We start from the raw sequence: 55697 nt of genomic DNA on the forward strand, positions 1-55697 counted from the left end.
CAAACCCTCGCGCGCCAGATCCGGCAATTCGATGAAGCGGTCGATCTTGGTGGGCACGCGGATCAACGCGTCGAGCTGACGGCCATCATTCTTGCGCTCCAGCGCCAGCGCGATGGTGAAGCCCAGATTGGGAATGAAGGGGAAGGGATGCGCCGGGTCGATCGCCAGCGGCGTCAGCACCGGGAAGATGTAATTGAGGAAGTAGTCCTCCAGCCAGATTCGGTCCTGCGCGCCGATATCGCCGGGCTGGAGCAGGTGAATGCGGTTCTCGTGCAGCTCATGACGCAATTCGGCCCAGCGCGCCTGCTGGTCGGCGGTCAGTGCCGCGACGGCCTCGCCGATGGCGACGAGCTGGCCGGCCGGCGTCAGGCCGTCCTGGCTGCGCGTGGTCACGCCGGCCTTGAGCTGCTCGCGCAGGCCGGAGACGCGGACCATGAAGAATTCGTCGAGATTGTTCGCGGAGATCGAGAGGAAGCGCAGCTGCTCCAGCAGCGGGTGGCTGCGGTTCGAGGCTTCCTCCATGACGCGGCGGTTGAACTGGAGCCAGGAGAGCTCGCGGTTCATGAAACGCTCCGGCTGCTGGCGCAGGGGCGCCGCATCAGCCTCGCTGGAGAGCTTCTCCGACTCGTCGATCACCGTGTCGAGGGTCATGCGCTTCACTCGCGTCCTGGTCGTCTTGCCGCTCATGCCGCCGTTGAAGCCATTCTAGTGCGACGGTTCGATGACAAGCGACATGATTTGAAGCATGCGGCCTGCGCAGAGATAGCCGGATTCAACCCGGCTCCTCCGGGAACAGTTCCGCCAGCGCCTCCTGCACCAGCGGGCGCGTCACCCGGCGTCCGCGTTCCAGCGCGAGCCGGTCGAGCCGATCGACGACCTGCCGCGCGGCGGCGAAGGAACGTTCCATCCGCATGGCCAAGCTGTCGATCACGGCGATATCGACCACGAGCTGGCGGTCGATGAACAGCTTGACCAGCAGTGCCCGCAGCAGCCCGTCATCCGGCGGTTCGATCGTCGCGGCAGGCGCCAGCCGGAGTCGCGACAGCAGATCCGGCACACTAACGCCCCAGAGATCGGGCGCGCTTCGCGCCGTCAGCAGCAGCGAGCCGCCACGCGCCTTGATTGCGTTCATCAGGTGAAACAGGGCTCGCTCGTCGAGGTGGCCAGCATCGCAATCCTCGATCACCAGCGCCCCGCCGGACACGAGGTGGGGCACCTCCGCCTCGTTCAGCTCCGCTGCCGAAATCGTCCAGGCATGGGCGGCGCGGGCCCAGATCGCGGCAAGATGGGTCTTGCCGGCCCCTTCCGGTCCGGTCAGGCGCAGCCAGGCCTCCGGCCAGGCGGGCCAGCTCTCGATCAGGCTGTAAGCCGCCTCGTTGGAAGAGCCGACGAGAAAATCCTCGACGCCATGGCGGCTGTCGACCGGCAGGTCGAAGGCGAGCTGGCGCGGGCGTTGCGGAATGTCGGACATGGCGGCTCAGGCGTCGGCGTCGACGCGTGCCTTTGCCGCCGCAGCGCGGGTGGCATCGCCGCCGTGATAGAGATTGCTGGCGAGATATTGCCTCAGCGCAAAGCGGCAGAGCACGCCGATGACAGCCGCGAGCGGCACGGCAAGCAGCAAGCCCACGAAGCCGAACAGCGAGCCGAAGGCAAGCAGCGCGAACATCAGCCAGACCGGGTGCACGCCGATGGAATCGCCGACGAATTTCGGCTGGAAGATATTTCCCTCGAGGAATTGCCCGGCCAGGAAGACGCCGAGCGTCGCCAGCGGCCAGGTCCAGTCCGGCCAGAACTGCACCGTCGCGACGCCGACCGAGAGCACGAGTCCGGTCAGCGAGCCGACATAGGGGATGAAGGAGAGGAAGCCCGAAATGATGCCGATCAGCGCACCGAAATTCACGCCGATGACGCTGAGGCCGATCGCATAGAAGCCACCAAGCAGGACGCAGACCAGCGCCTGCCCGCGCAGGAAGCCGGCGATCGCCATGTCCATCTCGTGCAGCAGGCTGCGGATGGTGTCGCGATGGTCGAGCGGCAGCCAGCTATCGACGGTCGCGACCATGCGGTCCCAGTCGACCAGCAAGTAGAAGGCGATGACCGGCGTCAGCACCAGGAGCGAGAACACCCCGACGATGGCGGTGCCGCCGCTCCAGAGCGATTGCAGCAGGCCACCGACCCATTTCATGCCGTCGCCGACGAGGTTGCCGAGCGAATTCTGCGCTTCCTTGGTCAAGTCGGCGCCGCCGAAGCGCTCCAGCCAGGGCGCCCCCTTCTCCAGCACCAGCGCCTGCAGCTTGGCGGCGTCGCCCGGCAGGCGGGCAACGAGCCCGGCAAGCTGCTGGCCGAGCAGCGGCGCCAGCAGCACCAGCCCCAGCACGAAGATGAGCAGGAAGACGACGAGGATGACGATCGTCGCCGCCAGCCGGTTCATGCCCATGCGCTCCAGCCTGTCGGCGAGCGGGTCGAGCAGATAGGCCAGCGCCAGTGCCGCGATGAAGGGCAGCATCACGTCCCGCAGCATCACCAGAACCAGGATGAATACGAGAAGGGAGCCGACCCAGAAGCCGATCTGGCGTTGCAACGTCATCGATCAGCCTCTCTCGCGTCTCACGGCCGGCGGGACAAGACAAATGTGCATCGAGGCCCGGGGTTCCAAGCCGCAATGGCGGATAAAGCCCCGTCAACCTGCCATGTGGCGCAGCCAGAAGGCGAGATAGGCCGTCATCGAGGCGACCGTCAACAGAGCGACGAGGAGTTCACAGACCAGAGCGGCAGCGCCGAGCTCGATCCCAAAGGCGCGCGAACCGAGCGCCAGCGCGGCGAAGCCGATCTGCGCGGCGGTGTTGAGCTTGCTGACGACGATCGGCGCGATCGTCAGGGGCTTGTCGAGCAGCCAGGACAGGATCACCGCCGCCACGATCATCAGGTCGCGTGCGACGACGAGCACGACGAGCCAGACCGGAATCGCGCCGACGATGGCGAGCGTGATGTAGATCGAGACGATCAGGGCCTTATCGGCTACGGGATCGAGCCAGGCGCCCAGCTCGCTCGCCATGCCGCAGCGCTTGGCGAGGAAGCCGTCGACAGCATCCGAGACGCCGGCGACGACGAAGAGGATGAAGGCCGTCTCCCAGTTCGCGCCGACGATCATGACGATGACCAGCGGCACCAGGAACAGGCGACCGATGGTGATCAGGTTGGGGATCGTCATGGCGATAGTTTCGCGCGAACCGCGGAAAAGACCAATGCTCTCCGGACAGAGACCCTGCGTCCAGTCGGAATGACGTCGCCTCGCCTGTGAGAAATCGACAAAGCCGGCGCAGATGCCTTGCCAGCGCGGGCGCGCTTGCCTATCGCTCGCGCGAGCAGAAGGAAGGCGAAACGCAATGAGCAAGCCCGGCGCAAACGGACTGACCTATGCGCAGGCAGGCGTCGATATCGACGCCGGCAACGCCATGGTCGACGAGATCAAGCCTCTGGTGCGCGCGACGCGCCGGCCGGGCGCCGATGCGGAGATCGGCGGCTTCGGCGGATTGTTCGACCTCAAGGCCGCCGGCTTCAGCGATCCGATCCTGGTCGCGGCCAATGACGGCGTCGGCACCAAGGTCAAGATCGCCATCGAAAGCGGGCTGCACGCAACGATCGGCATCGACCTCGTCGCGATGTGCGTGAACGACCTGATCGTGCAGGGCGCCGAGCCCCTGCTCTTCCTCGACTATTACGCCACCGGCAAGCTCGACCCGAAGGTCGGCGTCGAGATCGTCCGCGGCATCGCCGATGGCTGCCGCCAGGCCGGCTGCGCATTGATCGGCGGCGAGACCGCCGAGATGCCCGGCATGTATGCCGAGAAGGATTACGACCTCGCGGGCTTCGCCGTCGGCGCCGCCGAACGCGGCACGCTTTTACCGCGCGAGGACCTGAAGCCCCGCGACGTGGTCTTCGGCCTGCCCTCCTCCGGCGTGCATTCCAACGGCTATTCGCTGGTTCGCCGCATCGTCGAGGTCAGCGGCCTCGGCTGGGAGGCGCCCGCCCCCTTCGCGCCCGGCAAGAGCCTGGCCGAAGCACTGCTGGAGCCGACCCGGATCTATGTGAAGCCGCTGCTGCAGGCGCTGAAGGCGACGGACGGCATCAAGGCGCTGGCGCATATCACCGGCGGCGGCTTCCCCGACAATATTCCGCGCGTCCTCCCGGAGGGGCTCGGCGTCGCGCTCGATCTCACCGCCATCCCGGTCCCGGCCGTGTTTGGCTGGCTTGCCCAGGTCGGCGGCGTCGCCGAGCGCGAGATGCTGCGCACCTTCAACTGCGGCATCGGCATGATCGTCGCGGCTGATGCCGGCAAGGCGGATGAGGTTCTCGCCGCGCTGAAGGCCGCAGGCGAAGCGCCGGTGAAGCTCGGCGAGATCGTGCCTGTCGCCAGCGGCGAGGAGCAGGTCAGCTATCGCGGCAAGCTCTCGCTGTGAGCGCCATCCCTCCCCGCAAGCGCGTCGGGGTGCTGATCTCCGGGCGCGGCTCGAACATGGTCTCGCTGGCGCAAGCGGCGCAGGCGCCGGGCTATCCGGCGGAAATCGCGCTGGTCATCTCGAACATTCCCGATGTCGCCGGGCTCGACCGGGCACGCGATTTCGGCATCGCCACGGCGACGGTCGATCATCGCCCCTTCGGCAAGGACCGCGAGGCCTTCGAGCGCGCGGTGGATGAAGCGCTGCGGGTGAACCAGATTGACCTGCTCGTGCTCGCCGGTTTCATGCGGATCCTGACGCCCTGGTTCGTGGCGCGCTGGGAAGGCCGGATGATCAACATCCACCCGTCGCTCCTGCCGCTGTTCAAGGGCACGCATACGCATCGCCAGGCGCTGGAAGCCGGCGTTGCCGAGCACGGCTGCTCGGTGCATTTCGTCGTGCCGGAACTCGATGCCGGGCCGGTGATCCTGCAGGCGAAGGTGCCGGTCCTGCCTGATGACGACGAGGAGACGCTGTCGCAGCGCGTCCTCGTCGAGGAGCACAAGCTCTATCCGGCGGCGCTGGCGGAGGTCGCGTCCGGCCGGGCCAAGCTTGAAGACGGCGTCGTGATCCGCGGCTGAGCCGCAGCATCGCCCTCGCGCTTGCAGCGCTCCCACTCCTCCTTCGCCCTCTCCTCCTCCTTCTGCCAGCGGCGGAAGAGATCGGCACGGCGCGCGGGATAGCGCTCCTCCAGCGCGGCGAGGCCGGTCATGCGGTCGGTGCGGAAATGGCGGAAGGCCTGCCGGAGCTCGCACCAGGCGATGACGACGCGCACGCGCTCGTAGAACGTCATGCCGATCGGCCAGATCATCCGCTGCGTCGCCTGGCCGCTCTCGTCGCTGTAGTGGATCGAGAGCTTGCGGCCGTTGCGGATGGCGGCACGCACGGCTGCGACATCGACCTGATCGGCCGGGACGTCGCCGGGATGGGAGGCCGCGAACAGCGCACCATCGAGCAGGATCGGCCGCAGATGCGGCGGCAGCACCGCCGCGACCTTGCTGACGACATCCTCGGCAGCCCGCGCGAGCACCGGGTCGGCCCGTTCGCTGAGCCAGCGCATGCCGACCAGCACGGCCTCGATCTCGTCGGGCGAGAGCATCAGAGGCGGCAGGTCGAAGCCTGCGTCGAGCACGTAGCCGATGCCGGCCTCGCCGCGCACGGGCACGCCCTGGCGCACCAAGGCGCCAATGTCGCGGTAGACCGTACGCACGGAGACGTCGAGCTCGGAAGCCAGCGTCTCGGCCGTCACCGGGCGCCTGCGGCGACGCAGGCTCTGGATCATGTCGAGCAATCGTTCAGCGCGCTGCACGGCGGCGTCTCCCCACTCGTCTCCCGATCCAGCACCCATGCCGTTCGACCGAGACGATCGAACGGGCAACGATGTGGACCTGCGGCAGAATGGCTCGACCGCGCTGACAGGTTCTGTCAGGAGCGTGTCAGCAGCAAGGCGGCCGTAGCGAGAAGGATGCCGCCGGCGAGCCGGCGCAGCCGTCAGTTCAGAACGGGCGCTTCAGCTTGCACTGGTCGATGAACTGCAGGCCCTTCTGGCGGGCCGTGTCGTTGAAATAGCCGGTGTCGCGGAAGGCCTGGATCTCGTCCTTGGTCATCGCGTTGACCGTGCCCTTGGCGTAGCAGCTGCAGGGGGTGTGGACGGCTTCGCGCGTGGTGCCCATCAATTGCGACTGCGTGATCAGGCAGGCGTCGAAGGCGCGCAGCTGGATCATGTAGGGGGTCAGGTTCTTCGCCGTCGGGTCGGGCGGCGGCAAGGTCGTCGAGCTGCTTGCGGCATAGGCCGAAACGCTCGCCAGAATCGACAGTCCACCGGCCAGAACGACCGCACCCATCCGCCGCATCTTCATGATTCCGCCTGCCCTTCGAGAACGGAGCCCATCGAAGACCACGATGCCGAGCCCCTGCCCCGGCATGGCCATAGTGCGAGCCCGAGGTCAAGAGGCGGATCATCGCCGGACTACCGATTCATGGGTGGCGCGCGCCAGAGCAGGCGTTCGCAGCACCGGCGGCACAATCCGCCCAGAGCCCGCAGGTTCCGGCCATTTGAGAGGACAGCCTGACCGATGCCGACACGGTCAATGCGGCCGTTTCCGGTCCTGCATCGCCTTTCCCGAGAACCGCATGCCCTTTTCGAGTCGAAGCTTCAGTCGGCCTCGGGCGCACTGTCCGCCAGCTCGAGGAACACGGCCGCACAGAGCAGCCAGAGGATCGCCAGTTCCATGATCGCCGCTGCTCCTGGAGCGCCTTTCGGCCGCCATTCCCGGCCTTGCGATCATTCTCCCCGTCATCGATTAACGGGCGGTATCCGGGCCTGCCCCGACCCGCACCGCGAGCCCTGCCCGTCGCCTCTAGGCGGCCACAGGCACCGCCAGTCCGAGCTCGACCAGAATGGAGCGCGGGCACAAGCAGCCGATCTGGCTGGGCGGCGGCCCCCAAGCGCCTTGCCACTCGAGGCCGCCCTGCTTCCACGCTTCGACGACCGCGCGCCACTGCCTCCGCTGTTCGGAGGATTTGCGCCGGCGGACCGAGCCGGAGTTCCTTTTTGCCATGTCAGCCTCACCGTCTAGCTGCGACGCAGCATAAATTGTGCATCGCAACAGAGATAAGAAGCCGTCGAGCGATGCGCCACCCTCGTTTCGGCAGGGCCAGTATGCACGCGGAGGCTTGGCAGCCGGAGGCGGAGTGCTGTTTGGCGCTTTCGAACGGCTCGACATGGCCTGTCGGCCAGCCGGCAGCTTGGTCCCGCCTCGCCGCCGGGACAGAGCGAAACCGTGCAGAAGCTGACGACGCGTGAAAGGACCCTAAGATCAACCACTTGAAAATGTTGAAGATAACGAAATGGGAACCTTAACCGTGCATTAAACCTCCTCCGCCAGATTGCGGGCATACCCTATCGGAGACGCCGTCGCGTCGGAGTTCTGGATCATGCGTTGCGTTGCGTATCTGGCAGGTCTTTCGACCTGCCTCGCCCTGTCGCTGCCTGGCTATGCCCAGGCCCAGTCGAGCGACTACTCGACCCTGACTTCCCCCCAGTCGGCGCAGAACTGGTACATCACGGTCGGCGCCGGCGTACGCTACCAGCCCGACTACACCGGCTCGGACGATTACGTTTTCCGGGCCCGCCCGATCATCTCGCTGGGCAAGGGCCTGAAGAGCACCTGGTGGAGCGCCGAGGACGACGCGATGCTCAGCATCGGTGTATTCTCCGGACAGGGCTGGCGCATCGGCTTCTCGGGCGACCTGCTCTGGAAGCGCTCGGCCAAGGTCAATCCGGCCCTCGTGGCAGTGCCTGCGACCAAGTTCGGCGCCGAGCTCGGCGGCTTCGCCGAGTTCTACCCGACCTCCTGGCTGCGCGGCCGTGTCGACCTGCGCCGCGGCGTCGTCGCGCATGACGGCGTCGTCGCCGATTTCAAGCTCGACGCCTTCTCGACCGTCGGACAATGGACGCTCGGCATCGGCCCGCGCATGCGGATCACCTCGGCCGACTACGTCCGGACCTATTTCGGCACTCGCGGCGCCCAGCCGGGCACGGGCGGCCTGCTGCAGCGCTACAACGCCGGCGTCCACACGGTCGGCGCCCTGGCGCAAGTGACCTATCACTGGTCCGACCAGCTCAAGACCACGGGCTATGTCGAATACAAGCGCCTTGTCGGCGACGCCACGCGCTCGCCGATCGTCAGGCCGTTCGGCTCACGCGATTCGCTCACCTTCGGCCTGTCGGCGAGCTATTCGTTCGACACGGGAACGAGCTACTCCTTCGGGCTCTGACGAGCCGCCGCGCCATGGCGGGGCTTCCCCTGCCATGGCGTCCCCAAACCGCAAAAGAAAAGGCGGGCCGGATACCGGCCCGCCTTTCTGCTTTTCAAGCTGCGGCTGGGATCAGCCGACGATCTCGTTGCCAGCGAAGAACTGGGCGATCTCGATCGCAGCCGTCTCCGGAGCGTCCGAGCCGTGCACGGTGTTCTCGCCGACCGAGAGGGCGAAGAGCTTGCGGACGGTGCCCTCGGCAGCGTTGGCCGGGTTGGTGGCGCCCATCACTTCGCGATACTTGGCGATACCGTCCTCGCCTTCCAGAACCTGCACGACCACCGGGCCGGAGGTCATGAACTCGACGAGCTCGCCGAAGAACGGACGGGCCGAGTGGACCGCATAGAAGGTCTCGGCCTGGGCCTTGGTCATCTGGATGCGCTTCTGCGCGACGATGCGCAGGCCGGCCTTCTCGATGACCGCGTTGACCGCGCCGGTGAGATTGCGCTTCGTCGCATCGGGCTTGAGAATGGAGAAGGTACGCTGGACAGCCATCGATCGATCCTTGGAAGGGGTACGGAGAAGGGAAATGTGGCGCGCTTATAGCGACCACCTTCGCACCCCACAAGGCTTGTGCGCCGGGCCGTCATGCCCGGAATCCATGAGCCGGCGGATCAATTCCATGTTAGGATCGGGCGTTGACGACAAGGAGCCGATCCATGGTGCTCATTGCTCTCGCCTTCGCCAGCTGCCTGGCAATGCTTTGTCAAATCCTGCTCGTGACACCGGACTCCATCACCCGCGACCGCAGGGGCAACCAGCCCCCGCCTTCCGGCGGCATCGCGGCGTTCTGAACGGCGCAGCAGGGCGGCATCCTCCGATACCGAACGTGGCCTCAGTGCCGCGTCAGGAAAGCGCGGGCTTCGCGCAGGGCCGAGGCGATCTCGTCGCGATTCATCTCGAGCGCCAGTTCCTGACGGTGCGCCGCTGCCCGGGCGCAGCCGCGGGCAAAGGCGACGTTGAACCACATCTGCGCCTTGACCAGGTCGACAGCTCCCGCCCGCCCCGAAGCGTGCATCAGTCCGAGTTCGTAATAGGCTTCCGCCGATACCTCCGCCGGGATCACCAGCGAAGCAGGAACAGCGCTCATCTCCATGCGTGCCATGACAAATCACCCTCTTGTCGTTGTGCCGGCCACCCGTCCAAAGGCCCCCGGCTGATGTCTGCGAGAGTGGGTCCGATCTTTAAAATGCCTCCTAAATTTCGCGATGAATCGAGTCTCAACGAGACGTAAGCGGGCGGTTAAATCAACGAAGGATTCACCCCGGAATCGCGAAATTCGCAATAATCTCAATACCCTGATCTTGCGTCACCCTGCGGCGCATTGAGAATGGATTCACCTTGCGCGGCGGAAGCGGCAGAAACCTCTTCCGCTGCGGCAGCTTGGAGACGGGCCCGATCCCGGATATAGTTCATATCTGAACCATGCAGGCATAGCTGGTCGGACACGGGAGGATCGGATGCATCACGGAACCGGATCGAAGCTTGCCGCCTTCGCGACGCTCGGCCTGCTGGCGGGCGTCACGACTGCTGCGGCGCAGGACGTGGTCGGCACCTGGGAGCGCGATACAGGCGCCTCGCGCGTGCGCTTCACGAAGTGCGGCGAGGCGCTCTGCGGCTCGCTCTCCTGGCTCAAGGAGACGAACGGGCCGGCCAAGGTCGGTCAGCGCATCTTCTACGACATGAAGCCGAACGGCGCGAACAAGTGGAGCGGCAGCGCCTTCAATCCCGAGGACGGCAAGACCTATTCGGGGACGATGACGCTCTCGGGCAGCACGCTGACCACCGCAGGCTGCGTCATGGGCGGGCTGATCTGCCGCTCGGTGAAGTGGAACCGGATGAACTGACGTTTTGCCGCCAACGGCGGGAAAACGTCATCCTCGGGCGTAGCGAAGCGCAGACCCGAGTATCTCATGCCGGAAGAGGCGACCTCTCGTCCTGAGATGCCCGGGTCAGGCCCGGGCATGACGGCCCGTGTTCAGCGCGCCTTCTGGCCGAACAGGATCGCCTTTTCCTCCGGCGTGCTGATGCCCGCCGGATTGCGCAGCTCTTCGCCGACCTTCAGCCCGCGCTGCACGGCCGGGCGCGCCTGCATCGTCTCCAGCCAGCGCGCGACATTCGGGAACTGCTTCAGGTCCTGGCCCTGCTTTTCCCAGCCACGGGCCCAGCCGATGCAGGCCATGTCGGCGATGGAATAATCGCCGCAGATATAGTCGCGGCCTTCGAGACGCTTGTTCAGCACGCCATAGAGGCGGTTGGTCTCGTTGGTGTAGCGATCGATGGCGTAGGGCACGGGCTCGGGCGCATAGAGACGGAAATGATGGGTCTGGCCGAGCATCGGGCCGAAACCGCCCATCTGCCAGAACAGCCATTCGTCGACTTCGACGCGGCCGCGTTCGTCCTTCGGATAGAATTTTCCGGTCTTGCGGCCGAGATATTGCAGGATCGCGCCGGATTCGAAGACCGAGATCGGCTTGCCGCCCGGCCCGTCGGGATCGACGATCGCCGGCATGCGGTTGTTCGGGGATATCGCGAGGAAGTCCGGCTTGAACTGGTCGCCCTTGCCGATGTTCACCGGAACGATGGCGTAGGGCAGCCCGGTCTCCTCGAGCATGATCGTGATCTTGGTGCCGTTCGGCGTCGGCCAGTAATACAGGTCGATCGGCTTGGCGGGGGCTGCGGACATCGGTCGCTTCCTTTCAGGCGGGAGGCCTCGCCATCGAACCTAGGAAGCTTGCGAAGGCCCCGTAAGGGGCTGCGGTGCGCTTTCGGCGCGACCGCGCCATGCCCTGACGGCGGGCTCGCTCAGGGCGAGAGCGCCATCTTGAAGCCTTCGTGGCTCTGCTCGAAGCCGAGGCCAGCGTAGAAGCGATGCGCGTCGGGCCGGGCCTTGTGCGAGGTCAGTTCGACGAGGCCGACGCCCTTCTGCGCCGCGAAGGAGAGCGCATGGCGCATCATGATCGCGCCGATGCCGCGGCCACGGCATTCCGGCGCGACATGGACGCTCTCGATCTTGGCGCGGATGCGCCCGCGCTCGGCCAGGCCCGGCAGGATCGTGATCTGGTAGGTGCCGATGACCTTGCCTTCATGCTCGGCGACGAAGAGCGTGTTGTAGGGGTTGGCCGCGATCACATCGAAGGCCTTGAGATAGACCGGGTCCTGCGCCTCGGCCACGATCTCTCCCGGCGTGCGCTTCTGCACGGAAGCGCCATGCATGATCAGCTCTGCGACGCGCGATACGTCGGCCCTGACCGCCTCGCGCATGCGGATTTCGGAAGCGTCGATTTTCGTCATAGGCCTGTCTCGTTTGTTGGGCGCCTGCGTCAGGCGACGAAGAGGCGCTTCGCCATCAGGAGCGTATTGGGCGTATCGTCACGCCCGTCGAAGCGCGCCTGCCTTTGCAGGAAGAAGCCCATGCGCTCGTAGAAGGTGATGGCCGGCTCGTTCTGGCTCTCGACCTCGAGCCGCGCCACCGGCGCCTCCGGAAAGCAGGCCAGCGCGACCTGCAGCAAGGTGCGTCCGATGCCGACGCCCTGCCGGGTCGGCAGGACATAGAGCCGCGTCAGCAGGGCCGCGCCGTCACGCTCCTGCCGGGCCGAGGCCGTCGCGACGATCTCCTCGCCGACCAGCGCGACGAGGAAGACGCCCTCGTCGCGCCCGAGCTGCGCTTTCAGGTTCTCGAGGGAGTGCCAGGCATTGGTGATCTCGGCGACGCGCTGCCAGCCATAGATGCCGTCATAGGTGGCGTGCCAGGTCTCGACCAAAAGCGCCCTGACCGCCGGGAGATCGGCGGCTTCGGCGTCGCGGATGACGAGATCGGCTGGCGTCACATGATCACTCGATGCCGAGTTTCTGCTTCAGGATCTCGTTCAGGGCCTGCGGATTGGCCTTGCCACCCGAGGCCTTCATGGCCTGGCCGACGAACCAGCCCAGCATGGTCGGCTTGGCCTTGACCTGCTCGACCTTGTCGGGATTGGCGGCGATCAGTTCGTCCACGGCCTTTTCGATGGCGCCGGTATCGGTGACCTGCTTCATGCCGCGGGCCTCAACGATCTCGCGGGGATCACCGCCCTCGGTCCAGAGGATCTCGAACAGGTCCTTGGCGATGCGGCCGGAGATGACGCCCTCACCGATCAGGTCGACGAGCCCGCCGAGCTGCGCGGCCGAGACGGGCGAGGTCGTGACGTCCTTGCCTTCCTTGTTGAGGCGGCCGAACAATTCGTTGATGACCCAGTTGGCGGCGGCCTTGCCGTCGCGACCCTTGGCGACCTCCTCGAAATAATCGGCCTGCTCGCGCTCGGCGACCAGCACCGAGGCGTCATAGGGCGAGAGCCCGTAAGTCGCGATGAAGCGCGCCTTCTTGGCGTCCGGCAGTTCCGGCAGCGCGCCCTTCAGGCTCTCGACGAAGGCATCGTCGAATTCGAGCGGCAGCAGGTCCGGGTCGGGGAAGTAGCGGTAATCGTGCGCTTCTTCCTTGGAGCGCATCGAACGCGTCTCGCCCTTGCCGGGATCGTAGAGGCGGGTTTCCTGATCGATCGTGCCGCCATCCTCGATGATGCCGATCTGGCGGCGCGCCTCGGTCTCGACCGCCTGGCCGATGAAGCGGATCGAGTTGACGTTCTTGATCTCGCAGCGGGTTCCCAGCTCCGCGCCGGGCTTGCGGACGGAAACGTTGACGTCGGCGCGCAGGTTACCCTTCTCCATGTCGCCGTCGCAGGTGCCGAGATAGCGCAGGATGGTGCGCAGCTTGGTGACATAGGCCTTGGCCTCCTCGGCCGAGCGCAGGTCGGGCCTGGAGACGATCTCCATCAGCGCGACGCCGGAACGGTTGAGGTCGACGAAGCTCATCGTCGGGTGCTGGTCGTGGATCGACTTGCCGGCATCCTGCTCCAGATGCAGCCGCTCGATGCCGACGGTGATCTGCTCGGTCGGCGAGAGATCGACGACGATCTCGCCCTCGCCCACGATCGGGCTCTTGTACTGGCTGATCTGGTAGCCCTGCGGCAGGTCCGGGTAGAAGTAGTTCTTGCGGTCGAAGACCGAACGGTTGTTGATCTGCGCGTTGAGGCCCAAGCCCGTACGCACCGCCTGCCTGACGCATTCCGCATTGATCACCGGCAGCATGCCCGGCATGGCGGCATCGACGAGGCTGACATGCTCGTTCGGCTCGGCACCGAAACCGGTCGAGGCGCCGGAGAACAGCTTGGCATTGGAGGTGACCTGGGCATGGATTTCCATGCCGACGACGATCTCCCAGTCGCCGGTCGCGCCCTTGATCAGCTTCTTCGGGTCGGCGGGGCGGGCATGCGCGTTCATCTGGACTCTTCCGGCTGATAGAGTCGGATCCGATCACGTCGAAACCTGATCGGTGAATCCGCCTCCAAGTTATATTAGAGGACGCGTGACCCGATCATATTGCAACGCAATCTGATCGGCGCGTGCTCCAGCGCCTACGCGTTACGATGTCGGCGGGCGGGCGGCAAGCATCCGTTGCACCGGCACGGCACTCACGAGAGGCGAAAATGGCCCGCCGCGTTGCGCTCCTGCAACCAGATGGCGGGAATGTGGCTTATGTGGCGCTATATCGCGCCGATTGACGGGTGATGGTTCTTGACATTCGTCACTCGCCACCCCTTCTTGCGCAAAATGCCGGAAACCCTCATTGGTTGGGCCGGCTCGTTACCCGGAGTTCCGTCATGTCACGCAGCCGTTTCATCGGTCTGGTGCTCACCGCCATCTTCACGTCGACCGTCCTGACGGCTTTCGACGCCGCTGCACAGGGGGCTCCTCCGGCCCCTCCGGTCCAGGTCGCCAACCCGCTCGCCAAGCGCATCACCAACTGGGACGAGTACACCGGTCGCTTCGAGGCCAGTGAACAGGTCGACGTGCGCGCCCGCGTCTCCGGCTTCATCGACAGCGTGCATTTCTCCGACGGCTCGCTCGTCCAGAAGGGCGACCTGCTCTTTACCATCGATCAGCGGCCTTACAAACTGGCCGTCGACGTGGCCCGCGCCGAAGTCGCGCGCGCCAAGGCCCAGGTCGAGCTCGCCCAGAACGAAGTCGAGCGCGCCGAGGGCCTGACCCAGAACCGCACGATCACGGCGCGCGACGTCGACCAGCGTCGCGCCAACCTGAACAGTGCGGTCGGGTCGCTGCAGGGTGCCGAGGCGAACCTGAAGAACGCCGAGCTCAACCTCGAATGGACCGAGGTGCGCGCGCCGCTCGCCGGGCGCATCTCGAACCGCCGCGTCGATCCGGGCAACCTGATCGCCGGCGGCCAGTCGGGCGCGTCGCTGCTGACGACCATCGTCGCGGTCGCGCCGATCTACTTCACCTTCGACGTCTCGGAAGCCGATTACCTGCGCTATGCCCGGATGAGCAACCCGCGCGACGGGGCCAGCAAGGATGCCGGGACGGTGGTCGAGGTGCGCTTGTCCGACGAACCCAAATGGGGTCGCCGCGGCAAGGTCAACTTCCTCGACAACGCGCTCAACGCCCGTTCGGCGACGATCCGCGGCCGCGCCGTGTTCGAGAACAAGGACCAGTTCCTGACGCCGGGCGTGTTCGGGCGCCTGCGCTTCTACGCCGGCGAATCCGACGCGCTGCTGGTGCCGGACACGGTCATCGCCTCGGACCAGGCCCACAAGATCGTGCTGACGCTCGGCCCCGAGAACAAGGTCGTGCCGAAGCCGGTCGTGCTCGGGCCGCTCAGCGAAGGCCTCCGGGTGATCCGGTCCGGGCTGACGCCCGAGGACAAGGTGATCGTCGGCGGCACCGCCAACCCGATGGTCCGCCCGGGCGTCACCGTCGCCCCGCAGCCCGGCGAGATCAAGGTCGCGACGACCAACTGAGCGCCTGCCGCACTGGCTTTCCGCAAAAGCCGGTGCCCGCCTCTCGGGCCCTGCCTGGCCCGGCATCGAATCACGGACGCCAACGGGCGCCCGCCCGCCTTATTCCGGCCAGGACATTCCCATGTTCCGCTTCGCCCATTTCTTCATCGACCGGCCGATCTTCGCCACCGTGCTCTCGGTGCTGCTGACGATCGCCGGCGCCATCGCGCAGCGCTCGCTGCCGATCGCCGAATATCCCGAGATCGCGCCGCCGACGGTGTCGATCACCGCGACCTATCCCGGCGCCTCGGCCGAGACGGTGGCCGCCACGGTGGCGACGCCGATCGAGCAGGAGGTGAACGGCGTCGACGACATGCTCTACATCACGTCGCAGTCGACCGGCGACGGGCGCGTGACCATCAACGTCGTGTTCAAGGCCGGCGTCGATGTCGACCAGGCCCAGGTGCTGGTGCAGAACCGCGTCTCGCAGGCCGAAGCGCGCCTGCCGGCGGAAGTGCGCCAGCTCGGCCTGCAGGTGCGCAAGGCCTCGCCCGACTTCCTGATGGTCATCAACATGATCTCGCCGGACGGGTCGCGCGACGCGCAGTACATCTCCAACTACGCCTCGCTCTACGTGAAGGACGTGCTGACCCGCGTCGACGGCGTCGGCGACGTGCAGGTCTTCGGCGCACGCGACTTCTCGATGCGCATCTGGCTGGACCCGGCCAAGGTGGCGGCGCGCAACCTGACGGCCGGCGACGTCGTCGCCGCGCTCCGGGCGGCGAACGTCCAGGTCGCGGCCGGCGCTCTGAACCAGCCGCCGGCGAAGTCGGACGAGGCCTTCCAGCTCTCGGTCAACACGCTCGGCCGCCTGACGGATATCTCCGAGTTCGAGAACATCGTCGTGCGCTCGGACGCCGATGGCGGTACGATCCGCGTCCGCGATATCGCCCGCGTCGAGCTCGGCTCGCAGGACTACACCACCAACGCCTATCTCGATAACAAGAACACCGTCGCCATCGGCGTCTTCCAGCGCCCGGGCTCGAACGCGCTTGCGACCTCGGACAAGCTGATCGCGACGATGGCCGACATGGCCAAGCAGTTCCCGGTCGGCCTCGAGCATCGCATCATCTACAACCCGACCGAGTTCATCGGCGAATCCGTCGACGCCGTCGTGCGGACGCTGCTCGAAGCGGTCGTGCTCGTCGTGATCGTGGTGATCCTGTTCCTGCAGACCTGGCGCGCCGCGATCATCCCGATCGTCGCGATCCCGGTCTCGCTGGTCGGCACCTTCCTGGTGATGAGCGCGGTCGGCATCTCCTTCAACACGATCTCGCTGCTGGCGCTCGTGCTCGCCATCGGCATCGTCGTCGACGACGCGATCGTCGTGGTGGAAAATGTCGAGCGTTATCTGGCCGAGGGCATGACGCCTAAGGAAGCCGCGCACAAGACCATGGACGAGGTCGGCGGCGCGCTGCTCGCCATTGCGCTCGTGCTTTGCGCGGTGTTCATCCCGACCGCCTTCATCAGCGGCCTGCAGGGCACGTTCTACCAGCAGTTCGCGGTTACGATCGCAGCCTCGACGGCAATCTCCTGCTTCGTCTCGCTGACGCTCTCGCCGGCGATGTCGGCGGTGCTGCTCAAGGCGCACAAGAAGCATGACGAGCACGAGCAGCACGGCTTCCTCTACAAGCTGGGCGCGCCGGTCCGCTGGTTCTTCCACTATTTCAACGCCGGCTTCGACTGGCTGTCGCGAACCTATGGCCGCGTCACCTCGCGACTCATCCGGATCGCGGTGATCCTGCTGATCGTCTATTCCGGCCTGATCGCGGCAACCGTCTACGATATCCGCAAGACTCCGACCGGCCTCGTGCCGCAACTCGACCGCGGCTATTTCATCGCCGTGATCCAGTTGCCGCCGGGTTCCTCGCTGCAACGTACCGACACGGTGCTGCGCAAGGCCAACGAGATCCTGCAGTCGCGCCCCGGCGTGGCCCATACCGTCGCCTTCGCCGGCCTCGACGGCGCGACCTTCACGATCGCGCCGAACGCGGGCGTCGCCTTCGTCACCCTCTCGCCGTTCAAGGATCGCGAGAAGCAGGGCCTGACCACACAGGGCATCCTGAACGATCTGCGCCAGCAGATGTTCGGGATCACCGAGGCCTTCACCCTGCTGATCGAGCCGCCGGCCATTCCGGGCATCGGCACCGGCGGCGGCCTGAAGGGCTACGTGCAGGATCGCGGCGGACGCGGGCTTGCGGCGCTTGAAGGGGCGGCCTGGACCGTCGCCGGCTCGGCCGCGCAGGTCCCGGGCATCCAGCAGCCCTTCACGCTGTTCTCGACCAAGACGCCGCAGATCTATGCCGATATCGACCGTACCAAGGCGGAGATGCTCGGCGTGCCGGTGACGCGCATCTTCGAGACCCTGTCGGTCTATATGGGCTCGGCCTATATCAACGACTTCAACCTGCTGGGCCGCACCTTCCGCGTCACGGCGCAGGCCGACAACCCGTTCCGCCTGACCACGCGCGACGTCGCCACGCTCAAGACCCGCAATGCGGATGGCGAGATGGTGCCGATCGGCTCGGTCGCGTCCTTCCACGACACGACCGGCGCCTATCGCGTGCCGCGCTACAACCTGTATCCGGCGGCGGAGGTGCAGCTCTCGATGGCGCACGGCTTCTCGACCGGACAGGGCATCGCGGCGGTCGAGAAGATCGCGGCGGAGCGGCTGCCGGCCGGGTTCGGCTTCGAATGGACCGAGATCGCGCTGCAGGAGAAGCTCGCCGGCAACACCGCGGTGATCGCCTTCGGGCTGGCGGTGGTGTTCGTCTTCCTGCTGCTGGCGGCGCTCTACGAAAGCTGGCTCCTGCCGCTCTCGGTCATCCTGATCGTGCCGATGTGTATCCTGGCCGCGATGTTCGGGGTGAACTATGCCGGGCTCGACCGCAACATTTTGGTCGATATCGGCCTGGTGGTGCTCGTCGGCCTTGCCGCCAAGAACGCGATCCTGATCGTCGAGTTCGCCAAGCAGGCCGAGGACGAGGGCATGCACCGCCGCGACGCGGCGATCGCAGCCGCCAAGACCCGCCTGCGGCCGATCCTGATGACCTCGATGGCCTTCATCCTCGGCGTGCTGCCGCTGACCGTCTCGGTCGGTGCCGGCGCCGAGATGCGCCAGGCGATGGGCATCGCGGTGTTCTCGGGTATGCTGGGCGTGACCTTCTTCGGCCTGATCTTCACGCCGGTGTTCTACGTGATGGTGCGCTGGCTGGCGGATCTGCGCGGGACGAAGCGCAAGGCCGCGGCGCAGCCGACCGGGGCGCATTGAGGCCACGGAAGGCCCGGGACAACCAAACAAGAAAGGGGCCGCAGCGATGCGGCCCCTTTTTCGTTCGCCGTCCCTGCCCGGTCGGCCTAGACCAGACGTCGTGCCAATGCCCGGCAGAGCGGCGCGAGGCCGGCGGCGATCACCGTGCCGATCGCTCTAGCGCCCAAATCCGGAATCGTCTCGCCACGCGCCATCTGGACGATCGTCAGCAGGATCATCAGCGCGGCGATGAGCACGAGCATGCCGGCGAACACCATCAGGCAGGCATAGGCCATCGCGCGGCTGACGATCATCGCCGTCTCCTTTGAAGAGGCAAGCAGCCTAACGGCCAAGCGTAGCTCATGCCATCCCGGGACGGCGCGGCTTCACCAAGCGTCCGGATGGCGAAGCGTTCTGTCAGCAGCCCAGGGGCCGAACTCCGCTCAGCCCCACCAGCGCTCGGAGACCGGGAAGCGGCCCGCCGCCTGCTCGATCACTTCGCCGAGCGAGAACAAGGTCTCCTCGTCGAAGGGGCGTCCGATGAGCTGCAGGCCGAGCGGCAGGCCCTGCGCGTCGAGGCCAGCGGGAACGGCGATGCCCGGCAGGCCGGCCATGTTCACCGTCACCGTGAAGATGTCGTTCAGGTACATCTCGACCGGATCGGCCGAGCCCTTCTCGCCGATGCCGAAGGCAGCCGACGGCGTCGCCGGCGTCAGCACCGCGTCGATGCCCTGCGCATAGACCGCCTCGAAATCGCGCTTGATCAGCGTGCGGATCTTCTGAGCCCGGACGTAATAGGCGTCGTAATAGCCGGCCGAGAGCACATAGGTGCCGATCATGATGCGGCGCTTGACCTCGGCGCCGAAGCCGGCGGCGCGGGTCTTCTCGTACATCTCGACGATGTCCTTGCCCTGTTCGCGCAGGCCGTAGCGGACGCCGTCATAACGGGCGAGGTTGGAGGAGGCCTCGGCCGGGGCGACGATGTAATAGGCCGGCAGGGCGTATTTGGTATGCGGCAGCGAGATATCGACGATCTCGGCGCCTGCGGCCCTCAGCCATTCGATGCCCTGCTGCCAGAGCGCATCGATCTCGGCATTGAGGCCGTCCAGCCGGTATTCACGGGGAATGCCGATCTTCATGCCCTTCACCGAACGGCCGACGGCGGCCTCGTAATCCGGCACGGCCATGTTGACCGAGGTGGTGTCCTTGGGATCGTGGCCGGACATGGAGCGCAGCATCACCGCCGCGTCGCGCACGGTCTTGGCGATCGGCCCGGCCTGGTCGAGCGAGGAGGCGAAGGCGACCGTGCCCCAGCGCGAGCAGCGGCCATAGGTCGGCTTGATGCCGACCGTGCCGGTGAAGGCAGCGGGCTGGCGGATCGAGCCGCCGGTATCGGTCGCAGTCGCGGCCAAGCAGAGACCGGCGGCGACGGCCGAAGCCGAACCGCCCGACGAACCGCCCGGCACGAGGTGGTTGCCCTCGACGGCGCCACCGGCGCCAGAGCCGACATTGGAACCCTTGCGGCGCCACGGGTTCACGACATTGCCGAAAGCGCTGGTCTCGTTCGACGAGCCCATGGCGAATTCGTCATTGTTGAGCTTGCCGAGCATCACGGCACCGTCGCGCCAGAGCTGGCTCGTCACGGTCGATTCATAGGCCGGCACGAAGTTGCCGAGGATCTTCGAGCAGGCGGTGGTGCGCACGCCGTTGGTCGCGAACAGGTCCTTGATGCCGAGCGGCAGGCCTTCGAGCGGGCCAGCCTCGCCCTTGGCGAGCTTCTCGTCGGAGGCGGCAGCCTGCCTCAGGGCGTGCTCGGGTGTTTCCAGAACATAGGCATTGAGGGCGCGGGCCTTCTCGACGGCGGCGATATGCGCCTTCGTCAGTTCGGTCGCGGAGAAGGTCTTGGCCTTCAGGCCGTCGCGGGCCTCGGTCAGCGTCAGGCGGGTGAGATCGGTCACGGTTTCAGTTCCGTTCTGTATGCAGATGGTGATCCCGGATGACGCTTCGCGCCTCCGGGACGATCGAACAGGCGCGCCTCGCGCTTATTCGATCACCTTCGGCACCATGAAATAGTTGTCCTCGGAGGCCGGGGCGTTGGCGACGATCGCGTTGGCGATCTCGCCGTCATTGACCACGTCCTCGCGCTGCAAGATCGCCATCGGCGTCACCGAGGTCATCGGCTCGACGCCGTCGACATTCACCTCGTTGAGCTGCTCGACGAAGCCGAGAATGGCGTTGAGCTCGCCTTGCAGCTTGGGCAGATCGGCCTCCGGCACGGCGATGCGCGCGAGATGCGCGACGCGTTTGACGGTGGCGAGATCGACCGACATGGCGGACTCCTGAAAAGGGCGCGGATCGCGCGCCGGAAAACGGTTCGCCGCGCTATAGCGCGGCGAACGGGCAAACGTAAATCAGCATTGATCGATCAGGCGGGATTCTCCGGCTCAGATCGCGAAAGCCTCGCCCTTCTTCGGCAGGACCACTCCGATGCCGCTGCCCTGCATGCCGGCGACGAAGGTGTCGGCATTCTGATCGATGATCGGGAAGGTGCCGTAATGGCTGGGGATTGCCAGCTTCGGCTTGACGAAGCGGGTCATGGCCAGCGCCGCAACCTTGCCGCCCATCGTGAAACGGTCACCGATCGGGCAGATGCAGGCCTCGACGCCGTGGATTTCGCTGAGCAGCGCCATGTCGGAGAAGATGTCGGTGTCGCCCATGTGCCAGAGCGTCTTCTCGCCCTTGGCCTTGATGATCGCGCCATTGGCGCTGCCGACGGGGACGTTGACGCCGCCCTCGCCCATGCCGGCCGAATGATCGGCGCGGGTGAGCGTGACGCTGAACGGGCCGAGATCGACCGTGCCGCCGGTGTTCATCGGGCTGAAATTCTTCAGGCCCTGCGAGGCCAGATGCATGGCGAGGTCGTAATTGGTGATGACGGTCGCACCGGTCTTCCCGGCGATATCGAGCGTGTCGCCGACATGGTCGCCATGGCCGTGGGTGACCACGATATGGCTGACGCCCTTGGAGATCGCGGCGACATCGCCCTCGAAGGCCGGATTTCCGGTGAAGAACGGATCGATCAGGATGGCGGCGCCGTCGAGATCGACGCGGAAGGCGGAATGGCCGTACCAGGTGAGTTTCATGCGAAGGCTCCGGGCTTTCGAAATGCCGGCCCCTATCTAGGCCGATCCGGTCCGTCGACCAAGTCGACAATGCAGGCGGAGAGAGGCAGGCTGGCGCCATGACGAATCCACGGAATCGCCCCATGACCGACGCCGCCACGGTCTCCAGTCAAGAATTGGCCCGCCGGATCGCCCAGGGGCATGGCGACGAGCCGGCCGACCTCGTCATCAAGGGCGCCGAACTCCTCGATCTCGTCACCGGTGCGCTGGTCGAGAGCGATATCGCGATCTGCGGTGATACCATCGTCGGGACCTACGGGACCTATGAGGGCAAGCGCGTCGTCGATGCCAAGGGCCTCATCGCCGTGCCCGGCTTCATCGACACGCATCTGCACATCGAGTCCTCGCTGGTGACGCCGCTCGAATTCGAGCGCTGCGTGCTGCCGCATGGCGTCACCACCGCGATCTGCGACCCGCACGAGATCTCGAACGTGCTCGGCACCGAGGGCATCCGCTATTTCCTCGCCTGCGCCGAGGCGATGCGGATGGATCTGCGCGTCAATCTCTCGAGCTGCGTGCCTGCGACGCATCTGGAGACCGCAGGCGCCCGACTCGAAGCCGCCGACCTGACGCCGATGATGGATCACCCCAAGGTGATCGGACTGGCCGAGTTCATGAATTTCCCGGGCGTGATCCATCGCGACCCCGGCTGCCTCGCCAAGCTCGAAGCCTTCTCGCATCGCCATATCGACGGCCACGCGCCGCTTGTCCGTGGCATGGACCTCAACGCCTATCTCGCGGCGGGCATCCGCACCGACCACGAGACGACCACCGCCGACGAGGCCCGCGAGAAGCTTGCCAAGGGCATGGCGATCCTGATCCGCGAGGGCTCGGTCTCGAAGGACCTGCATCAGTTGATCCCGCTGATCTCGCGCGACGCCTCGCCCTTCCTCGCCTTCTGCACCGATGACCGCAACCCGCTCGATATCGGCGAGGAGGGCCATCTCGACTACATGATCCGCACCGCCATCGCCGAGGGCGCGGATGTTCTGGCGACCTATCGCATCGCCTCCTTGTCGGCGGCGCGGAATTTCGGGCTGTTCGATCGCGGCTTCATCGGGCCGGGCAAGCGCGCCGATATCGTGCTGGTCGAGGACCTCGCCGCCTGCTCGGTGAAGCAGGTTCTGGCCGGGGGCCGGCTGGTCGAGGAAGCGCTGTTCACGGATCGGAAGACGATCGCTCCGGTCGGACTCGGCAGCGTGAAGAGCCGCAAGCTCGCGCCCGCCGACTTCACCGTTAAGGCCCGCGACGGCGAGACGCCGGTGATCGGCGTGGTGCCGGGGCGGATCATCACCGAGCGATTGTCGATGGCCCTACCCTCGCGCGATGGCGAGGCCCTGCCCGATCTGGCGCAGGATGCGATCAAGGTCACGGTGATCGAGCGGCACGGCAAGAATGGCGGCATCGCCACAGGCTTCGTCCATGGCTTCGGCATGAAGCGCGGCGCCATCGCCTCATCAGTCGGCCATGACAGCCACAATCTCTGCGTCGTCGGCGTCGACGAAGCCTCGATGGCGGCGGCAGCCAATCGCCTGATCGAGATCGGTGGCGGCTTCGCCGTGGCCGATGGCGGCGTGGTCACGGCGGAGCTGGCGCTGCCGGTCGCCGGGCTGATGAGCGAGCAATCCTTCGAGGCCGTGCGACACGATCTGGAAAAGTTACGCGCCGCCGCGAAATCACTCGGCGTCGTGCTGGCCGAGCCCTTCCTGCAGGTCGCCTTCCTGACCCTGCCGGTGATCCCGCATCTCAAGATCACCGACAAGGGGCTGGTCGATGTCGATCGGTTCGATTTCGCGTGAGCTTTTGATGGCGAGCTGGAACGCTTGCTGAGCGCGCAGCGTCCGCGTTGCGGCGAACGCGGAGTTTCCGCTTGACGATGAATAGGGGCAGCGACAGTGTCGCGGGACATGCTCGGAAACCGGAACCTCTGTGATCGACGCCGACGCTGCTCCACACAAGCGGCGGCTCTTCCGGCTGCGCGTCGATCAGTGCCCTTCCGCATGATGACAGCCTCACCGTAGGCTTCATCCGCCGAAGCGGCCCCCGGCCCGTGTTCCCGAACCTCCGCAGCCCTCGGCTCCGGGGGTTTTCTTTTGCCCGAACCCCAGAAGGACATCATCATGAGCATTCGCGTCGGCATTGTAGGGATCAGTGGCTTCGGCGGCGGCGAAGCACTGCGCCTGATCGCGAGCCACCCGTCTTTCGAGCTGGTCTACGCGGCCGGCGACAGCAGCGCCGGCAGCCGCTTGGTGGATCGCTTCCCCGGTGTGCCGACCAAGCTGGCCGGACTGGTGATCGAGAAGTGGGAGCCTGCAACCTTGCCGAAGCTCGACGTGCTCTTCGCGTCGCTGCCCACCGGTGCTTCGGCTGACGCGCTGGCGCGCGTGCCTAAGAACGTGAAGATCGTCGATATCGGCGGCGACCACCGCTATGTCGAAGGCTGGGCTTACGGCCTGGCCGACATCTGGCCGGCGCAGATCGAGGGCCGGGCCCGCGTTGCCAACCCCGGCTGCTTTCCTGCAGCGACGCTGACCGCACTGGCTCCGCTGCTGGTCAACAAGCTGATCGAGCCCGGCAACATCGTGATCGACGTCAAGACGGGCATCTCCGGTGCCGGCCGGGGCGGCGACAGCAAGTTCGGCTATGCCGAGAGCAACGAGAACCTGGTGCCCTATGGCCTGCTCAAGCATGTCCATATGCCCGAGATCGCCAAGACGATCGAACGGCTGAGCGGCGGCAGCGCGGCCGGGCTGGTGTTCACGCCCCATCTGGTGCCGATGACTCGCGGCATCCTCGCCACCATCTACTGCCGCGGCCGCGCCACCACGGACGAGTGCCTGGACGCGGCGCGGCGCTTCTATGCCGAGCGGGCGTTCGTCCGCGTGACCAACAAGCCACCGCAGACCAAATGGGCGACCGGCTCAAATCTCGCATTCGTCAGCTATGCGGCCGACCCGGAGCGCGACCTGATCATCGCGATGGGCGTGGTCGACAATCTCGGTAAAGGCGCAGCTGGTCAGGCGCTGCAGAATGCGAACCTGATCTGCGGTCTACCGGAAAGCACGGGGCTGGACGGCGCACCTGTCTGGCCATGAAACGGGCCTCGAGGCGATTATTCAATCCGCCTCGAGGGTTGGCCAGGGGCGAAAGCCGTCGCTCCCGGCTGTCCAGATCGCCCTAAATCCGCTCGTCCAGCGCCGCCATGACCTTCTCGGCGACGAGCCCGGACACACGACCGTTCGATTCCACCGTATTGCCGGCGATATGCGGCGTCAGGATCAGGTTCGGCGCCCCGGCGAAGACCTTGGCGGCGTCCTTGCCGAGCGGCTCCTGCTCGTAGGCATCGATCGCCGCGCCGCCGAGCTTGCCGGCCTTGAGCGCCTTCACCAGAGCCGCCTCGTCCAGAATGCCACCGCGCGCCGTGTTGATCACGATCGCGTCCGGTTTCATCCGGGCGAAGGCCTTGGCGTCGATCATGCCGCGGGTTTCCGAGGTCAGCGGGACATGCAGGCTGATGATGTCGGCCTGCTCTAGCAATTCGTCGAGCTCCAGCCGCCGCACGCCGCTCCAGGCCGGATCGTCGATGGGAAGGCGCGGATGGTAGGCAGCGACCTCCATCCCGATCGCGCGGGCATGGTGGGCGACGTCGCGGGCGATGGAGCCGAAGCCGACGAGGCCCATAAGCTTGCCGGCGATCTCGCGGCCGATCAGCCGGGTCTTGGGAAACTCGCCGGCCAGCATCGCGGCATTGGCGTAATAGGCGCCGCGCAGCAGGGTCATCGTCGTGCCGATGACATATTCGACGACGGAGAGGCTGTTGGCGCCGGTCGCCGGGAAGACGCGGATGCCACGGGCAGCGCAGGTCTCCATGTCGAGATTGTCGAGGCCGACGCCGAGGCGGCCGATCACCTTGAGCGCCCTCGCCGCTTCCAGCACCTTGCCACGCACTTGCGTCTGGTTGCGCACGATCACGGCCGGGACATCGGCGAAAAGCCGCGCCATCTCGTCGATATCGGCATAGAGCTCGGGGTCGTAATGGACCGCGAACCGCGCTTTCAGATTGGCGAGAGCGGTGTCGTCGATGAACTCGGTGATGACGATATCGGTCATGGTGCAGTGCTGACGCTGAAACGGAGGCGTTGATCGGGGCCGTAGAGCGGCGCGACGAAGGTCTCGACCAGCCGCCCGCCATTCTTCTCGATGATGCGGCGCGAGGCCTGGTTGGTCGCGTCGCAGGTGATGCTGATCTCGGGCAGCCCGGCTTCGCGCGCCACGCCGAGCATCGCCGCAAGCGCCGCCGTCGCGTAGCCGCGCCCGGCGAAGGCCGGCAGGATGGTGTAGCCGACATGGCCGAGCACATGCTCCGGCAGGGCGAGGATCGGGCGACCCGCCGCATCTTCCTGCCAGCGCAGGTTGATCGAACCGATGAAGGGCCGCTCCGGCAGATCCTCGGCAAAGATCCAGCGGGTCGGGCCGGGAATGCGGTCGACCTCGCGGCCATCCGGCAGGCGGATCCGGCCGGGGCCGCCACGGATCTCGGCGAGGAAAGCGTCGGGATCGGCGGCAATGGCAGCGAGATGCTCGGGCGCGACGTTACGCGTCGTATTCGGCGACCAGCCGCCGCGCAACGCCGCCTGATAGGCGCCGAGCAGGTGCTTGTCGGGAACGTGGAGCGAGATGCGCGCCGGCACGGGACTATCCTTCGATGCGGCTGCGCCGCTTTTCAAGCGCGCGGATATAGCCTGATAGCCGGCGATGCGCGATGGCTTCCGCGCTACAGCTACCGGGAACCCGTCATTCGCCGGGCGCATCGGAAAAGGTATCGCTCGCGAGGCCGGCCGGCGCGTGATACCGCCATGCCATGACCAGCGCCGTCGTCCCGCTCGAAGCCTTCCTCGACCTGCCGGCGCATGCCCGGCTGCTCGGGCTCGATCTCGGCAGCAAGACGATCGGGCTGGCGCTCTCGGATGTGGAGCGGCAGATCGCGACGCCGCTGGAGACGATCCAGCGGGTCAAGTTCGGGCTCGATGCAGCAGCGCTGCTGAAGATCGCCGGCAAGCACCAGGTCGCCGGGCTGGTCATCGGCCTGCCGCTCAACATGGACGGCACGGAAGGACCGCGCGTGCAATCGACCCGCGCCTTCGTGCGCAATCTCATTCCCCTCACCGAACTGCCGATCGTGTTCTGGGACGAGCGCATGTCGACGCTTGCCGTGACGCGGACCCTGCTCGATGCCGACGCCTCGCGCGCCAAGCGCGCCGCCGTCGTCGACAAGATGGCGGCCGCCTATATCCTGCAAGGCGCGCTCGACCGGCTGGGCCGGCTCGGACCGCAGGAGGATGGCGAAGACGAAAGCCAATACGACTGAAGGCCGCCCGCCGGATGGCGAAGCGGCCTTTGTGAAAGCCGTCCTTGCCGGCGTCGCGCCAGCCTGGACCTATTGGAAGATCTGGCCGCGCTTGAACGCCTTCTTCTGCGCCTCGCGCTCGTTCTTGACCGCGCGCTTCTGCTCTTCAAGGCTCATCCCGGCCATCGGATTCTGCGTGCGGCGACCGTAGCCACCGCGCCCGTCGTCCCGGCCGAAACGCGAGCCACGATCATCGTCACGCCAGGAGTCGCGGCGTTGATACCCGTTACGTTCATAGCCGTTGCGTTCCTGGCCACGGCGCTCGTAGCCGTTGCCCTGGCCGCCGTAATACTGGGCGACGGCCGGCTGAGCGGAAGCCCAGGCCAGCGCGACCAGACCGAGGCTTGCGACCAGTGTCTGTCGAAGCGATTTCATCGTGGCGATACCCCCATCGGAAAGTCCATGACCGCGCTTCATGACGCCAAATCCCAAATATATCGTCACACAGAAAGGCCCGCGCGATTGCGCGGGCCCTCCCGGTCTAGCTGCGATCCATCTCAGCGATAGTCGCGGAAATCATAGGGCTGATAGCCATAGGGGGCGTAGTAGCGCCTCGGCGCGACGTAGACCGGCGCCGGCGGCGCATAATAGCCATCGTCGTCGTAGTAGCTCGGCCCCGCATAAGCATTCCTGTTGGCCGCAATCGCCGCGGCCCCGAGGATGCCGAGACCGATCGCGCCGGCAACCGCCGCGCCGCGCGACGAGCCGCGCCAATGGCCACGATAGCCGTGACGGTAGCGATACTGCGTATATTCGGCCTGGGCCTTGTCGAGGCGCGCCGCGTCGAAGCCCCGCGTTTCGGCCGCCATGGCGGGAACGGCAAAGCTGGCCGCGGCAACGCTCGCGGCGGTCAGCGCAACAGCGACTTTCTTCTTCAGAGACATCATGACGGCATCTCCTTTCACGAGATCACCAAATGTTGAAGTCAGCATGGGGCAATCCGGTTGAATGGGACCTGAACCAATCGCGGCAGCATTGCGGCAGGGACAGGACGGTCCTTCTCCCGCGCCCTTGCCGGCCACGAACGGGCATGACAGGGACAGGTCAGTTCGACAGTAAAACGGCTGCCCATCTCCATTGTTCCCGACAGCCTCTCGCCACGGCCTCCTGCCCCGCCCTCGTTTCCGGCCCCTCCATGCTCGATAGCCTGATCGCCGTCTTCCTCGTCATCGCGACGGGCTGGTTTTTGAAGGCGCGCAACATCGTCTCGCCGGCGCATTGGGTCGGCGTCGAGCGCCTGACCTACCAGGTCCTGTTTCCGGCGGTGGTGATCCATACGCTGGCCATGGCCGACCTGCGCAGCGTTCCGGTCCTCGGCATGGGCGCGAGCCTCGTCCTCGCCATCCTCAGCGTCGCTGCCCTGCTCCTGCTCGCCCGCCCGCTGCTGGCGCGGGCCGGTATCGGGGGGCCGGCCTTCACCTCGATCTTCCAGGGCTCGGTGCGCTGGAACAGCTTCGTTGGCCTCGCGCTGGCGGCCGGCCTGCAGGGCCGCACCGGCACGACGCTGATGGCGATCGCCGTCGCCACGATGATCCCGCTGCTCAACGTCATGTGCGTCTTCGTGCTCGCCCGGTTCGCCAGCGGCAAGCCGATGAGCCTGAGCGCGATGATCCGCTCGATTCTCTACAACCCCTTCATCTGGTCCTCGGCGGTCGGCCTCGTGTTCAATCAGGTTCAGTGGCTGCTGCCCACCGCCTTCACCGGCTATCTCGACGTGCTCGGGCGTGCCTCGCTCGGCATCGGGCTGCTCGTGGTCGGCTCGGCGCTCGACCTCGACCGCCTGGCCCGGCCGCGGCTGGCGCATGCCGTTGCCGTCGGGCTCAAGCTCGCGGTCATGCCGGTGCTGGCCTGGCTCTATGCCGGCTGGTTCGGCGTCACCGGCCCGGCCCTTGCGATGACGGTGGTCGCAGGCGCCGTCCCGACGGCCACCGCCGCCTATTTCCTGGCACGCGACCTCGGCGGCGACGCCCCGCTGATGGCCGAGATCACGACGCTGCAGACGCTGCTCGCCCTGGCGACGCTTCCGGCAGCGGTCTTTCTTCTGGCATAGTATACGGAAACTTGAAATTCATTCATAAATGCAATCTATGATTGCATATCTGTCCGGGAAGCAAAGCCCGCCGGACGAGTCGATCCCCGATTATGCGAGGGAATCCATTCGCCATGAAACACAAAGTCTCCAAGCTGGTCGCACTTGAGCCCGATCCGGGAGGGCTCAGCGAAGACGACATTCCCAGCCGGCCGATGTCGCCGCTGGAGGCCGCCTGCTTCATCGAGGGGATGGCGGCGGAACTCCGCGCCATGGCCCGCGATGCCAGGCTCAGCGCCCTCAGCTACTTTCTCGAAATGGCCAGAATCGAGGCCTCGGCGGAAATCGAGCGACTGGCATCGCCGCGCAGCGAGCGTCATTGAAACCGGCCGGGCCGGTTCAAGGCAGGTTGCGCGACAATGCCCCGCCGGGGTGGCGCCGTATGGTACCCGACAGCTCCAGCTCGACGAGGATATGACCGATCTCGCGGGCCGCGAGCCCGCTGGCACGGACGAGATCGTCAAGCCCGATCGGAGTGGGGCCGAGAAGATCGAGCACGAGCCGGCCGGAATCGGGAGCGCCCTTCGCCAGCAAAGATGACGGTGGCTCCGGCTCGAAGCCGTCTTCATGCCGGGCATAGCCGGGCGCCGGCATGATCTCGGGCAGGTCGAGTTCGTCCCACATCGCCTCGGAGGCGGGCTCTCCGATGACTTCGCGCATGGCTTGCACCGGGAAGGACAGGTCGAGATCGCGCTGGCGCAAGGGCTGAAGCGCTTCGATGACATGGGCCGCCTCGGCGCAGAGCGTCGCCCCTTCCCGGATCAGGTGGTTGCCGCCCTCGGCGCGCGGATCGAGCGGCGAGCCCGGAACGGCGAAGACCAGCCTGCCCTGCTCGTTGGCGAAGCGCGCGGTGATCAGGGAGCCCGAACGGCGCGCCGCCTCGACCACGACCGTGCCGAGCGACAGCCCCGAGACCAGGCGGTTGCGGCGGGGGAAGTCGCGCGCCCGCGCAACCCAGCCGAGCGGCATCTCGCTGATCAGCGCGCCGCGCTCCAGGATGCGGCGGGCGAGCGGAATGTTCTGCGGCGGGTAGATCTCGTCGAGCCCGCCGGCGAGCACGGCGACCGTGCCGGTTTCGAGGCTAGCCTCATGGGCTGCCGTATCGATGCCGCGCGCCAACCCCGAGACCACGGAGAAATCGGCCTCGCCGAGCTCGCGGGCGAGCCGCGCCGTGAACTTCATCCCCGCGGCCGAGGCGTTGCGCGAACCGACCATGGCCACGCCAGGGCGTTGCAGGATGTCGCCGCGCCCGAGCACCGCCAGCAAGGGCGGGGCCGAATCGATCGCCTGCAGCGGGACGGGATATCCGGCTTCGCCGAGCGCGATGAAGCGGCCGCCGAGGCGCGACAGTCCCTCGAATTCGCGCTCGGCTTCGCTTGCCGGGCAGATGCGGATCGTGCGGCCTGCCTGCCGGGCGAGGTCGGGCAGCGCATCGAGTGCCGCGGCCGCGCCGCCGCAGCGGTTCATCAGGGTGCGGAAGCTGCGCGGGCCGATGCTCTCGCTGCGGATCAACCGCAACCAATCGAGACGCTGGCGATCGGAGAGGACGATCCCAGCCATGCCCCTGTCAGCCCTTCTGGCCGATCTTGCCTTCGCGTCCGGCCAATAGCCGGGCGATGTTCTCCCGGTGCATGATCCAGAGCAGGACGGTGAGCCCGGCCATGACGAGCGCCGCCTTCGGCATCCCGACCCAGAACCAGAGCAGGAGCGGCGTCAACACGCTCGCGACCAGAGCCGAGAGAGAGGAATAGCGGAACAGATAGGCCAGGCTCAGCCAGATCGCTGCGAAGACCAGCGCGATCGAAGCCTTCACGCCGATCAGCACGCCAAGATAGGTCGCGACGCCCTTGCCGCCCTTGAAGCCCAGCCAGACCGGGAAGAGATGCCCGAGGAAGGCACCGGCGCCGGCGGCCAGCGCGGCCTCGGGGCCGCCGAGGAAGCGCGCGCCGACCAGGACAGCCACCGTGCCCTTCAGCATGTCGCCGACAAGGGTGGCCGCCGCGAGCTTCTTGTTGCCGGTGCGCAGCACATTGGTCGCGCCGATATTGCCGGAGCCGATGCTGCGCAGGTCCGGCCCACCGGCGAGCCTGGTCAGGATGATGCCGAAGGGGATCGAGCCGAAGAGATAGCCGACGACGAGGGCGATCAGCGTGGCGGAGCCGGAGAGGCCCCAGTTCAGAACATCCGTCATGCCGCCCGTTCCCCCGGTTTGCAGGTAGCCTAGCCCGGCTCGGCTTCGTAGACCACCCGGCCGCCGACGAAGGTCGCCTGAACGATGCCTTCCAGCCGTGCCTCGTCGAAGGGCGAGTTCTTGGCGCGGGACTTGAGCTTGCGCTTGTCGACGACGAAGGGCGCCTCGGGATCGAACAGAACGAGGTCGGCGGGCGCCCCGACAGCGAGCCTGCCGGCGGAGAGCCCGAGCAAGGCGGCCGGCCGTGCCGACAAGGCGGCGAGCAATTGCGGCAGGCCGATCTGCCCGGCCTGGACCATGCGCTGGGCAGCCGAGAGCATGGTCTCGATGCCGAGCGCGCCGTCGGCGCATTCGGCAAAGGGCTGGCGCTTGGTCTCGACGTCCTGGGGATCGTGATCGGAGACGACGACGTCGATCACGCCCTCGGCCAGCGCCGCGACCATCGCGAGGCGGTCGTCCTCATGACGCAGCGGCGGCGTGACCTTGCAGAAGGTGCGGTACTCGCCGACGTCGTTCTCGTTGAGGGTGAGGTTGTTGATCGAGACCCCGCAGGTGACGCGCACGCCGTCCTGCTTGGCACGACGCACCAGCTCGGCCGATTCCGCGCAGGAGATCATCGCGGCGTGGTAGCGGGCGCCGCTGGCGCGAGCGAGGCGGATGTCGCGCTCCAGCATCACCGTCTCGGCCTCTACGGGTATGCCCGGCAGGCCCTTGCGGCTGGCGAACTCGCCCTCGTTCATCACGCCCGAGCCGCGCAGCTCGGGGTCCTCGACATGGTTCATGATCAGGGCGTCGAAATTCCGGGCATAGATCATGGCGCGGCGCATGACCTGCGGATTGCGCAGGCCTCTGGCGCCATCGCAGAAGGCGACCGCGCCGGCTTCCAGCAGCAGGCCGAACTCGGTGATCTCCTGGCCATGCAGGCCCTTGGTCAGGGCGGCACAGGAGAGGACGTTGACGACGGCCTTGTCGCGGGCGCGGCGCTTGACGAAATCGATGATCGCGGGGTCGTCGATCGGCGGATTGGTATCCGGGCGGCAGACGACCGTGGTGACGCCGCCGGCGGCCGCGGCCTGTGAGCCGGTACCGAGCGTCTCGCGGAATTCGGCGCCAGGCTCGCCCAGAAAGGCGCGGAGGTCGACAAGGCCGGGCGTCAGCACCTGGCCCTTCGCATCGATGCGGCGCACGCCCTCGCCCGTAGCGGGGGCGCCCTGCCATTCGACCGCAGCGATCATGCCGTTGCGGAGCAGGACGGAGCCCGCTTCTTCGCGACCGGTTGCGGGGTCGATCAGGCGAGCGTTGACGATCGCCAAGTCCCGCGTCGCGATGTCCTGCGTGTCAGCCATGTCCGCTCTCTTTACGCTTACGCATTCGGCAGATGCTGGGCCAGCGCGTCGAGCACGGCCATGCGGACGGCGACCCCCATCTCGACCTGCTCGCGGATCAGCGACTGGGCGCCGTCGGCGACCGCAGAAGAAATCTCGACGCCACGATTCATCGGGCCCGGATGCATCACCAGCGCGTCAGCTTGAGCGCGCTCCAGCTTCTCGTGATCGAGCCCGTAATAGCGGAAATACTCCTTCGGCGAGGGCACGAAGGCGCCATGCATGCGCTCGAGCTGGAGGCGCAGCATCATCACGATGTCGGCGCCCTCCAGCCCCTTGTTCATATCGGTGAAGATTTCGACGCCCATGCGCTCGATGCCAAGCGGCAGCAGCGTCGTCGGCGCGATCAGCCGGACTTTCGCGCCCAGCGCATTGAGCAGGATGATGTTGGAGCGGGCGACGCGCGAATGCAGGATGTCGCCGCAGATCGCCACGGTCAGGCCCTGGATGCGGCCCTTGTTGCGGCGGATCGTCAACGCATCGAGCAGCGCCTGCGTCGGGTGCTCATGGGCGCCGTCGCCGGCATTGACCACCGAGCATCCGACCTTGCGGGCGAGCAGGTTGACCGCGCCGGCCGCATGGTGACGCACGACGATGATGTCCGGCCGCATCGCGTTGAGCGTCGCGGCGGTGTCGATCAGCGTCTCGCCCTTCTTCACCGAGGAAGAGGCGACGGACATGTTCATCACATCGGCGCCGAGGCGCTTGCCGGCAAGCTCGAAGGAGGCCTGCGTCCGGGTCGAGGGCTCGAAGAACAGGTTGATCTGGGTGCGGCCGCGCAAGGTCGCCGCCTTCTTCTCGACCTGGCGGGAGAGCGCGACATAGTCCTCGGCCCTGTCCAACAGCGCCTCGATGTCCAGATGGGACAACCCCTCGATCCCGAGGAGATGGCGGTGCGGATAGAGCGGTGCTGGCGATGTCATTTGAAGCAGGCTGTTTAGGCGCGAGTCGGGTGCGGCGCAAGCTCCTCCCGGCTGGGAGGACACATGTCCTGTGGGTGTTGTCTTGCGGGTCTTGGAGCTTTCGCGGAAACGGCGCTACCAATCGGGTTTTCCGCCGTGCGTGAGGATACCGCCTTGTCCAGCCCGACCGATGCCTTCGCTCCCGCCCCCAATGGGGCCCTCTGGCAGACGATCGCGCCCGCCGAGGCCGGCTTCGACCCGGAGAGGCTGAAGGCCGCGGTCGAGTTCGCCCGCGAGCAGGAGAGCCCCTGGCCGCGCAGCCTGTACTATCCGGACGGCAGCTATGTCGGGAATGTCGAGTGGAACGAGCGCGGCCCCTGGACCGAGATCGTCGGCCCGGTGCGCGAGCGCGGCGGCCCGGCCGGCCTGATCCTGAAGGGCGGGCGCATTGTCTCCGAATGGGGCGACACCGCCCGCACCGACATGACCTTCTCGATCGCCAAGAGCTATCTCGCGGTCCTCGCCGGCATCGCCTTCGACGACGGGTTGATCAAGGATGTCGAGGAGCCGGTCGGTGCGACGGTCGCCGGCCCGGTCTTCGCCGGCGCCCATAACGGCCAGATCACCTGGCGGCACCTGCTGCAGCAATCGAGCGAGTGGCAGGGCGAGATCTTCGGCAAGTCCGACCAGGTCGACCATAACCGCCAGATCGGCCCCGGCGCCGACAACAGCCGCAAGGGCCAGCGCCGCGAACTCAAGACGCCGGGCTCGTTCTACGAATATAACGACGTGCGCGTGAACGTCCTCAGCTATGCGCTGCTGGAGCGCTTCCGCCGCCCGTTGCCGGAGGTGCTGCGCGAGCGGGTCATGGACCCGATCGGCGCCTCGCCGGACTGGCGCTGGGAGGGCTACAGCACCTCCTTCACGGATATCGACGGACGCTCGATCCAGTCGGTGCCGGGCGGCGGCCATTGGGGCGGCGGGCTGTTCATCGGCGCGCGCGACCATGCCCGCTTCGGCCTGCTGATCGGCCGCGAGGGCGACTGGGGCGGCCGGCAGATCCTGTCGCGCGACTGGGTCAGGCGCATGCTGACGCCCTCGCCCACCCTGGCCAATTACGGCTATCTCTGGTGGCTGGCGGCGCGCCCGGGCGTGCCGGCCGCGTCCTTCTCGGCGCTGGGCGCCGGCAGCAACGTGATCTGGGTCGATCCGGAGCAGGATGTCGTCGCGGTGCTGCGCTGGATCAACGGCGCCCAGACCGACGGCTTCATCGACCGGCTGGTGGCGGCGCGGGGCTGACGCCCCGCTTGCAAAGCCGGCGATCGCCCCCATGTCTCACCGCTGCATCAGCGGGCCGGCGATCGTCGTTGTCATCCATTCGGGGTTTGACAGAGCCGGCGCGCTGAACCACTTTCGCGCGCATCTTCCGAACCGCAGCGGTCTTGCGGGTCGCGGGACCGTCCGTTACGGCCGGTTCCGCGCTCTGATCAAGGCTGTTATCGAGACACGAAAATCATGAAGCTCCTCGTCGTCGAGTCGCCGGCCAAGGCCAAGACGATCAACAAGTACCTCGGCTCCGACTACGAGGTCATCGCCTCGTTCGGGCATATCCGTGACCTGCCGGCCAAGGATGGCTCGGTCGAGCCCGACAACGATTTCTCCATGAAATGGGAGATCGAGGGCCGCGGCGCCAAGCAGGTCGCCGAGATCGCGCGCGCCGTGAAGGGCGCCGAGAAGCTGATCCTCGCCACCGACCCGGATCGCGAGGGCGAGGCCATCTCCTGGCATGTGCTGGAAGCGCTGAACCAGAAGAAGGTGCTGAAAGGCATTCCCGTCGAGCGCGTCACCTTCAACGCCGTCACCAAGGACGCCGTGCAGAAGGCGCTGGCCAATCCGCGCCAGATCGACCAGGCGCTGGTCGATGCCTATCTGGCGCGCCGCGCGCTCGACTATCTCGTCGGCTTCACGCTCTCCCCGGTGCTGTGGCGCAAGTTGCCGGGCGCCCGCTCGGCCGGCCGCGTGCAGTCGGTGGCGCTGCGCCTCGTCTGCGACCGCGAACGCGAGATCGAGGCCTTCCGGGCCCGTGAGTACTGGTCGCTGGTCGCGACACTCGCGACGGAATCCGGCCAGACCTTCGAGGCCCGGCTCGTCGGCGCCGACGGCAAGAAGATCACCCGGCTCGATATCGGCAACGAGGAGGAGGCCAAGGCCTTCAAGGCGGCGCTGGAAACCGCCCTCTTCGCCGTCAGCGAAGTCGAGGCCAAGCCGGTCAAGCGCCATCCGCAGCCGCCCTTCCAGACTTCGACGCTGCAGCAGGAAGCCTCGCGCAAGCTCGGCCTCGCTCCGGCACGGACGATGCAGCTGGCGCAGCGGCTCTATGAAGGCGTCGATATCGGCGGCGAGACCGTCGGCCTCATCACCTATATGCGTACCGACGGCGTCGACATGGACCCCTCGGCGATCACCGCGGCGCGCAACGTCATCGGCAAGGAGTTCGGCGCCAAATACGTGCCGAACGCGCCGCGCAAATACATGGTCAAGGCCAAGAACGCGCAGGAGGCCCACGAGGCCATCCGCCCGACCGATCTCGGCCGCCTGCCGGCCATGGTCGCGCGCCAGCTCGAACCCGAGCAGGCCAAGCTCTACGAACTGATCTGGAAGCGCACCATCGCGAGCCAGATGGAATCGGCCGAGATGGAGCGCACGACGGTCGACATCGCGGCCAAGGTCGGCGCCCGCAACCTGGAATTGCGCGCCTCCGGGCAGGTCGTGCTCTTCGACGGTTTCCTGACGCTCTATCAGGAAAGCCGCGACGACGAGGAAGACGAGGACTCCAAGAAGCTGCCGGCGATGAAGGCCGGCGACCCGCTGGAGAAGCGCGACATCGCCGCCGACCAGCATTTCACGGAGCCGCCGCCGCGCTTCTCGGAAGCGAGCCTGGTCAAGCGCATGGAAGAGCTCGGCATCGGCCGGCCCTCGACCTATGCCGCGACGCTCTCGACTTTGCGCGACCGCGAATATGTCCGCATCGAGAAGAAGCGCCTTGTGCCCGAGGACAAGGGCATGCTGGTCACGGCGTTCCTGGAGAGTTTCTTCAAGCGCTATGTCGAGTTCGACTTCACCGCGAATCTCGAAGAGAATCTCGACCGCGTCTCGAACGCCGAGATCGACTGGAAGGCGCTGCTGCGCGCCTTCTGGGACGAGTTCCAGGCCTCGATCGGCGAGACCAAGGACCTGCGCGTCGGCGACGTGCTGGAGGCGCTGAACGGCATCCTCGGCGAGTACATCTTCCCGAAGAAGGCCGACGGCTCCGATCCGCGGGTCTGCCCGACCTGCGGCAACGGCCAGCTTTCGCTCAAGCTCGGCAAGTTCGGCGCCTTCGTCGGTTGCTCGAACTACCCGGAATGCCGCTATACGCGGCCCCTCTCCGTCCCGGCCGCCGATGGCGAGGCCTCGGCCGAGGGCGGCCAGGGCACGCCCGGCGTGCGCATCCTCGGCACCGATCCGGTGACAAACCTCGAAGTCACGCTGCGCGACGGCCGCTTCGGCCCCTATATCCAGCTCGGCGAGGGCGAGAAGCCCAAGCGCTCCAGCCTGCCCAAGGGCATGAGCCCGTCGAGCGTCACGCTGGAGAAGGCGTTGGCGCTGCTCTCCCTGCCGCGCGAAGTCGCCCGGCATCCCGAGAGCGGCGAGCCGATCCTCGTCGGCATCGGGCGCTTCGGGCCTTATGTCCAGCACGGCAAGGTCTACGCCAATATCGACAAGGACGACGACGTGCTCGAGCTTGGCGCCAACCGCGCCATCGACCTGATCGTCGCCAAGGAGGCCGGCGGCGGGCGCGGCGGCCGGGCGGCGACGCCGGGCCGGGCGCTGGGTGACCATCCCGCCGGCGGGGCGCTGGAGGTCAAGGCCGGCAAATACGGCCCCTATGTCGCCTGGGGCAAGATCTTCGCGACCCTGCCCAAGACGATGACTGCGGAGAGCATCACGCTGGAACAGGCGATCGAGCTGGCGAACGCCAAGGCCGAGGCGAAGGGCGGCAAGGGTAAGCCGAAGGCCGCCAGCGGTGCTGCCAAGGCCAAGGCTCCGGCCAAGAAGGCCGCTGCAAAGAAGGCGCCTGCCAAGAAGACGGCGGCCAAGACGGCGGCCAAGAAAGCGGCCGAGCCGAACGCGACGGAGAAGAAGACGCCGAAGGCGGCGCGCGGCTAACCGCGCCGCGCCTCACGGAGAAGCCTGAATGCGGCGCGCGAGCTGGCTTCTGATCGGAGGCGGGGCGGTTCTCTGCCTCGTCGCCTTCGCGGGCTGGGTCGCGTTGAACCTCTTCGCCTGCGGCCTGCATTCGGGCGGCTGCAGCCTCTCCCGCTTCCGCTTTCGCTGGGAGGATACCGAAGCCCTTATGGTCTTCGTCCCGCCCTTCTTCCTGGGCTGCGTTCTGGCCGCGACCGGGATCGCGCTGCGGACGGCAAATCGTCAGCGGCGGCCTTAGCACAGTCGCCTGCACTCAGAGGCTCGCCACCACAACGATGCGCTTGATCTCGCCGCGCAGGAAGGCCTGCAGGAAGCGATCGTAATCCTTGAAGGAAATACAGCCGTTCGAGTCGCCGCGCGGGCCGAGCAGATAGGTATGGGCGAGCAGCCCGGCCCGGCCGTGGATCGCGCCGCTGCCGCCGACCGGGTTCAGGCGAATGGCGCGCACGCCGTGGAACAGTGCCTCGCGCTCGGTCAAGGTATAGGTGTGCGGCGGGGTGACGCCCTTCATCCGGACATGGGCGTAGCGGACATCGTCCATCATCTCGCCGAGGCCTGAATGAGCCTCCAGTCGCTCGCCATTCGGCAGATAGACCATCTTGGCCGCGATATCGTAGATCGCGGTGCCGGCCTCGGCGGTGCGCGTGGGGGTGCCGGCCGAGGGGCTGAGACGGGTGATGCGGCCACGATCGATGATGTCGTCCTGCGGCGCGGCATAGGCGAGCACGGTCCCGGCCGGCTCCTGCTGCTTCTGCACGCCGAAGAGCTTCTCGAAGAAGCTGCGGTTGTCCCCTGGCGTCGGCGCCGCGGCGGCCGTCCGGTTGCGACGCGACGTCGTCGGCTGGGCGACGCGCGGCTGGGCTTGTTGCGGCTGGAGCTGCTGCGGACCGGCCTTCGGCAGCAGATCCAAGGGGCGCGGCACCGGCATGGGAGCGGCCTTCTCCGCCAGCGTGACCGGGGGCTGCGGCGGCAGCGGCAAGGCGGGCTCCGCGGGAGCGACAGCGGCGAGCGACGAGGATGGCGGCACCGGGGCCGCCGGCTGGAACGCGGAGCGGACGGGAGCGCCCTGGACGAAGGACGCACCCTTGCCGCCCGACAGGGAGGGATCGAGCAGGCCGCTATAGGCCGGCGCCGGCTGCTGCGCGACATGACCGGCCGATCCCTTGTGGGCGATTGCGGCGGGCATCTTCTCCGCATCGGGGCCGGGGGCGCCCTGCCCCAGCATCCAGAATCCGGACATGGCGCCGCCGCTCAGGGCGAGCGCGAGGAGAAGCCCCTTCAGCAAGGGCCTGCGGCGACGACGCGGCCGCACATAGGGCGCGCCACCTTCCCGCACATAGGTCGCATACGTCATCCGCCGCACTCTCGATACGCTTACGCCACGCCCGGCGGCCGCAGGCACAGCACGGCCGCACGCGCCTCGACCGAGGGAGGCGCGGTGCGCATCGCGGTGTGACAGGACATGCCGGGAGAACCCAAACTTCGTTCCGTATCGATAAGGCGCCGCCTTGGTTAATCGCCGGTGAACCGGATCGATAATTTTTCGCGGTTCGCGCGCGGCGGCACAGGGCCCGGCGCGCGCCTCCAAGGCCACGCGAAGACGGCGCGATCGAGACCGGACGATGGAGGAAGAAAGACGGGATTTTTTCGCGACCTGCCCCGATTGGCCCATTTTTTCGGGCGAGGCTGCAGTTCCAACCTATTTCTCACCAATCGGCCGTCGAATCGGATATGTCGCAAGCATCGCAACCGCAGGAGTTGCAGCCGCCGGAATCGCAGGATTCAGTGGCCGCTGCGCCGGAGGCCGGGACCGCCGTGAGCCAGCCAGCCGAGCCCCGGACGAGTTCCGTCGCAGCGCTCGGCGCAATCGTCAGCGGCGCTCTTATCCTGCAGATCGCCTCGACCATCGTGAACACGGTCGTGCCGCTCAAGATGGCGCTGGAGCAGAAGGCGCCGCTGCTGATCGGCCTCGTCGGCTCGGCCTATTCCGTCGGCTTTCTCGCCGGCTGCTTCGTCATCCCCGCTTTCATTCGCCGTGTCGGCCATATCCGCGCCTTCGGCGTCTTCGCCGCGCTGCAGGCGGTGCTGACGATCAGCTTCGCGCTCACATCGCTCGATTTCTGGGGCATCTCACGGCTCGGCATGGGCTTCGCCGGCGCCGGCCACGCGATCTGCATCGAGAGCTGGATCAGCGGCCAGGCCAAGGCCGGCCAGCGCGGGCGCCTGTTCGGCTTCTACCAGATCCTCAACCGCCTGGCGCTGATCGGCTCGCAGATCGGTGTCGGCTATGTCTCGCTGCAATCGCACGATGTCTTCCTGCTGGCGAGCGCGACCTTCTCGATCGCGCTGATCCCGGTCGGCATGACCCGCGCCAAGGGGCCTGAATCGGGCGAGGTCGTCTCGGTCCGGCTCAACACGATGTGGCAATACGCGCCGGCCTCGGTGATCGGCTGTCTCTATGTCGGGCTGATGGGCGGCGCGCTGACCAATATCGCACCGGCCTACGGCATCCTGATCGGCCTCGACCAGGCCTGGGCGATCCTGCTGACCGCCGGCATCCAGATCGGCGCGCTCGTGCTGCAATGGCCGCTCGGGCTGCTGGCGGACCGCGTCGAGAGCCGCAAGATCATGCTGACCGCCACCGTCTCGGTCGTGCTCTGCTCGCTGGCGCTCGGCGTCGTGCTCTGGCTCTCCGTGCCTCATACGCGCTTCTGGCTGTTCGGGCTTTTCGCCCTGATCGGCGCGGGGGCGATGCCGATCTACACGGTCGCCGTCGCGCATGCCTATTTCCGGCTCGGCCGCGAACGGGCGCTCGGCCTCTCCGCCCAACTGCTCTTCCTCTGGGCGACAGGCTCGGCGATCGGCCCCCTGGTCGCCGCCGCCTTCATGCAGACGGTCGGGCCGAACGGGCTGCTGGCCTATCTCGGCCTGCTCTCGGCGGCGGCTGCGGCCTATCTCGCCTTCCGGCTGCGGCGCAACCCGCCTTCGGCCAGCCCGTTTGGCGAACGCCCGGCCACCGCGCCGACCATCCCGGAGGTTTCACCTTCCGGGCGTTCGCAGGGCGCAAAATAGAGTTTCAGGCCTCGATGACCGGCCCGTGGCGGCTGGGCTTGGCCTTCAGCTTCAGCGTCTCGAGCTCCTCGCGCTCCCGCGGCGTGTTGCGCATGAGCTGGTCCTTGCCGGGCCCGTACTGCACCGGCTGGTCGGCATCGACGCCGTACCAGGCGGCAGCGCGCAGCACGAAGGATGGATCGGCCAGGTGCGGCCGCCCGAGCGCTACGAGGTCAGCGCGGCCAGCTGCGATAATGGTGTTGACCTGATCGGCTGTCGTGATGTTGCCGACGCACATGGTCGCCACCTGCGCCTCGTTGCGGATGCGGTCCGAGAACGGCGTCTGGAACATGCGGCCGTAGATGGGCCGCGATTCCCGCGCGGTCTGGCCCGTCGAGACGTCGACGAGGTCACAGCCCTCGGCGGCGAAAGCCTCGGCAATGGCGACGGAATCGGCCGCCGAGAGGCCGCCCTCGGCCCAGTCGGTCGCGGAAATGCGCACCGACATCGGCTTCTCGCGCGGCCAGGTCTCGCGCAGCGCCCGGAAGACCTCCAGCGGATAGCGCAGGCGGTTCTCGACCGAGCCGCCGTACGCGTCCGTGCGCCTGTTGGTCAGCGGCGAGAGGAAGCTCGCGAGCAGATAGCCATGGGCGCAGTGCAGCTCCAGCATGTCGAAGCCGGCGCGCTCGCCACGCTCGGCCGCGGCGACGAACTGCGCCTTGACCCGGTCCATGTCGGCGCGGGTCATCTCGCGCGGCACCTGGCTTTCCGGGTAGTAGGGCAAGGGCGACGCCGAGACGATCGGCCAGGCGCCTTCCGGCAGCGGTCGGTCCATGCCCTCCCACATCAGCCTAGTCGCGCCCTTCCGGCCGGCATGGCCGAGCTGCAGGCAGATCTTCGCCGTCGAGTGGGCGTGGACGAAGTCGACGATCCGCTTCCAGGCGGCTTCCTGCGCATCGTTCCAGAGCCCGGTGCAGCCGGGGGTGATACGCGCATCGGGCGCGACGCAGGTCATCTCGGTGAAGATCAGGCCGGGGCCGCCGATGGCGCGGGAGCCGTAATGCATCAGGTGCCAATCATCAGGCAGGCCGTCCTGCGCCGAGTACTGACACATCGGCGAGAGCGTCATGCGATTCTCAACCCGCATCTCGCGCAGCTTGAACGGCTGAAAGGCCGGCGGCACCGGCGCGCCGTCCTTGCGTCGCTTGGCCAGATCCCCGAGCCCGTCGGCGACGAGCTTGTCGACAGCCTCAACCATGTCCGGCGCCCGCAGCGCCAGATTGTCATAGGTGATTGCCTTGGAGCGGGTCATCAGGCCGAAGGCGAAGCGCAGGGGCTCGAAATCCCAGAAGCGCTTGAGCTCCTCGAACCAGACCAGAGAGACGTCGGCCGCGTGCTGGGTCTTCTCGACCTCCTCGCGGCGCTGCGTCTCGAACAGCTTCAGGCCGGCCGCGACATCGAGCTTCGCCTGCCCCATCGCCCTGTGCAGGGCGATGGCATCCTCCATCGCGAGCTTGGTGCCTGAGCCGATCGAGAAATGCGCCGTCGCCTTGGCGTCACCAATCAGCACGACATTTCCGACCACCCAATGACGGCAGCGGATCATCGGGAAATTGCGCCAGAGCGAGCGGTTGGTGATCAACCTGTGGCCCTGCAGTTCCTCGGCGAAGACGCCTTCGAGGAAAGCTGCCGACTGCGCCTCGTCCATGGCGCCCAGGCCAGCCTTCGCGAAGGTCTCGGGGTCGGTCTCCAGCACCCAGGTCGAGCGGCCGGCCTCGTACTGGTAGCAATGGGCGATGAAGACGCCGTGCTCCGTCTCCTTGAAGAAGAAGGTGAAGGCGTCGAAGGGACGGGTCGAGCCCATCCAGGTGAAATGGTTGGGGCGCAGGTCGGTCTGCGGCTGGAAGCGCTCGCGCCAGTTCTCGCGGATGCGGCTGTTGATGCCGTCGGCGCCAACGACGAGATCGTAGTCGCGCTTCAATGTCTCGGCATCGGCGACCTCGTTGCCGAAATGCAGGTTGACGCCGAGCTCGCGCGCCCTCGCCTGCACCAGCATCAGCAGCGAGCGGCGCGAGCAGCCGCAGAAGCCGTTGCCAGGCACGCGGAAGGTGTCGCCCTTGAAGTGGATCTCGATGTCGTCCCAGTAGGCGAAATTGTCCCGGATCGCGGCATAGCTCTGCGCATCCGCCATCTTGAACGTATCGAGCGTCTGGTCGGAGAAGACCACGCCGAAGCCGAAGGTGTCGTCCGGCTGGTTGCGCTCGAAGACGTCGACCGTCAGCTCCGGCCAATCCCGCTTCATCAGGAGCGCGAAATAGAGCCCCGCCGGCCCTCCGCCCACGACCGCGATACGCATCGACGCCTCCATCCGGGAGCCGGGTCGATCCGGCTTGAGAAATTATTTTAAGCCTGAAATGTTTTTGGCCTCAAGAGGATTTTGCAGCAGCCACCGCGGGGCCATGCCGCTCGATACTCAAAAGCGCCCCACCGGATTGCCAGCTTGCGCTGGAAATACCCTTGCACCGCGGCTGCCATCAGGCTGCTTGCAAATTCCTTCAGACTTAAAATATATTCTCATCCGGAGGTCGAGCGGCCATGACACTGCGGGAACAGCGTGCACTGGTGACGGGCGGCGGACGCGGCATCGGCCGGGCAATCGCCGCCGGGCTGACAGCAGCCGGAGCCAGGGTCAGCATCCTCGGGCGCGACGAGGCGACCTTGCGGGAGGCCGTCGCAGCTGGCGTCGCGGCCGATTACGCAACTTGTGACGTGCGCGACGAAGCCTCGGTTACCGCGGCGCTGGACCAGCTCTCGCGCGAACCAGCCTTCGACATCGCCATCGCCAATGCCGGCGCGGTCGAAACCGGTCCGTTCATGCGCAGCGACAACGAGCGCTTCCGCCGGATGCTCGACATCAACCTGATCGGCACGGTGAACCTGTTCCACGCCACTTTGCCGGCCATGCTGGAGCACCGCCGCGGCCGCCTGATCGCCATCGCCTCGACGGCGGGGCATCGCGGCTACCCGTATGTCAGCGCCTATACGGCGGCGAAGCATGCCGTGATCGGGCTGGTGAAGTCACTGGCGCTGGAGACGGCGCGCTCCGGCGTCACCGTCAACGCGGTCTGCCCCGGCTATGCCGATACCGACATGGCGACCGCCAGCATCGACAATGTCGCCAACAAGACCGGCAAGAGCCGCGAGGACGCGCTGGCGGCCATGATCAAGGACAATCCGCAAGGCCGGCTGATCGCACCGGAAGAGGTCGCCGCCGCCGTGCTCTACCTGTGCGGGCCGGGCAGCGATGCCGTCACCGGCCAGTCGCTCATGATCAATGGCGGGGAGTTCTGAGATGGAAACGCCCTCTTCCGCCCTCGTGCTGGACCGCGAGACCAAGGCCAGCGAGCGCCCCGGCGACCACAAGGACGAACTCCGCCTGTGGCTGCGGATGCTGACCTGCTCGACCCTGATCGAGACTGAGATCCGCAACCGGCTGCGCGAGGAGTTCAAGACCACGCTGCCGCGCTTCGACCTGATGGCCCAGCTCGACAAGACCGCGGTCGGCATGACCGTCGGCGAGGTCTCGCAGCGCCTGATGGTCTCAAACGGCAATGTCACCGCCGTCGTCGCCGGGCTCGTGACGGACGGGCTCGTCGACAAGCGCTCCGCCCCGCAGGACCGACGGGTGCAGATCCTCACGCTGACCGCACAGGGCCGCAAGGTCTTCCGCGCCATGGCCGAGCGCCATGAGGACTGGATCGCCGAGCTTTTCGCCGGGCTCGACCAGCCGGCCATCGCGCAGCTTTTCCGGCTGCTCGGAGAGACCAAGACCTCGCTGCATCGCGCCATCGCGGGGCGGGCCGGCGAAGCCGCCAAGGGAGACGCCTGATGGCAGAGATCGCCAATGCCACGACCCTGCCGCTGGCGGGTTTCACGCCGGAGCATTTCAGCCTCTCGGTCTCCGGCAAGGTCGCGACCGTGACGTTGAACCGGCCTGAGAAAAAGAATCCGCTGACCTTCGCAAGCTACCGCGAACTCACGGATTTCTTCCTCGCTGCGCAGAAGGAAGAGGCGGTCAAGGCGATCGTCGTCACCGGCGCCGGCGGCAATTTCTCCTCGGGCGGCGACGTCTTCGAGATCATCGGGCCGCTGGTCGCGATGGAGACCAAGGACCTGCTCAAATTCACCCGGATGACCGGCGAGCTGGTCAAGGCGATGCGGGCCTGCCCGCAGCCGATCGTGGCCGCCATCGACGGCGTCTGCGCCGGGGCCGGCGCCATCGTCGCCATGGCTTCGGATCTCAGGCTCGGCACGGCCGGCAGCAAGATCGCCTTCCTGTTCAACCGCGTGGGCCTCGCCGGCTGCGACATGGGCGCCTGCGCGATGCTGCCGCGGATCGTTGGCCAGGGCCGCGCCGCGGAACTGCTCTATACCGGCCGCGTGCTCAGGGGCGAGGAAGCCGAGCGCTGGGGGTTTCTCAACCGCATCTGTGCACCTGAGACCGTGCTGGCGGACGCACAGGCGCTCGCCGCCGAGCTGGCTGACGGCCCGACCTTCGCCAATGCCATGACCAAGCGCATGCTCGAGATGGAATGGGCGATGTCGGTCGAGAGTGCGATCGAGGCGGAAGCCGTGGCGCAGGCGCTCTGCATGCAGACCGAGGACTTTTCCCGCGCCTATCACGCCTTCGCCAACAAGCAGAAGCCGGTCTTCGAGGGCAACTGAGATGAGCAGCGCTTCTCCTCTCGGCCTCGACATTCTCGACGACACGCTGGACTGGCCGTTCTTCGAGGAGAGCCATCGCGCTTTCGCCGCCGAATTGTCCGGCTGGGCCGATTCCTATCTCGCCGACCTGCCGCATGACGATGTCGACGAGGCCTGCCGGGCGCGCGTCGCAGCTTTAGGTGCTGCGGGCTTCCTGAAGGCGGCCGTGCCGGCTGCCTATGGCGGGCTCACTGACAAGCTCGATGTCCGCACGCTCTGCCTCGCCCGCGAGATTTTGGCCGCGCATGACGGGCTCGCCGATTTCGCCTTCGCCATGCAGGGGCTCGGCACAGGCTCGATCTCGATCGCCGGCTCCGAGGCGATGAAGCGGCACATCCTGCCGGATGTCGCTGCCGGCAAGCGCATCGCCGCCTTTGCACTCTCCGAGAAGGAAGCGGGCTCCGACGTCGCCGCCATGGCGACGACCGCGACGCCGGACGGCAATACCCATGTCCGCATCGACGGCGAGAAGAGCTGGATCTCGAATGGTGGCATCGCCGACCATTATGTCGTCTTCGCCCGCACCGGCGAGGCGCCCGGTGCCCGCGGGCTCTCCGTCTTCCTGGTTGAGGCCGATACGCCCGGCCTGACCATCGCGGAACGCATCGAAGTCATCGCGCCGCATCCGTTGGCGACCCTGCGTTTCGAGGGCTGCCGCGTGCCGCTCGAGAACCGCATCGGCGGTCCCGGCGACGGCTTCAAGGTCGCGATGGCGACGCTCGACATCTTCCGCTCGACGGTCGGCGCCGCCGCGCTCGGCTTCGCGCGCCGCGCGCTGCACGAGACGCTGGCTCATGCCAATGGCCGCAAGCTCTTCGGCGGCACGCTGGGCGATCTCCAGCTCTCGCAGGCGGCGATTGCCGAGAGCGCGGCCGAGGTCGATGCCGCCGCTCTCCTCGTCTACCGCGCCGCCTGGACCAAGGACCGTGGTGCGGCCCGGGTTACCCGCGAGGCGGCACTGGCCAAGCTCGTCGCGACCGAGAACGCCCAGACCGTGATCGACCGCGCCGTGCAGATCCATGGCGGCCTCGGCGTCACCAAGGGCGTCAAGGTCGAAGAACTCTACAGGGAGATCCGGGCCCTGCGCATCTACGAGGGCGCCTCGGAAGTCCAGAAGGTCGTGATCGCGCGCGACCTCCTGAAATCACATGCCGGAAGAGCACATCGTTAGAGCCGGATTCACCGGTCAGGCCGAGGGGACCTGTTCGGATCGGGCTCTCGCAGGGGAACGCCATGACAGCAACCGGATTCGCGAGATCGGGGCATCAGGACAGCTTCGCGCGGGACAACCTGCCGCCGCGCGAAAGCTGGCCCGATCTGAGGCTGGAGGAGGCGGGGCTCGCCTACCCCGAGCGGCTGAACTGCGTCGCGGAGCTGCTCGACCGGCATGTCGACGAGGGGCATGGCGGGCGCACCGCCGTGATCGCCAACGACCTGCACTGGAGCTATGCCGACCTCACTGAGGTGGTGAACCGCATCGCTAATGTGCTGACCCGCGACCTCGGCATGGTCAGCGGCAACCGCGTGCTGCTGCGCGCCGGCAACACGCCGATGATGGTCGCCGCCTATCTCGCCGTCATCAAGGCCGGCGGCGTCGCGGTCGCGACCATGCCGATGCTGCGGGCGGGCGAGCTTGCCTATCCCCTGCGCAAGGCCAAAATCACGCTCGCGCTTTGCGACCACCGCCTCACCGCCGAATTGGAGACCGCCAGGGCACAAGTGCCGGAGCTTGCCCGCATCGTCGCCTTCGGCAGCGGTGGCAGCGAGCTCGAGGCGCTGATGGCGCAGCCGGGCTATGAGCATTTCGAAGCCATCGACACGGCGCGTGACGATGTCTGCCTGATCGCCTTCACCTCAGGCACCACCGGCGAGCCCAAGGGCACGATGCATTTCCATCAGGACATGCTGGCGATCTGCGACTGTTATGGCGCGCGCGTGCTGAAGGCCTCTCCGGATGATCGCTTCACCGGCTCGCCGCCGCTCGCTTTCACCTTCGGGCTCGGCGGGCTCGTGCTCTTCCCGATGCGGATCGGCGCGGCGATGGTGCTGCCCGAGAAGGCCGGCCCGGCCGACCTGATCGACGCGATCGAACGCCACAAGGTCAGCGTCGTCTTCACCGCGCCGACGGCCTATCGCGCCATGCTCGACAAGCTCGACGGGCGCGACATCGCCTCGCTCCGAACTTGCGTCTCCGCCGGCGAGGCGCTGCCCAAGGCGACCTTCGACGCCTGGCAGGCGCGGACCGGGATGCCGCTGCTCGACGGCATCGGCGCAACCGAGATGCTGCATATCTTCATCGGCGCGCCGCGCGAGGCGATCCGGCCCGGCGCGACCGGAATTCCGGTGCCGGGCTATGAGGCGAAGATCGTCGACGCAGAGGGGCGCGATGTGCCGGACGGCACGCCCGGGCGCCTCGCCGTGCGCGGCCCGACCGGCTGCCGCTATCTCGCCGACCCGCGCCAGGCGGTCTATGTCCTGAACGGCTGGAACATCACCGGCGACACCTATCTGCGCGATGCGGAAGGCTATTTCTGGTACCAGGCCCGCTCCGACGACATGATCGTCTCGGCCGGGTACAACATCGCCGGTCCCGAGGTGGAAGCCTGCCTGCTGATGCATGAAGCGGTGGCCGAATGCGGCGTGGTCGGCGCACCCTGCCCCGAGCGCGGGCAGATCGTGAAGGCCTATGTCGTCTTGCGCGAGGGTGTCACTGGCGACGCAGCGCTGGTCAAGGCGCTGCAGGAGCATGTGAAAGCCGGCATCGCGCCCTATAAATATCCCCGCGCGATCGAATTCGTCGCCGCCCTGCCGAAAACAGCGACCGGCAAGCTGCAACGCTTCGCCCTGCGCCAGATGGCCCAGGGCGAGAGCTAACCTATCTTTCGACAGAGCCTGAACGGCCGAAAACGAGGCGATACGCCATGTCCGACCACTCCCAATCCCGCGCCATCCTGCCCGAAGGCTGGCCGCAGCCACGCGGCTATGCCAACGGCATGGTGGCGGAAGGCCGTGTGCTGGTGACCGGCGGGCTCGTCGGCTGGGACGCGCAGGGCGTCTTCGCCGAGGGCTTCATCGGGCAGCTCCGCCAGACCTTCCTCAACATCAGGGCGGTGATCGAGGCCGGCGGCGGGCGCGTCGAGGATATCGTGCGCCTGACTTGGTATGTCACGGATATCGCGACCTATCGCGCCAGCCTCAGGGAGATGGGGCCGGCCTATCGCGAGGTCTTCGGCCGGCATTTCCCGGCCATGGCGGTGGTCGCCGTCACCGCACTGGTCGAGCCGGAGGCGCTGCTGGAGATCGAGGCGACGGCGGTGGTCGGTGCCTGACCCCGCGGCCTAAATCCCTGCGCCATCCTGCAACGCCCCGACCGGCGCCTTACGCCAGAGCCGCATATGCAGCGCCCGCAAGCCGGGACGCAGCAGGATGTCACCGAAGGCGAGCGCCAGGGATGCTGCCGCATTGGCCGTCAGCACGAAGGCCGCCGCGAACAGCCCGGCGGTGCTCAACACACGCCAGCTGATCCCGGCAAGCCATGCCCGGCGGTCCGGCGTGCCGCGCCTTCCGACGATGCGGAGGACGCCGCGTTGCGCCCGTACCAGCGCCCCGCCCTCGCCCACGGCCTGTCGAGCCTCGCCCTCGGCGGGTTCGACGAAGCCGAAGGCCACCGTCTCGTTGCTGATCCGGTCGATCAGGATGAAGCCGCCGAGCTGGTGGCTCTGCGCGTAGGGCAGCGAGACCAGCGGCCGATCGAACCGGAGCGTAACGAGACCGATGCCGTTCATGCCCAGGCTCTGCGCCGGCAGCGGCTCGAAGCCCTCGATATCGATGCTGTGATGCAGCGCCTCGACCGTGGCATTGGCGCTCTGCGTCGAGAGCTTCACCAGAAATTGGCCGCCTTCGAGCATGGCCCGCTCGCCCGTCCAGAGCAGGCGTGCCTTCAGGCCGCGGCTCACCGGCAGCGCCGCCCCGGCAGCGGCGATGACGTCGCCACGCGAGATGTCGATATCGTTCTCCAGTGCGACCGTCGCGGCCTGGCCGGCAGCGATCTGGCTTGCCTCGCCGGCTGCGCCGATCAAACGTGCGATGCGGCTGGTGCGGCCGGAGGGCAGCGCGACGACGGGATCGCCGACGCGGGCACGGCCGGCAACCGGCGTACCAGCATAGCCGCGGAAATCGAGATCGGGCCGGTTGACCCATTGCACCGGCAGGACGAAGCCTTCGTCACTCGGGGCAGCGCGGGCGACCGCGACGCCCTCAAGATAGGGCAGTAGCGCCGGGCCATCATACCAGGGCATCAGCGTCGACGGGCGCATGACGTTCTCGCCGTCGCGGGCCGAAACCGGGATGAAGCGGATCGAGGCAAAGCCGAGGCTTTTCACCGCCGCGCGATAGTCGTCCGCGATGCGCTCGAAAACCGCTTCGTCATAACCGACGAGGTCCATCTTGTTGATGGCAACCACGACATGGCGGACGCCGACCAGCGAGACGATGAAGGAATGGCGGCGCGTCTGCGGCAGCAGGCCTTTGCGTGCATCCACCAGGATGATGGCGAGATCGGCGGTGGAGGCGCCCGTCGCCATGTTGCGGGTATATTGCTCGTGGCCGGGTGTGTCGGCGACGATGAAGCTGCGCGTCTGCGTCGCGAAATAGCGATAGGCGACATCGATGGTGATGCCCTGCTCGCGCTCGGCCGAGAGGCCGTCGACCAACAGTGCGAAATCGGGCGCCTCGCCTTGGGTGCCGAACTTGCGGGAATCGCTGTCGAGCGCGCTGAGCTGGTCGTCGAAGACCGCGCCGGCCTCGTAGAGCATGCGGCCGATCAGGGTCGACTTGCCGTCATCGACCGAACCGCAGGTGATGAAGCGCAGCAGCGAGTGCTGGCCTGTTTCGCTGGCGGCCGGCGCATCGTTGGCCGGAAGCGGCGTCTGCACCGGTTTCGGTGCCTTCTTCTTGGCAAGGGCAAAGCCCATCAGAAATAGCCTTCCTGCTTCTTCTGCTCCATCGAGCCGGAGCCGTCATGGTCGATGACGCGGCCCTCCCGCTCGGAGGATCGTGACGAACGCATCTCGGCGATGATGTCGGTGAGGTTCGCCGCCTCGCTCTCGACGGCACCGGTCAGCGGGTAGCAGCCCAGCGTCCGGAAGCGGACCATGCGGATCTCAATCGTCTCGCCGGGGAGGAGCTCCATGCGCTCGTCGTCGCGCATGATCCAGGCGCCGTCGCGCCGGACGACCGGGCGCGGCGCCGCGAAATAGAGCGGCACGACCGGGATGTTCTCCAGCGCGATGTAATCCCAGACATCGCGCTCGGTCCAATTGGAGAGCGGAAACACGCGAAAGCTCTCGCCGCGATGCTTGCGGGTGTTGAAGAGCTGCCAGGGTTCGGGCCGCTGGTTCTTCGGGTCCCAGCGATGTTCGGGTGAACGCAGCGAGAAGACGCGCTCCTTGGCCCGGCTCTTCTCCTCGTCGCGGCGCGCGCCGCCGAAGGCGGCGTCGAACTTGTGGAGGTCGAGCGCCTGCTTCAACCCTTGCGTCTTCATCACGTCGGTATGGACGCGCGAGCCGGAGGCGAAGGGATTGATCCCGGCCTCGACGCCCTCCCGGTTGATATGGACGATCAGGTCGAGGCCGAGCCGCTGCGCCGTCTCGTCACGGAAGGCGATCATCTCGCGGAATTTCCAGGTCGTATCGACATGGAGCAGCGGGAAAGGCGGCCTGGCCGGATAGAACGCCTTCATCACGAGATGCAGCAGGACGGCGGAATCCTTGCCGATCGAATAGAGCAGCACCGGCTTGTCGCAGGTCGCGACGACCTCGCGGATGATGAAGATCGCCTCCGCCTCGAGCTTCTGCAGATGGCTGAGCTGGATCATTGGCGCAGCTCCACAGCCGAGAGCTCGGCACGCGCCAGTTTCCCGTCCTGTCCGACATGCAGGCCGCATTCCTTGGCCGCATCATCCTCCCACCACCAGCGCCCGGCCCGCTCGGGCTCGCCGGGGCGGATAGCGCGGGTGCAGGGCTGGCAGCCGATCGAGACGAAACCCTGCGCATGCAGCGGGTTGAGCGGCACGGCATTCTCCTGCGCGAAGGCGAGCGCCTGTTCACGCGACCAGTCGATGAGCGGGCTTGCCTTGACGAGGCCGCGGGCCGCATCGGCCTCGGCCAGCTTCACCCCGCCTCGCGCCGCCGACTGGTCGGCGCGCAGGCCGGTCAGCCAGATATCGGCGCCGGCGAGCGCTCGGCCCAGAGGCTCGACCTTGCGGATATCGCAGCAGGATTTGCGGGCGTCGCGCGAGGCATAGAAGCCGTTGATACCGTTCTGGCGCACGTGGAGTTCGAGCGTGTCGTGGCGAGGGTAATACGGGCGGATCACGATGCCGTAGCGCTCCTCGGTCTCCTGCCAGAGCACATAGACCTCGGGAAAGAGCCGGCCGGTATCGAGCGTGGCGAAGGTGACAGGCAGCTTCGCGGTCGCGATGAAATGGGTCAGGACCTGGTCTTCGAGACCGAAGGAGGTGGTGAAGACTACTCGCCCGTTCGCTTCCGCGACGATGCCGGAAACGCGCGCGGGCACGTCCGCCTTGCCGAACGCCGCATCGAGCGCGGCCGCGCGATGCGCCAGCAGCGCCTCTGCCGACGTTGTCGTCGAGGGTTCGTCCGAGCCGAAGCCGTTCGCCATGGTCGTGGCCGCCTGTTCGGTAAATCGAACGAACCACTTATACCCATGGCGGCAAAGGTTCAATTTACAGAAGGTAGCGTGTTTTTTCTTATTTCACTTCCATTGGAGAAGTTTGTTTTGACGGGCGCGCTACACGCCCCTTAGCAGCACAAACTCAATGGAAATCCCGCGATTTCGGGAGGATGCGCACATTGCGCGGGTGGCGGTGGCGCGGCAACGGCGGATTCTTCAGTTCGTCGATGGGCATCGGAACCTCGGCGCGATGCGTATCCGAGAGCGAGAGCAGGTCGATCGAGCGGTCGGCGATACGCTGGGCCATGAGATGGGTGACACCCTCGACGCTCTTCTGCACCCGGCCCTCGACCAGCATCAAACGTGCACCCATGACCTCGCGGCGGAAACGCTCGAACAATCGCGCCCAGATCACGACATTGGTGATGCCGGTCTCGTCCTCCAGCGTGACGAAGATGGCATTGCCCTTGCCCGGCCGCTGCCGCACCAGCACGATTCCCGCCGTGCGGACGAAGGCGGCATCGGGCTTCGCCTCGGTCTCGGCGCAGCTCAGCACGCCCTCGCGACGGAAGCGCGGGCGCAGGAGCTGCATCGGATGCCCCTTCAGCGAGAGCCGAACGGTCTGGTAATCGGCGACGATATGCTCGGCCAGCGGCATGACCGGCAGCGCCATGCTCCGCTCCGAACCCAATTCGCGGGCCTGCGCAACCTGAAACAGCGGCAGCGCCGGATCATCCGGCAGGCGACGCACGGCCCAGAGCGCCTCGCGCCGGTCGAGCCCGAGCGAGCGGAAGGCATCGGCATCGGCAAGCAGGCGCATGGCGCGGGCGGGGAGATTGGCACGGCGCATCAATTCCTCGACATCGCGATAGGGGCCGCCGGGTTCCCGCTCCCCGGCAATGGCGTTACCCCACTCATCCTTGAAGCCGTCGATCTGGCGGAAGCCCAGGCGCAGGGCGAAAGGATCTCTTCCGCCTTCCCGGCTCGGCCGGTCGCGGTAAGAACTTGATTCCGAAACGGGCTCCAAGCTGTTGTCCAGAAAGCTGGAATTGACATCGGCCGGCCGCGCCTCGACGCCGCCGTTCTCCTCCGCCTCCCGCACGATCTGGGCCGGCGCGTAAAAACCCATGGGCTGGGAATTGAGCAGCGCAGCAGCGAAGGCGGCCGGGTAGTGCTTCTTCAGAAAGGAGGAGATGTAGACCAGCTTGGCGAAGGAAGCCGCGTGGCTTTCCGGGAAGCCATAGCTGCCGAAGCCCTTGATCTGCTCGAAACAGCGCTGGGCGAAATCGCGCTCATAGCCGCGTTCCACCATGCGCTCGACCATCATCGCCTCATAGTTGCCAATGGTTCCGGCATTGCGGAAGGTCGCCATCGCCTTGCGCAGGCCATTGGCCTCGATGTCGGAGAATTTGGCGGCAACCATGGCGAGCCTCATCGCCTGCTCCTGAAAGAGCGGGACGCCCTCGGTCTTGTTCAGAACTTCGAATAGTTCGTTCTCAGGGTGGGGCGGCTTTGGAGATGGGAACACGACTTTCTCGATCCCCGCCCGCCGTTTCAGATAGGGGTGGACCATGTTGCCCTGGATCGGGCCGGGCCGGACGATCGCGACCTGGATGACGAGATCGTAGAACTTTTCGGGCTTTAGCCGCGGCAGCATGTTCATCTGTGCGCGGCTCTCGACCTGAAAAACGCCTAGAGAATGCCCCTTCTTGAGCATTTCGTAGGTGCCTTTATCGCCATCCTTAAGATCGGCGAGCGCATAATCCTCTCCCCCATTCGCCTTGATCAGGTCGAACGCCTTGCGGATGCAGGTCAGCATGCCCAGCGCCAGCACATCCACCTTCATCAGCCCGAGTTCGTCGATGTCGTCGCGATCCCATTCGATGAAGGTGCGGTCGTCCATCGCGGCGTTGCCGATCGGCACGGTCTCGTCGAGGCGCCCGCGCGACAGGACGAAGCCGCCGACATGCTGCGAGAGATGGCGCGGATAGCCCAATAACCGGGTGGCGAAATCGACGGCGCGGCGGATCGTCGGATTGGTCGGGTCGAGCCCGGCCTGACGGACGCGGGCGTCGCCGATCTCGCTGCCCCAGCTGCCCCAATTGGTATCGGCGATGCGGGCGGTGACGTCCTCGGTCAGGCCCAGCACCTTGCCGGCCTCGCGGATGGCGCTGCGTGGCCGGTAATGGATCACGGTGGCGGCGATGCCGGCACGCTCACGGCCATAGAACTTGTAGATCCACTGGATCACCTCCTCGCGCCGCTCGTGCTCGAAATCGACGTCGATATCGGGCGGCTCCTTGCGCTCGGTCGAGATGAAGCGCTCGAACAGCACATCGTTCTCGGCCGGGTCGACGGCGGTGATGCCGAGCACGTAGCAGACGGCGGAATTGGCGGCCGAGCCGCGGCCCTGGCAGAGGATGCCTCTACTGTTCGCGAATTCGACGATCTGGCGGATTGTCAGGAAATAGCGGGCGTATTCGAGCTTCCCGATCAGATCGAGCTCCTTCGCCAGCAGCTTCTCGACCTTCTCCGGCACGCCATCGGGATAGCGGATCAGGCAGCAGCGGCGGACCAGTTCGACTAGCCAGTCCTGATCCTTCCAGCCGGGCGGGATCGGCTCGTCGGGGTACTCGTATTTCAACTGGCCAAGATCGAACTCGATGCGGGAGAAGAGATGTTGCGTCTCGGTGATGGCCTCGGGGGCATCACGGAACAGGCGCGCCATTTCCTGCGGCAGCTTGAGATGGCGCTCAGCATTGGATTCGAGCAGGCGCCCCGCCCGCTCGATGGTGCTGCCCTCGCGGATGCAGGTCAGTACGTCCTGCAGGTCCCGCTGCGCGATGGAATCATAGAGCGCGTCATTGGTCGCGATCAGCGGGGTGCGGGTCGCGGTGGCGATAGTCTTGAGGCGCGCAAGGCGGCGGCGGTCGTCGCCGCGCCGGTGCATGCTGGCGGCGAGCCAGACCGCGCCGGGCGCTGCATCATCCAGCCGAGCAAGGAGCGCAGGCAGGCCATCGAGGCTGCGGCCGGGTATCAGGATCAGCAGCAGGTCGCGAGCATCGCTCAGGAGGTCGTCGAGGACGAGACGGCATTCGCCCTTCCTCACGCCGTCCTTCAGGTTGCCATGGCTGAGCAGGCGGCAGAGCCGGCCCCAGCCGGCGCGATTGGCGGGATAGACGACGATGTCGGGCGTGCCGTCGGCGAAGACGAGGCGGGTGCCGGTCGCGAGCTTGAACTTCTTCGCCATCGCCTTCATCGGCTCGGGCTCGATGGGATGATCAGCGAAATCCGGGTTCTCGACCCAGATGTATTCGCCGGGGCTGC

At 66.8% G+C, this 55697-nt stretch carries 52 protein-coding genes (2 of these 52 only partly in view); 22 read left to right on the forward strand and 30 right to left on the reverse strand.

What is annotated here, in order from left to right:
- From ASE61_RS01015 to ASE61_RS01030, 4 genes are all read right to left on the reverse strand, one after another.
- Positions 1 to 651, reverse strand: the beginning of a protein-coding gene (locus ASE61_RS01015) for an RNA degradosome polyphosphate kinase (RefSeq protein WP_061965455.1). Its footprint begins 1545 nt before the window's first position; only the first 651 of its 2196 coding nucleotides appear in the window; its start codon is at positions 649 to 651; its stop codon lies beyond the left edge, outside the window.
- 121 nt (positions 652 to 772) lie between these two features.
- A complete protein-coding gene (locus tag ASE61_RS01020; RefSeq protein ID WP_061963796.1) occupies positions 773 to 1471 on the reverse strand; it encodes a hypothetical protein in 699 nt (232 codons plus the stop codon).
- Positions 1472 to 1477: 6 nt separating this feature from the next.
- The gene (locus tag ASE61_RS01025) at positions 1478 to 2587 is read right to left on the reverse strand and encodes an AI-2E family transporter (RefSeq protein WP_061963798.1); all 1110 of its coding nucleotides are present in this window, start codon (positions 2585 to 2587) and stop codon (positions 1478 to 1480) included.
- 93 nt (positions 2588 to 2680) lie between these two features.
- Positions 2681 to 3211, reverse strand: a complete 531-nt coding sequence (locus ASE61_RS01030) for a CDP-alcohol phosphatidyltransferase family protein (protein WP_061963800.1) — start codon at positions 3209 to 3211, stop codon at positions 2681 to 2683.
- 175 nt (positions 3212 to 3386) lie between these two features.
- Between ASE61_RS01030 and purM the strand changes: the two genes are divergently transcribed.
- Entirely contained in the window at positions 3387 to 4460 is a 1074-nt protein-coding gene (gene purM / locus ASE61_RS01035) for a phosphoribosylformylglycinamidine cyclo-ligase (protein ID WP_061963802.1), read from the forward strand.
- Between the two features lie 56 nt (positions 4461 to 4516).
- Positions 4517 to 5080, forward strand: coding sequence for a phosphoribosylglycinamide formyltransferase (gene purN, locus ASE61_RS01040; RefSeq protein ID WP_413813522.1), 564 nt, complete (start codon positions 4517 to 4519; stop codon positions 5078 to 5080).
- Here the strand turns inward: purN and ASE61_RS01045 are convergent.
- Both ASE61_RS01045 and ASE61_RS01050 read right to left on the reverse strand, forming a co-directional pair.
- On the reverse strand, positions 5008 to 5808 hold the full coding sequence (locus ASE61_RS01045; protein ID WP_082617002.1) for a helix-turn-helix transcriptional regulator: 801 nt from the start codon (positions 5806 to 5808) through the stop codon (positions 5008 to 5010). The genes purN and ASE61_RS01045 overlap by 73 nt on opposite strands.
- A gap of 187 nt (positions 5809 to 5995) precedes the next feature.
- Positions 5996 to 6358, reverse strand: a complete 363-nt coding sequence (locus ASE61_RS01050; protein WP_142115313.1) for a hypothetical protein — start codon at positions 6356 to 6358, stop codon at positions 5996 to 5998.
- Between the two features lie 1078 nt (positions 6359 to 7436).
- Between ASE61_RS01050 and ASE61_RS01060 the strand changes: the two genes are divergently transcribed.
- Positions 7437 to 8279 carry a MipA/OmpV family protein gene (locus ASE61_RS01060; RefSeq protein ID WP_061963810.1) on the forward strand — a complete coding sequence of 281 codons (843 nt, stop codon included), beginning with the start codon at positions 7437 to 7439 and terminating at the stop codon, positions 8277 to 8279.
- Positions 8280 to 8390: 111 nt separating this feature from the next.
- Here the strand turns inward: ASE61_RS01060 and ndk are convergent, their stop codons facing one another.
- Complete coding sequence (gene ndk / locus ASE61_RS01065; RefSeq protein ID WP_061963812.1) at positions 8391 to 8813, reverse strand: nucleoside-diphosphate kinase; 423 nt, start codon at positions 8811 to 8813, stop codon at positions 8391 to 8393.
- 164 nt (positions 8814 to 8977) lie between these two features.
- Here ndk and ASE61_RS27355 point away from each other — a divergent pair, with 164 nt between their 5' ends.
- Positions 8978 to 9112 carry a hypothetical protein gene (locus tag ASE61_RS27355; protein ID WP_274532841.1) on the forward strand — a complete coding sequence of 45 codons (135 nt, stop codon included), beginning with the start codon at positions 8978 to 8980 and terminating at the stop codon, positions 9110 to 9112.
- A gap of 41 nt (positions 9113 to 9153) precedes the next feature.
- Here ASE61_RS27355 and ASE61_RS01070 read toward each other — a convergent pair whose 3' ends face one another.
- Entirely contained in the window at positions 9154 to 9408 is a 255-nt protein-coding gene (locus ASE61_RS01070; protein WP_244492685.1) for a hypothetical protein, read from the reverse strand.
- 370 nt (positions 9409 to 9778) lie between these two features.
- On the opposite strand from ASE61_RS01070, the gene ASE61_RS01075 reads away from it, so the two are divergent.
- Positions 9779 to 10165, forward strand: a complete 387-nt coding sequence (locus ASE61_RS01075) for a DUF2147 domain-containing protein (RefSeq protein WP_061963814.1) — start codon at positions 9779 to 9781, stop codon at positions 10163 to 10165.
- 131 nt (positions 10166 to 10296) lie between these two features.
- Here the strand turns inward: ASE61_RS01075 and ASE61_RS01080 are convergent, their stop codons facing one another.
- From ASE61_RS01080 to gatB, 4 genes are all read right to left on the reverse strand, one after another.
- On the reverse strand, positions 10297 to 11004 hold the full coding sequence (locus tag ASE61_RS01080) for a glutathione S-transferase N-terminal domain-containing protein (RefSeq protein WP_061963816.1): 708 nt from the start codon (positions 11002 to 11004) through the stop codon (positions 10297 to 10299).
- Positions 11005 to 11123: 119 nt separating this feature from the next.
- Positions 11124 to 11612 carry a GNAT family N-acetyltransferase gene (locus ASE61_RS01085; RefSeq protein WP_061963818.1) on the reverse strand — a complete coding sequence of 163 codons (489 nt, stop codon included), beginning with the start codon at positions 11610 to 11612 and terminating at the stop codon, positions 11124 to 11126.
- 29 nt (positions 11613 to 11641) lie between these two features.
- Complete coding sequence (locus tag ASE61_RS01090; protein WP_061963820.1) at positions 11642 to 12148, reverse strand: GNAT family N-acetyltransferase; 507 nt, start codon at positions 12146 to 12148, stop codon at positions 11642 to 11644.
- A 4-nt stretch (positions 12149 to 12152) separates the two neighbouring features.
- Positions 12153 to 13634 carry an Asp-tRNA(Asn)/Glu-tRNA(Gln) amidotransferase subunit GatB gene (gatB, locus tag ASE61_RS01095; protein WP_061963822.1) on the reverse strand — a complete coding sequence of 494 codons (1482 nt, stop codon included), beginning with the start codon at positions 13632 to 13634 and terminating at the stop codon, positions 12153 to 12155.
- A gap of 380 nt (positions 13635 to 14014) precedes the next feature.
- Between gatB and ASE61_RS01100 the strand changes: the two genes are divergently transcribed.
- Together ASE61_RS01100 and ASE61_RS01105 are read left to right on the forward strand one after the other, a co-directional pair.
- Entirely contained in the window at positions 14015 to 15169 is a 1155-nt protein-coding gene (locus ASE61_RS01100) for an efflux RND transporter periplasmic adaptor subunit (RefSeq protein ID WP_061963824.1), read from the forward strand.
- 121 nt (positions 15170 to 15290) lie between these two features.
- A complete protein-coding gene (locus tag ASE61_RS01105; RefSeq protein WP_061963826.1) occupies positions 15291 to 18479 on the forward strand; it encodes an efflux RND transporter permease subunit in 3189 nt (1062 codons plus the stop codon).
- Positions 18480 to 18565: 86 nt separating this feature from the next.
- On the opposite strand, the gene ASE61_RS01110 is transcribed toward ASE61_RS01105, so the two are convergent.
- The 4 genes from ASE61_RS01110 to ASE61_RS01125 all read right to left on the reverse strand — a co-directional run bounded on the left by ASE61_RS01110 (position 18566) and on the right by ASE61_RS01125 (position 21601).
- Positions 18566 to 18772, reverse strand: coding sequence for a hypothetical protein (locus ASE61_RS01110; protein ID WP_061963828.1), 207 nt, complete (start codon positions 18770 to 18772; stop codon positions 18566 to 18568).
- 129 nt (positions 18773 to 18901) lie between these two features.
- Complete coding sequence (gatA, locus tag ASE61_RS01115) at positions 18902 to 20416, reverse strand: Asp-tRNA(Asn)/Glu-tRNA(Gln) amidotransferase subunit GatA (RefSeq protein ID WP_061963830.1); 1515 nt, start codon at positions 20414 to 20416, stop codon at positions 18902 to 18904.
- A gap of 84 nt (positions 20417 to 20500) precedes the next feature.
- The gene (gatC, locus tag ASE61_RS01120; protein WP_061963832.1) at positions 20501 to 20788 is read right to left on the reverse strand and encodes an Asp-tRNA(Asn)/Glu-tRNA(Gln) amidotransferase subunit GatC; all 288 of its coding nucleotides are present in this window, start codon (positions 20786 to 20788) and stop codon (positions 20501 to 20503) included.
- Between the two features lie 114 nt (positions 20789 to 20902).
- The gene (locus tag ASE61_RS01125; RefSeq protein ID WP_061963834.1) at positions 20903 to 21601 is read right to left on the reverse strand and encodes a metal-dependent hydrolase; all 699 of its coding nucleotides are present in this window, start codon (positions 21599 to 21601) and stop codon (positions 20903 to 20905) included.
- 122 nt (positions 21602 to 21723) lie between these two features.
- Between ASE61_RS01125 and ade the strand changes: the two genes are divergently transcribed.
- Positions 21724 to 23439 (forward strand): adenine deaminase, encoded by a 1716-nt coding sequence (gene ade / locus ASE61_RS01130; RefSeq protein ID WP_061963836.1) that lies wholly within the window; start codon positions 21724 to 21726, stop codon positions 23437 to 23439.
- 321 nt (positions 23440 to 23760) lie between these two features.
- Positions 23761 to 24735: an N-acetyl-gamma-glutamyl-phosphate reductase gene (argC, locus tag ASE61_RS01135; RefSeq protein ID WP_061965457.1), complete on the forward strand. Its 975-nt coding sequence runs from the start codon at positions 23761 to 23763 to the stop codon at positions 24733 to 24735.
- A gap of 82 nt (positions 24736 to 24817) precedes the next feature.
- On the opposite strand, the gene ASE61_RS01140 is transcribed toward argC, so the two are convergent.
- Together ASE61_RS01140 and ASE61_RS01145 are read right to left on the reverse strand one after the other, a co-directional pair.
- On the reverse strand, positions 24818 to 25750 hold the full coding sequence (locus tag ASE61_RS01140) for a hydroxyacid dehydrogenase (RefSeq protein WP_061963838.1): 933 nt from the start codon (positions 25748 to 25750) through the stop codon (positions 24818 to 24820).
- Positions 25747 to 26331, reverse strand: a complete 585-nt coding sequence (locus tag ASE61_RS01145) for a GNAT family N-acetyltransferase (protein ID WP_061963840.1) — start codon at positions 26329 to 26331, stop codon at positions 25747 to 25749. The genes ASE61_RS01140 and ASE61_RS01145 overlap by 4 nt, the downstream gene beginning before the upstream one ends.
- 170 nt (positions 26332 to 26501) lie before the next feature.
- Here ASE61_RS01145 and ruvX point away from each other — a divergent pair, with 170 nt between their 5' ends.
- Positions 26502 to 27008 (forward strand): Holliday junction resolvase RuvX, encoded by a 507-nt coding sequence (gene ruvX / locus ASE61_RS01150; protein WP_061963842.1) that lies wholly within the window; start codon positions 26502 to 26504, stop codon positions 27006 to 27008.
- 69 nt (positions 27009 to 27077) lie between these two features.
- Here ruvX and ASE61_RS01155 read toward each other — a convergent pair whose 3' ends face one another.
- A complete protein-coding gene (locus tag ASE61_RS01155; RefSeq protein WP_061963844.1) occupies positions 27078 to 27464 on the reverse strand; it encodes a hypothetical protein in 387 nt (128 codons plus the stop codon).
- A gap of 80 nt (positions 27465 to 27544) precedes the next feature.
- Positions 27545 to 27934 (reverse strand): hypothetical protein, encoded by a 390-nt coding sequence (locus tag ASE61_RS01160; RefSeq protein WP_061963846.1) that lies wholly within the window; start codon positions 27932 to 27934, stop codon positions 27545 to 27547.
- Between the two features lie 248 nt (positions 27935 to 28182).
- Between ASE61_RS01160 and ASE61_RS01165 the strand changes: the two genes are divergently transcribed.
- Both ASE61_RS01165 and ASE61_RS01170 read left to right on the forward strand, forming a co-directional pair.
- A complete protein-coding gene (locus ASE61_RS01165) occupies positions 28183 to 29097 on the forward strand; it encodes an AEC family transporter (RefSeq protein WP_061963848.1) in 915 nt (304 codons plus the stop codon).
- A 113-nt stretch (positions 29098 to 29210) separates the two neighbouring features.
- Entirely contained in the window at positions 29211 to 29459 is a 249-nt protein-coding gene (locus tag ASE61_RS01170) for a hypothetical protein (RefSeq protein WP_061963850.1), read from the forward strand.
- 16 nt (positions 29460 to 29475) lie between these two features.
- On the opposite strand, the gene dprA is transcribed toward ASE61_RS01170, so the two are convergent.
- Genes dprA through ASE61_RS01190 form a run of 4 tightly spaced genes read right to left on the reverse strand, consistent with a single transcriptional unit; the run spans position 29476 to position 33635 of the window.
- Positions 29476 to 30687, reverse strand: coding sequence for a DNA-processing protein DprA (gene dprA, locus ASE61_RS01175; protein ID WP_061965458.1), 1212 nt, complete (start codon positions 30685 to 30687; stop codon positions 29476 to 29478).
- 16 nt (positions 30688 to 30703) lie between these two features.
- Complete coding sequence (plsY, locus tag ASE61_RS01180; RefSeq protein WP_061963852.1) at positions 30704 to 31327, reverse strand: glycerol-3-phosphate 1-O-acyltransferase PlsY; 624 nt, start codon at positions 31325 to 31327, stop codon at positions 30704 to 30706.
- Between the two features lie 29 nt (positions 31328 to 31356).
- Entirely contained in the window at positions 31357 to 32673 is a 1317-nt protein-coding gene (gene pyrC / locus ASE61_RS01185) for a dihydroorotase (RefSeq protein ID WP_061963854.1), read from the reverse strand.
- 17 nt (positions 32674 to 32690) lie between these two features.
- The gene (locus ASE61_RS01190; RefSeq protein WP_061963856.1) at positions 32691 to 33635 is read right to left on the reverse strand and encodes an aspartate carbamoyltransferase catalytic subunit; all 945 of its coding nucleotides are present in this window, start codon (positions 33633 to 33635) and stop codon (positions 32691 to 32693) included.
- Between the two features lie 153 nt (positions 33636 to 33788).
- Here ASE61_RS01190 and ASE61_RS01195 point away from each other — a divergent pair, with 153 nt between their 5' ends.
- The 3 genes from ASE61_RS01195 to ASE61_RS01205 all read left to right on the forward strand — a co-directional run bounded on the left by ASE61_RS01195 (position 33789) and on the right by ASE61_RS01205 (position 38100).
- The gene (locus ASE61_RS01195) at positions 33789 to 34913 is read left to right on the forward strand and encodes a serine hydrolase domain-containing protein (RefSeq protein ID WP_244492686.1); all 1125 of its coding nucleotides are present in this window, start codon (positions 33789 to 33791) and stop codon (positions 34911 to 34913) included.
- A 216-nt stretch (positions 34914 to 35129) separates the two neighbouring features.
- A complete protein-coding gene (topA, locus tag ASE61_RS01200) occupies positions 35130 to 37823 on the forward strand; it encodes a type I DNA topoisomerase (RefSeq protein ID WP_061963858.1) in 2694 nt (897 codons plus the stop codon).
- A gap of 28 nt (positions 37824 to 37851) precedes the next feature.
- Positions 37852 to 38100, forward strand: a complete 249-nt coding sequence (locus ASE61_RS01205) for a hypothetical protein (protein WP_061963860.1) — start codon at positions 37852 to 37854, stop codon at positions 38098 to 38100.
- A 15-nt stretch (positions 38101 to 38115) separates the two neighbouring features.
- Here the strand turns inward: ASE61_RS01205 and ASE61_RS01210 are convergent, their stop codons facing one another.
- Positions 38116 to 39216, reverse strand: coding sequence for a DUF2778 domain-containing protein (locus tag ASE61_RS01210; RefSeq protein ID WP_061963862.1), 1101 nt, complete (start codon positions 39214 to 39216; stop codon positions 38116 to 38118).
- Positions 39217 to 39677: 461 nt separating this feature from the next.
- Between ASE61_RS01210 and ASE61_RS01215 the strand changes: the two genes are divergently transcribed.
- Positions 39678 to 40934 (forward strand): MFS transporter, encoded by a 1257-nt coding sequence (locus tag ASE61_RS01215; protein ID WP_162260047.1) that lies wholly within the window; start codon positions 39678 to 39680, stop codon positions 40932 to 40934.
- A gap of 4 nt (positions 40935 to 40938) precedes the next feature.
- Here the strand turns inward: ASE61_RS01215 and ASE61_RS01220 are convergent, their stop codons facing one another.
- Positions 40939 to 43269: a bifunctional salicylyl-CoA 5-hydroxylase/oxidoreductase gene (locus tag ASE61_RS01220; RefSeq protein WP_061965460.1), complete on the reverse strand. Its 2331-nt coding sequence runs from the start codon at positions 43267 to 43269 to the stop codon at positions 40939 to 40941.
- A gap of 239 nt (positions 43270 to 43508) precedes the next feature.
- Here ASE61_RS01220 and ASE61_RS01225 point away from each other — a divergent pair, with 239 nt between their 5' ends.
- From ASE61_RS01225 to ASE61_RS01250, 6 genes are all read left to right on the forward strand, one after another.
- Positions 43509 to 44264, forward strand: a complete 756-nt coding sequence (locus ASE61_RS01225) for an SDR family NAD(P)-dependent oxidoreductase (protein ID WP_061963866.1) — start codon at positions 43509 to 43511, stop codon at positions 44262 to 44264.
- A 1-nt stretch (position 44265) separates the two neighbouring features.
- Positions 44266 to 44802, forward strand: coding sequence for a MarR family winged helix-turn-helix transcriptional regulator (locus ASE61_RS01230; protein WP_061963868.1), 537 nt, complete (start codon positions 44266 to 44268; stop codon positions 44800 to 44802).
- The gene (locus tag ASE61_RS01235) at positions 44802 to 45638 is read left to right on the forward strand and encodes an enoyl-CoA hydratase family protein (protein ID WP_061963870.1); all 837 of its coding nucleotides are present in this window, start codon (positions 44802 to 44804) and stop codon (positions 45636 to 45638) included. The genes ASE61_RS01230 and ASE61_RS01235 overlap by 1 nt, the downstream gene beginning before the upstream one ends.
- Before the next feature lies 1 nt (position 45639).
- The gene (locus ASE61_RS01240) at positions 45640 to 46848 is read left to right on the forward strand and encodes an acyl-CoA dehydrogenase family protein (protein ID WP_200959584.1); all 1209 of its coding nucleotides are present in this window, start codon (positions 45640 to 45642) and stop codon (positions 46846 to 46848) included.
- Between the two features lie 62 nt (positions 46849 to 46910).
- A complete protein-coding gene (locus ASE61_RS01245) occupies positions 46911 to 48551 on the forward strand; it encodes a benzoate-CoA ligase family protein (RefSeq protein WP_061963872.1) in 1641 nt (546 codons plus the stop codon).
- Positions 48552 to 48598: 47 nt separating this feature from the next.
- On the forward strand, positions 48599 to 49006 hold the full coding sequence (locus tag ASE61_RS01250) for a RidA family protein (RefSeq protein WP_061963874.1): 408 nt from the start codon (positions 48599 to 48601) through the stop codon (positions 49004 to 49006).
- 9 nt (positions 49007 to 49015) lie between these two features.
- Here ASE61_RS01250 and ASE61_RS01255 read toward each other — a convergent pair whose 3' ends face one another.
- From ASE61_RS01255 to ASE61_RS01270, 4 genes are all read right to left on the reverse strand, one after another.
- A complete protein-coding gene (locus tag ASE61_RS01255; protein WP_061963876.1) occupies positions 49016 to 50650 on the reverse strand; it encodes a sulfate adenylyltransferase subunit 1 in 1635 nt (544 codons plus the stop codon).
- Complete coding sequence (cysD, locus tag ASE61_RS01260; RefSeq protein WP_061963878.1) at positions 50650 to 51552, reverse strand: sulfate adenylyltransferase subunit CysD; 903 nt, start codon at positions 51550 to 51552, stop codon at positions 50650 to 50652. Before cysD ends, ASE61_RS01255 begins: the two co-directional genes overlap by 1 nt.
- Positions 51549 to 52358 (reverse strand): phosphoadenylyl-sulfate reductase, encoded by an 810-nt coding sequence (locus ASE61_RS01265; RefSeq protein ID WP_082617005.1) that lies wholly within the window; start codon positions 52356 to 52358, stop codon positions 51549 to 51551. Before ASE61_RS01265 ends, cysD begins: the two co-directional genes overlap by 4 nt.
- A gap of 154 nt (positions 52359 to 52512) precedes the next feature.
- A protein-coding gene (locus ASE61_RS01270) for an error-prone DNA polymerase (protein ID WP_061963880.1) crosses the window boundary here: on the reverse strand, positions 52513 to 55697 show its 3' portion. 229 nt of this gene lie beyond the right edge of the window; only the last 3185 of its 3414 coding nucleotides appear in the window; its start codon lies off the right edge, out of view; it ends in the stop codon at positions 52513 to 52515.

It is taken from the genome of Allobosea sp. Root670 (assembly GCF_001429415.1).
GTDB classification, from domain to species: Bacteria; Pseudomonadota; Alphaproteobacteria; order Rhizobiales; family Beijerinckiaceae; genus Allobosea; species Allobosea robiniae.

What these genes read in the sequence shown, in the direction of transcription:
- ASE61_RS01020 (WP_061963796.1), bottom strand. Translation starts at nt 1,471, where the DNA reads ATGTCCGACATTCCGCAACGCCCGCGCCAGCTCGCCTTCGACCTGCCG.
- ASE61_RS01025 (WP_061963798.1), bottom strand. Translation starts at nt 2,587, where the DNA reads ATGACGTTGCAACGCCAGATCGGCTTCTGGGTCGGCTCCCTTCTCGTA.
- ASE61_RS01030 (WP_061963800.1), bottom strand. Translation starts at nt 3,211, where the DNA reads ATGACGATCCCCAACCTGATCACCATCGGTCGCCTGTTCCTGGTGCCG.
- purM (WP_061963802.1), top strand. Translation starts at nt 3,387, where the DNA reads ATGAGCAAGCCCGGCGCAAACGGACTGACCTATGCGCAGGCAGGCGTC.
- purN (WP_413813522.1), top strand. Translation starts at nt 4,517, where the DNA reads ATGGTCTCGCTGGCGCAAGCGGCGCAGGCGCCGGGCTATCCGGCGGAA.
- ASE61_RS01050 (WP_142115313.1), bottom strand. Translation starts at nt 6,358, where the DNA reads ATGAAGATGCGGCGGATGGGTGCGGTCGTTCTGGCCGGTGGACTGTCG.
- ASE61_RS01060 (WP_061963810.1), top strand. Translation starts at nt 7,437, where the DNA reads ATGCGTTGCGTTGCGTATCTGGCAGGTCTTTCGACCTGCCTCGCCCTG.
- ndk (WP_061963812.1), bottom strand. Translation starts at nt 8,813, where the DNA reads ATGGCTGTCCAGCGTACCTTCTCCATTCTCAAGCCCGATGCGACGAAG.
- ASE61_RS27355 (WP_274532841.1), top strand. Translation starts at nt 8,978, where the DNA reads ATGGTGCTCATTGCTCTCGCCTTCGCCAGCTGCCTGGCAATGCTTTGT.
- ASE61_RS01070 (WP_244492685.1), bottom strand. Translation starts at nt 9,408, where the DNA reads ATGAGCGCTGTTCCTGCTTCGCTGGTGATCCCGGCGGAGGTATCGGCG.
- ASE61_RS01075 (WP_061963814.1), top strand. Translation starts at nt 9,779, where the DNA reads ATGCATCACGGAACCGGATCGAAGCTTGCCGCCTTCGCGACGCTCGGC.
- ASE61_RS01080 (WP_061963816.1), bottom strand. Translation starts at nt 11,004, where the DNA reads ATGTCCGCAGCCCCCGCCAAGCCGATCGACCTGTATTACTGGCCGACG.
- ASE61_RS01085 (WP_061963818.1), bottom strand. Translation starts at nt 11,612, where the DNA reads ATGACGAAAATCGACGCTTCCGAAATCCGCATGCGCGAGGCGGTCAGG.
- gatB (WP_061963822.1), bottom strand. Translation starts at nt 13,634, where the DNA reads ATGAACGCGCATGCCCGCCCCGCCGACCCGAAGAAGCTGATCAAGGGC.
- ASE61_RS01100 (WP_061963824.1), top strand. Translation starts at nt 14,015, where the DNA reads ATGTCACGCAGCCGTTTCATCGGTCTGGTGCTCACCGCCATCTTCACG.
- ASE61_RS01105 (WP_061963826.1), top strand. Translation starts at nt 15,291, where the DNA reads ATGTTCCGCTTCGCCCATTTCTTCATCGACCGGCCGATCTTCGCCACC.
- ASE61_RS01110 (WP_061963828.1), bottom strand. Translation starts at nt 18,772, where the DNA reads ATGATCGTCAGCCGCGCGATGGCCTATGCCTGCCTGATGGTGTTCGCC.
- gatC (WP_061963832.1), bottom strand. Translation starts at nt 20,788, where the DNA reads ATGTCGGTCGATCTCGCCACCGTCAAACGCGTCGCGCATCTCGCGCGC.
- ASE61_RS01125 (WP_061963834.1), bottom strand. Translation starts at nt 21,601, where the DNA reads ATGAAACTCACCTGGTACGGCCATTCCGCCTTCCGCGTCGATCTCGAC.
- ade (WP_061963836.1), top strand. Translation starts at nt 21,724, where the DNA reads ATGACCGACGCCGCCACGGTCTCCAGTCAAGAATTGGCCCGCCGGATC.
- argC (WP_061965457.1), top strand. Translation starts at nt 23,761, where the DNA reads ATGAGCATTCGCGTCGGCATTGTAGGGATCAGTGGCTTCGGCGGCGGC.
- ASE61_RS01140 (WP_061963838.1), bottom strand. Translation starts at nt 25,750, where the DNA reads ATGACCGATATCGTCATCACCGAGTTCATCGACGACACCGCTCTCGCC.
- ruvX (WP_061963842.1), top strand. Translation starts at nt 26,502, where the DNA reads ATGACCAGCGCCGTCGTCCCGCTCGAAGCCTTCCTCGACCTGCCGGCG.
- ASE61_RS01155 (WP_061963844.1), bottom strand. Translation starts at nt 27,464, where the DNA reads ATGAAGCGCGGTCATGGACTTTCCGATGGGGGTATCGCCACGATGAAA.
- ASE61_RS01160 (WP_061963846.1), bottom strand. Translation starts at nt 27,934, where the DNA reads ATGATGTCTCTGAAGAAGAAAGTCGCTGTTGCGCTGACCGCCGCGAGC.
- ASE61_RS01165 (WP_061963848.1), top strand. Translation starts at nt 28,183, where the DNA reads ATGCTCGATAGCCTGATCGCCGTCTTCCTCGTCATCGCGACGGGCTGG.
- ASE61_RS01170 (WP_061963850.1), top strand. Translation starts at nt 29,211, where the DNA reads ATGAAACACAAAGTCTCCAAGCTGGTCGCACTTGAGCCCGATCCGGGA.
- plsY (WP_061963852.1), bottom strand. Translation starts at nt 31,327, where the DNA reads ATGACGGATGTTCTGAACTGGGGCCTCTCCGGCTCCGCCACGCTGATC.
- pyrC (WP_061963854.1), bottom strand. Translation starts at nt 32,673, where the DNA reads ATGGCTGACACGCAGGACATCGCGACGCGGGACTTGGCGATCGTCAAC.
- ASE61_RS01190 (WP_061963856.1), bottom strand. Translation starts at nt 33,635, where the DNA reads ATGACATCGCCAGCACCGCTCTATCCGCACCGCCATCTCCTCGGGATC.
- topA (WP_061963858.1), top strand. Translation starts at nt 35,130, where the DNA reads ATGAAGCTCCTCGTCGTCGAGTCGCCGGCCAAGGCCAAGACGATCAAC.
- ASE61_RS01205 (WP_061963860.1), top strand. Translation starts at nt 37,852, where the DNA reads ATGCGGCGCGCGAGCTGGCTTCTGATCGGAGGCGGGGCGGTTCTCTGC.
- ASE61_RS01210 (WP_061963862.1), bottom strand. Translation starts at nt 39,216, where the DNA reads ATGACGTATGCGACCTATGTGCGGGAAGGTGGCGCGCCCTATGTGCGG.
- ASE61_RS01220 (WP_061965460.1), bottom strand. Translation starts at nt 43,269, where the DNA reads ATGCGTATCGCGGTCGTGGGCGGAGGGCCGGCGGGGCTCTATTTCGCG.
- ASE61_RS01225 (WP_061963866.1), top strand. Translation starts at nt 43,509, where the DNA reads ATGACACTGCGGGAACAGCGTGCACTGGTGACGGGCGGCGGACGCGGC.
- ASE61_RS01230 (WP_061963868.1), top strand. Translation starts at nt 44,266, where the DNA reads ATGGAAACGCCCTCTTCCGCCCTCGTGCTGGACCGCGAGACCAAGGCC.
- ASE61_RS01235 (WP_061963870.1), top strand. Translation starts at nt 44,802, where the DNA reads ATGGCAGAGATCGCCAATGCCACGACCCTGCCGCTGGCGGGTTTCACG.
- ASE61_RS01240 (WP_200959584.1), top strand. Translation starts at nt 45,640, where the DNA reads ATGAGCAGCGCTTCTCCTCTCGGCCTCGACATTCTCGACGACACGCTG.
- ASE61_RS01245 (WP_061963872.1), top strand. Translation starts at nt 46,911, where the DNA reads ATGACAGCAACCGGATTCGCGAGATCGGGGCATCAGGACAGCTTCGCG.
- ASE61_RS01250 (WP_061963874.1), top strand. Translation starts at nt 48,599, where the DNA reads ATGTCCGACCACTCCCAATCCCGCGCCATCCTGCCCGAAGGCTGGCCG.
- ASE61_RS01255 (WP_061963876.1), bottom strand. Translation starts at nt 50,650, where the DNA reads ATGGGCTTTGCCCTTGCCAAGAAGAAGGCACCGAAACCGGTGCAGACG.
- cysD (WP_061963878.1), bottom strand. Translation starts at nt 51,552, where the DNA reads ATGATCCAGCTCAGCCATCTGCAGAAGCTCGAGGCGGAGGCGATCTTC.
- ASE61_RS01265 (WP_082617005.1), bottom strand. Translation starts at nt 52,358, where the DNA reads ATGGCGAACGGCTTCGGCTCGGACGAACCCTCGACGACAACGTCGGCA.